This window comes from Zobellia uliginosa (genome assembly GCF_900156625.1).
Classification (GTDB): Bacteria; Bacteroidota; Bacteroidia; order Flavobacteriales; family Flavobacteriaceae; genus Zobellia; species Zobellia uliginosa.
The window spans coordinates 1-57,671 of sequence record NZ_FTOB01000009.1 but is presented as its reverse complement, the minus strand read 5'-3'; the positions used below and the strand labels follow the sequence as shown (position 1 = coordinate 57,671).

The 57,671-nt window shown below is 43.1% G+C and carries 36 protein-coding genes (1 of these 36 running past the window's edge); 17 read left to right on the top strand and 19 right to left on the bottom strand.

Features of this window, described 5'->3' with window-relative positions; all coding sequences use genetic code 11:
* On the top strand, positions 1-1,227 hold the 3' portion of the coding sequence (locus BW980_RS20145) for a hypothetical protein (RefSeq protein WP_076456959.1). Its footprint begins 507 nt before the window's first position; 1,227 of the gene's 1,734 nt are visible here — the last part of the coding sequence; its start codon lies beyond the left edge, outside the window; it ends in the stop codon at positions 1,225-1,227.
* A gap of 138 nt (positions 1,228-1,365) precedes the next feature.
* On the opposite strand, the gene BW980_RS20140 is transcribed toward BW980_RS20145, so the two are convergent.
* Complete coding sequence (locus BW980_RS20140) at positions 1,366-2,580, bottom strand: family 16 glycosylhydrolase (RefSeq protein WP_076456958.1); 1,215 nt, start codon at positions 2,578-2,580, stop codon at positions 1,366-1,368.
* Positions 2,581-2,984: 404 nt separating this feature from the next.
* Between BW980_RS20140 and BW980_RS20135 the strand changes: the two genes are divergently transcribed.
* Together BW980_RS20135 and BW980_RS20130 are read left to right on the top strand one after the other, a co-directional pair.
* Entirely contained in the window at positions 2,985-3,548 is a 564-nt protein-coding gene (locus BW980_RS20135; RefSeq protein ID WP_076456957.1) for a TetR/AcrR family transcriptional regulator, read from the top strand.
* A gap of 188 nt (positions 3,549-3,736) precedes the next feature.
* Complete coding sequence (locus BW980_RS20130) at positions 3,737-4,600, top strand: alpha/beta fold hydrolase (protein WP_076456956.1); 864 nt, start codon at positions 3,737-3,739, stop codon at positions 4,598-4,600.
* Positions 4,601-4,718: 118 nt separating this feature from the next.
* Here BW980_RS20130 and BW980_RS20125 read toward each other — a convergent pair whose 3' ends face one another.
* The 7 genes from BW980_RS20125 to BW980_RS20095 form a co-directional block, all read right to left on the bottom strand.
* Entirely contained in the window at positions 4,719-5,552 is an 834-nt protein-coding gene (locus BW980_RS20125) for a sialate O-acetylesterase (RefSeq protein WP_245800115.1), read from the bottom strand.
* An 80-nt stretch (positions 5,553-5,632) separates the two neighbouring features.
* A complete protein-coding gene (locus BW980_RS20120; RefSeq protein ID WP_076456954.1) occupies positions 5,633-7,270 on the bottom strand; it encodes a sodium:solute symporter in 1,638 nt (545 codons plus the stop codon).
* A gap of 144 nt (positions 7,271-7,414) precedes the next feature.
* Complete coding sequence (locus BW980_RS20115) at positions 7,415-8,434, bottom strand: glycoside hydrolase family 130 protein (RefSeq protein ID WP_076456953.1); 1,020 nt, start codon at positions 8,432-8,434, stop codon at positions 7,415-7,417.
* A gap of 67 nt (positions 8,435-8,501) precedes the next feature.
* Positions 8,502-10,055 (bottom strand): hypothetical protein, encoded by a 1,554-nt coding sequence (locus BW980_RS20110; RefSeq protein ID WP_076457002.1) that lies wholly within the window; start codon positions 10,053-10,055, stop codon positions 8,502-8,504.
* Positions 10,056-10,102: 47 nt separating this feature from the next.
* Positions 10,103-11,008 carry a hypothetical protein gene (locus tag BW980_RS20105; RefSeq protein WP_139327748.1) on the bottom strand — a complete coding sequence of 302 codons (906 nt, stop codon included), beginning with the start codon at positions 11,006-11,008 and terminating at the stop codon, positions 10,103-10,105.
* A gap of 21 nt (positions 11,009-11,029) precedes the next feature.
* Positions 11,030-12,526, bottom strand: coding sequence for a RagB/SusD family nutrient uptake outer membrane protein (locus BW980_RS20100; protein ID WP_076456951.1), 1,497 nt, complete (start codon positions 12,524-12,526; stop codon positions 11,030-11,032).
* A 12-nt stretch (positions 12,527-12,538) separates the two neighbouring features.
* A complete protein-coding gene (locus BW980_RS20095) occupies positions 12,539-15,628 on the bottom strand; it encodes a SusC/RagA family TonB-linked outer membrane protein (protein WP_076456950.1) in 3,090 nt (1,029 codons plus the stop codon).
* A gap of 261 nt (positions 15,629-15,889) precedes the next feature.
* Here BW980_RS20095 and BW980_RS20090 point away from each other — a divergent pair, with 261 nt between their 5' ends.
* On the top strand, positions 15,890-16,750 hold the full coding sequence (locus BW980_RS20090) for an AraC family transcriptional regulator (RefSeq protein ID WP_013991612.1): 861 nt from the start codon (positions 15,890-15,892) through the stop codon (positions 16,748-16,750).
* A 394-nt stretch (positions 16,751-17,144) separates the two neighbouring features.
* Here BW980_RS20090 and BW980_RS20085 read toward each other — a convergent pair whose 3' ends face one another.
* From BW980_RS20085 to BW980_RS20050, 8 genes are all read right to left on the bottom strand, one after another.
* Positions 17,145-18,221: an ABC transporter permease gene (locus tag BW980_RS20085; protein WP_083690560.1), complete on the bottom strand. Its 1,077-nt coding sequence runs from the start codon at positions 18,219-18,221 to the stop codon at positions 17,145-17,147.
* A gap of 2 nt (positions 18,222-18,223) precedes the next feature.
* Positions 18,224-19,186, bottom strand: a complete 963-nt coding sequence (locus BW980_RS20080; protein WP_076456949.1) for an ABC transporter ATP-binding protein — start codon at positions 19,184-19,186, stop codon at positions 18,224-18,226.
* Positions 19,186-20,334, bottom strand: coding sequence for a COG1470 family protein (locus BW980_RS20075; protein WP_076456948.1), 1,149 nt, complete (start codon positions 20,332-20,334; stop codon positions 19,186-19,188). Before BW980_RS20075 ends, BW980_RS20080 begins: the two co-directional genes overlap by 1 nt.
* Before the next feature lie 69 nt (positions 20,335-20,403).
* Positions 20,404-21,366, bottom strand: coding sequence for a DUF4340 domain-containing protein (locus BW980_RS20070; RefSeq protein WP_076456947.1), 963 nt, complete (start codon positions 21,364-21,366; stop codon positions 20,404-20,406).
* A gap of 23 nt (positions 21,367-21,389) precedes the next feature.
* Positions 21,390-22,892: a GldG family protein gene (locus tag BW980_RS20065; protein WP_076456946.1), complete on the bottom strand. Its 1,503-nt coding sequence runs from the start codon at positions 22,890-22,892 to the stop codon at positions 21,390-21,392.
* Positions 22,893-22,907: 15 nt separating this feature from the next.
* Entirely contained in the window at positions 22,908-23,630 is a 723-nt protein-coding gene (locus BW980_RS20060; RefSeq protein WP_076456945.1) for an ABC transporter permease subunit, read from the bottom strand.
* 2 nt (positions 23,631-23,632) lie between these two features.
* Positions 23,633-24,562, bottom strand: coding sequence for an ATP-binding cassette domain-containing protein (locus BW980_RS20055; RefSeq protein WP_076456944.1), 930 nt, complete (start codon positions 24,560-24,562; stop codon positions 23,633-23,635).
* Positions 24,563-24,618: 56 nt separating this feature from the next.
* Positions 24,619-25,041 carry a hypothetical protein gene (locus BW980_RS20050; protein ID WP_139327747.1) on the bottom strand — a complete coding sequence of 141 codons (423 nt, stop codon included), beginning with the start codon at positions 25,039-25,041 and terminating at the stop codon, positions 24,619-24,621.
* Between the two features lie 704 nt (positions 25,042-25,745).
* On the opposite strand from BW980_RS20050, the gene BW980_RS20040 reads away from it, so the two are divergent.
* The 8 genes from BW980_RS20040 to BW980_RS20005 all read left to right on the top strand — a co-directional run bounded on the left by BW980_RS20040 (position 25,746) and on the right by BW980_RS20005 (position 44,199).
* Positions 25,746-29,873, top strand: coding sequence for a hybrid sensor histidine kinase/response regulator transcription factor (locus BW980_RS20040; protein WP_076457000.1), 4,128 nt, complete (start codon positions 25,746-25,748; stop codon positions 29,871-29,873).
* Between the two features lie 672 nt (positions 29,874-30,545).
* Positions 30,546-33,644, top strand: a complete 3,099-nt coding sequence (locus BW980_RS20035; RefSeq protein WP_175609929.1) for a SusC/RagA family TonB-linked outer membrane protein — start codon at positions 30,546-30,548, stop codon at positions 33,642-33,644.
* Positions 33,645-33,655: 11 nt separating this feature from the next.
* Positions 33,656-35,464 (top strand): RagB/SusD family nutrient uptake outer membrane protein, encoded by a 1,809-nt coding sequence (locus tag BW980_RS20030; protein WP_076456940.1) that lies wholly within the window; start codon positions 33,656-33,658, stop codon positions 35,462-35,464.
* Between the two features lie 37 nt (positions 35,465-35,501).
* Complete coding sequence (locus tag BW980_RS20025; protein ID WP_083690559.1) at positions 35,502-38,351, top strand: SusC/RagA family TonB-linked outer membrane protein; 2,850 nt, start codon at positions 35,502-35,504, stop codon at positions 38,349-38,351.
* A 19-nt stretch (positions 38,352-38,370) separates the two neighbouring features.
* Positions 38,371-40,098 carry a RagB/SusD family nutrient uptake outer membrane protein gene (locus tag BW980_RS20020; protein WP_076456999.1) on the top strand — a complete coding sequence of 576 codons (1,728 nt, stop codon included), beginning with the start codon at positions 38,371-38,373 and terminating at the stop codon, positions 40,096-40,098.
* Positions 40,099-40,161: 63 nt separating this feature from the next.
* Entirely contained in the window at positions 40,162-41,187 is a 1,026-nt protein-coding gene (locus BW980_RS20015) for a DUF5627 domain-containing protein (protein ID WP_076456938.1), read from the top strand.
* Between the two features lie 9 nt (positions 41,188-41,196).
* Positions 41,197-42,786, top strand: coding sequence for a carbohydrate binding domain-containing protein (locus BW980_RS20010; RefSeq protein ID WP_083690557.1), 1,590 nt, complete (start codon positions 41,197-41,199; stop codon positions 42,784-42,786).
* Positions 42,787-43,005: 219 nt separating this feature from the next.
* Positions 43,006-44,199, top strand: a complete 1,194-nt coding sequence (locus BW980_RS20005; protein WP_083690556.1) for a glycoside hydrolase family 5 protein — start codon at positions 43,006-43,008, stop codon at positions 44,197-44,199.
* Between the two features lie 55 nt (positions 44,200-44,254).
* Here the strand turns inward: BW980_RS20005 and BW980_RS20000 are convergent, their stop codons facing one another.
* A complete protein-coding gene (locus tag BW980_RS20000; RefSeq protein ID WP_139327746.1) occupies positions 44,255-45,892 on the bottom strand; it encodes a helix-turn-helix domain-containing protein in 1,638 nt (545 codons plus the stop codon).
* Between the two features lie 209 nt (positions 45,893-46,101).
* Between BW980_RS20000 and BW980_RS19995 the strand changes: the two genes are divergently transcribed.
* From BW980_RS19995 to BW980_RS19985, 3 genes are all read left to right on the top strand, one after another.
* On the top strand, positions 46,102-47,904 hold the full coding sequence (locus BW980_RS19995) for an arylsulfatase (RefSeq protein WP_083690555.1): 1,803 nt from the start codon (positions 46,102-46,104) through the stop codon (positions 47,902-47,904).
* Positions 47,905-47,936: 32 nt separating this feature from the next.
* Positions 47,937-49,202 carry a glycoside hydrolase family 117 protein gene (locus tag BW980_RS19990; protein ID WP_076456934.1) on the top strand — a complete coding sequence of 422 codons (1,266 nt, stop codon included), beginning with the start codon at positions 47,937-47,939 and terminating at the stop codon, positions 49,200-49,202.
* A gap of 514 nt (positions 49,203-49,716) precedes the next feature.
* Positions 49,717-50,259: a DUF4442 domain-containing protein gene (locus tag BW980_RS19985; protein WP_076456933.1), complete on the top strand. Its 543-nt coding sequence runs from the start codon at positions 49,717-49,719 to the stop codon at positions 50,257-50,259.
* On the opposite strand, the gene BW980_RS19980 is transcribed toward BW980_RS19985, so the two are convergent.
* Complete coding sequence (locus tag BW980_RS19980) at positions 50,256-52,100, bottom strand: helix-turn-helix domain-containing protein (RefSeq protein ID WP_076456932.1); 1,845 nt, start codon at positions 52,098-52,100, stop codon at positions 50,256-50,258. The two genes, BW980_RS19985 and BW980_RS19980, sit on opposite strands and share 4 nt — an antisense overlap.
* 408 nt (positions 52,101-52,508) lie before the next feature.
* Between BW980_RS19980 and BW980_RS19975 the strand changes: the two genes are divergently transcribed.
* Complete coding sequence (locus tag BW980_RS19975; RefSeq protein ID WP_076456931.1) at positions 52,509-55,685, top strand: SusC/RagA family TonB-linked outer membrane protein; 3,177 nt, start codon at positions 52,509-52,511, stop codon at positions 55,683-55,685.
* A 5-nt stretch (positions 55,686-55,690) separates the two neighbouring features.
* The gene (locus BW980_RS19970) at positions 55,691-57,277 is read left to right on the top strand and encodes a RagB/SusD family nutrient uptake outer membrane protein (protein WP_076456997.1); all 1,587 of its coding nucleotides are present in this window, start codon (positions 55,691-55,693) and stop codon (positions 57,275-57,277) included.
* A gap of 82 nt (positions 57,278-57,359) precedes the next feature.
* Here BW980_RS19970 and BW980_RS19965 read toward each other — a convergent pair.
* A partial coding sequence (locus BW980_RS19965) for a gluconate 2-dehydrogenase subunit 3 family protein (RefSeq protein WP_139327745.1) occupies positions 57,360-57,671 on the bottom strand: 312 nt, incomplete at its 5' end.

Sequence of the window (57,671 nt, the reverse complement as noted above, 5' to 3'; positions counted from 1 at the left end):
GTAGATGCCACGGATTATTTTTTATGGGAAACCCCAATATTGGATGACCTAAATTATTTTCCGGGAATCAAATGGCAAAAGCCACTTACTTGGCATAAAGGGGAAAACCAATACTATTCGCAAGCGGATTATTTGACCGAGTTTATGGCCGCCGTGATACGGGGCGCTAATCGTGCGAAAAAGGATTTTTCCATTTTGACTTTCAGCCATTATCCCTACCAAGAAAAATTATTGTTAGAGTCGTTGAAAGAACTTGAACGGAGAAATGAGTCCTTTTTGATGGTGCATAAGTCCCAGTCGGGTGATTGGGACCCGTATAAGGGGCCGAATCGTATAATGATGGAAACAAATACCAGGGCCTCTCTATTGTTTGATGGTGTAGGGGAATATTGGGGGAGGTCTTTTATTCCTTATTGTTTTCCGGAGGAGATACAGGTCAGGGTTCAGCATGCCTTAAACCACAACAGGGCCATACGTACTTTGGCCATGCGTACCTATTGGGAAAAGGACCAGACCCTGTTCGAAAATTACAATGAAGTAAATCTATATGCCCTGTCACGCTTTGCGAAAGACCCCTATGTAGATGTACGGAAAGTGTGGGATGATTGGGCGATGGATAAATTTGGAAAGGAGGCGGCACCAACTATGGTCAGGGCTTTAAAGCGGACCGATGATATCGCTAACTCAGTGTATTACTTTAAGGGAGTTTGGGTGCAGGAACACAGTAAGATGGCTTCACTCGATTATATGACGGCCCAAGTGCTTCATACCGGGAAATCAATGATCAAATGGAATCCCGATGATATAAAGAACAATGCTCTGATCGAGGCATTCGTCTATCACCCTACCGAAGAAATTATAAAAATGGCACTGAACGAACGTGAAGAGGCCTTGGCCTTATGCCGTGAATCGATTTCAGATATAGAGTCGGTAAAAAAAATCCTCTCAAAAAAAGAGTATCAAAAGGTAAAGGGACAATTTTTGCTTATGGAAGACTTTGTAAAACTTAGTATGCCCCATATAGAAGCCTACCTGAGATATATCATCAACCGAGATCGCCCGACAAGGCAAAACCGCAATGCATTGTCCCAAAGTCTCCGAAAGTTAGAGGACCTAGCGGTGCAAATGGATAAAAAATATGGAGCGACCAACTATTTGATCTCTAGTGATGCCATCCTAAAATTCGTTGCGGATATCGAAGAACGCATCGAACCCGTACATAACTAATATGACATATAAAAGGAAGGCAGGCCTTTGTTTAGGGTAGAAGCCGGAACAATCATTTCCGTCCATTATTTTATAAACGGGCAAAGGGGAACCCGAACCCCTTTGCCCGTTCGTAATTTTGTAAAAATTAAATTTCAATTATTCCACAAGTATCTTTTTTGAAACCTCTCCATCAGGTCCACTAATTTTAACGATATACACACCGCTCTTAAATTTAGGTTTTGATTCTTGGAATTGAACCGAAGTTTGATTGACAACATTTTTTCTTAAAAATGTTCTTCCGTTTAAACCTGTGATATGTACTTCGCCGCTGAAGGGTTTGCCGAAATCGATTGTCAACGGACCGTTCTTATAGGGATTTGGATAGATATGTATGCCTTTTTCCAGTGTAGGCTTAGTAGCGATTTGATTGAGTTGGGAAGCTCCGGTGTTTGATTTTTCCCATACCCTAACGTAATCGACATACATCGATGTGGGCATATCCCTTAATTTTTCCCTTGCCTTGGGGTCGGTTTCTGGATTTACGGCATTGTTTTTATTATTGAAAAATTTTACAAAAGGTTTTCTGAGTCCCAACGAAAGGGTAACATTCATGGGGCGATGCCAATATTTATTTGGTTTTCGGGCAACCTCGACACCATCAACATACCATATGATTTCGTTCTTGTTGACTTCGCAACCATAGATATGAAAGTCTTTACTTGGATCCCATGGAGCTCTCCATTTGTTCAATTGTTCTTGAGGATACATTTTAGGCCTTCTCCAAACTCCCTGTCCATTTTTTTTAACAACGGTGTGTAGATTTAAGTCCATGTCGCGAATATCGTCCTGATGGCCTTCATACCAATCGAATTGCTGAAGTTCAACTACATCGATTTCACTATATACCGTTTCCCCATTGGCTACGGAGTAGTCGAAATCACTGTAAAGCCAGAAAGAAGGGCATACGCCTTCCCCTATATCGGCACCCTGAATTTTTGCCTCAAAGTATCCATACGTAAATTTGTTGTATGACTTAAGTATCCCAGAGGTAAAATAGGTACCTCCGTTGGGAGTGTTGTTTTCATTCTGTCTCATGGTCAGTTTGGCGACCCCGTTGGCTATTTTTACGTTTTTTTGATTGTTCCATTTCCACGCCGTAGTATTCGGGAGGTTGCCTGTCTTGATCCATTTTGCCCAGTCGGGATCTGCTTTTTTGAATTCGTCAGAAGCACTCCATTTGATTGTCCATTGATCGTTCGGATTTGAAGTTTTCGTAGGTTGTTGCCCGTACACAAGGCCCAAATAAAAAAGGTAGAAAAGACATGAAAGTGCAGTTCTACGAATTTTGCTGTTAAACTTTAGATTTGTCATTATAATTTTTGTTTTTGTTAGTCGGCTAAAGTATGGGCTATGACCTGTTGGGAGTATTCCTATCTTACCATATTATAATAGTATCTTACCTTTTATGTTAATTTGACTCTATTTTATGTAGGAAATAACTTAGGTAATCAGTGTTTAAGAATTTACTCGAGGAGCAAGGTTGCGGTCATACCCTTGGTCAAGAATTAAGATTGTTTTATTATTGTCAATGCTTCAATATTGGCTATAGGCTTTGTAATATGCCTAATGCTAGGCGTTATGCCCTTTTTGATTATTCCCTGATTAAATAGGTCTATAATGATTTATCCTCCCTCGAAAATCTAATTGAGGTCTAAATAGCATCAATTTGTTACCGAACGTTTGGTAAAATTGAATATTTGTAGTAGATTTGTCCCATGAGACCGCAAAAAATATTGGATAAAGATTTAATGGTCGCCTTGGCCAAGGTGTTTCGTGCCAAAGGTTATGAAGGAACCAGCTTGGCCGAATTATCTGAAGTGACCGGTTTAAAAAAGGCAAGTCTGTACCATCGGTTCCCAAAGGGGAAGGAAGCGATGGCTACTTCGGTATTCAATTATATCGGTGACTGGGTCCAAGCAAATGTATTTGCGGCCCTAGCCGATGAAAATAATACTCCGGAAGTAAGGTTGAAAAACGGATTGAACCATATTGCAACCTTTTACGATGGGGGACGGGAAAGCTGCATTTTTAGGGCCTTTTCAATGGAAACGGGTTTGCATTTGTTCGAAAAAAATATTAGCGCCGGAATGAATGAATGGATAAGTGTCTTTACGAGAATCGGAGTTGCTTTAGGGCAGGGGCCCGAATCGGCAAAAGCGAATGCGGTACAAACATTGATCGATATTCAGGGAAGCCTTATCGTAAGCAAAGGCTTGAATGATACCGATGTCTTTGAACAAACCTTGCACAACATAGAGCACAGGTATTTGAACAAATAAAAAAATTTACCCTACTATGTTACCGAACGTTCGGTAATAAACTATATTTTACGAGTGAAGGATAAACGATAAAACATAAACAGTAATAAAGAAAACCATAACGATTTATTTATGAGCTTTTCCGGATGGCAATGACAAAAACGGGTAGTCCGGCCCACTTAATTATACAAACATAAAACATATCTAAAATGCAAAACACGAAATACAGAAAAACAACGGTCGATGGTGTTAACATCGCCTATCGCGAAGCAGGAAACCCCGACAATCCGACCCTCGTATTGTTACACGGATTTCCTTCGTCCTCCCATCAATATAGAAAGGTCTTGAACCAGTTATCGAATGACTACCATTTAATTGCGCCCGACTATCCGGGATTTGGTAATAGTGATTTTCCATCGCCTGACGAATATGATTATACTTTTGATCATATAGCCTTGACTATTAACGGGTTTCTTGAGCAAAAAGGAATACACTCTTACGCCCTTATGATACAAGATTACGGTGCGCCGGTAGGTTTTAGGATAGCCACGGCCCATCCGGAAAGGGTTACGGCAATTATCAACCAAAACGGTAATGCCTATGAAGCCGGATTGGGAAAGGCCTGGGCCAGTACAAGGGCATTCTGGGCAAACAGGACCGAGGAAACCGAAAAGGCCTTGTCCGCCGTATTTTCCTTGGAAGGTCTTGAGTGGCAATATACCCATGGTACCAGAAACCCCGAAAACGTTAATCCCGATACCTGGCATCTAGATTATTTGCGGCTATCACGGCCCAATGCACATAAGGTAAATCTCGACCTGTTCTATGATTATCGAAACAATGTGAAATTGTACCCTCAATGGCAGCAATATCTAAGGGATGAGCAACCTCCCCTTTTGATCGTTTGGGGTAAAAACGATGAATTTTTCCCAGAAAGCGGTGCAGAGGCGTTTAAAGAAGATGTCACGAATATAGATTACCATATCTTTGATACGGGACACTTTGCACTTGAGGAAGACGGAGACGAAATCATTGAAAAGATGAGGGGGTTTATGAAGAAAGTTATGGAGTGAGGTCTTGTACGGACATATTAAGCCAAACAAAAGCGCAAGTGATACCGACTTGCGCTTTTTTTATAATGATTTTATTGGCTTTACACCTTATATCTAGAGCTCGGTTTTTGGTTGGAAGTCATTCCCCTCGTTCGAGGGCCAGCATTTTTTCGGCATAGCGTTTCCCCAATTCCCTTACCCCATCGGAGTCAAAATGTACATGGTCTTCCCTTACGGTACAGCCTTTGGAGGAAATGATATGGGCCGTAGGTATGGTTTGGGGCAAAGTATTTATGATCTTGTTCATACTTGCGCAAACACCGCCTTGGTCTTCCCCGACCACTTCACCCGCCAACAAGGGAACATTCTTGGCGTCCAGCCCTAAATCTTCCAGCATATCCCGATATACCTTTTTTACGTATTGGGGCCAATTTTTATCATCTTGGTTGGTCTCTCCTTGATGCAATAAGATACCTTTGATCACACCGGTTTTCTGGGCTTGTTTTGCCATTGTAATTAAACGTTGGTAGGGGTGTCCGCCATAGGCTTTTATCTTGTCGGTAAACCAGGTTTCCTTGTACGTTTCCGTATAGTCCTCATAAATATCCTTATCGAATAAACGAATGTCACAACCGCCAATAGCAACATTGATTACTCCTACCGAAATACTGTCCGGTAATTTTTGTACCATGGTGCGTCCAAAATAATCGGCAGGGGAGAGTCCGGCCCCGCACTGACTTAAAGGCGGTATTGCGGTATACCAAAAGCCTTTTTGCTTTCCTACCTCTCCACAATCGGTGGAAGGCATTAGCTTGAACCGGCTACTGACAATAAGGTCTTCCGGTTGTATCGATGCGGAACCCTCCATGTTAGACTGGCCAAAACATAGGTAAATATGAAAATTTGGGTCTTGTGTAAATCCCTTTAGGGAGGTAAAAACAAATAGGAGTAGTACGAGGGCTCTTGTTCTCATTTTCATTTATTTTTTAATTATTTTGATTTTAAATTGCCATTGTATTTTACTTGTATGTACCAATACTATGGGTAAGCTTCTTAAGCAAATATGAAATACATGACAAAACAAGCCATTACCAATAACAATGAAAGAAACCTGTGGTTTTTGTACCACACGACCCCTTGTAGGGCTTCGCTTTCTTCCTTCCATATTTTTAGGGTCCAAGTATTTTTCAAGACTTTCTCTTGATCGGGTCTTGGCGTCATGAGACTGATTATAACATTTACGGTTACGCTCAAAACCATAATCAAAGGGGCAATCAATAGGAAATGATACGGAACGCTAATATTCAAGGCGTATTTTACGATCATAAGAAGGGCTGCGACTATGATTCCTGAAATGAGTCCCCACAGGGCACCCGTACCATTGGAACGTTTCCAGAAGAGGCCCAAGAAAAAAGTGCCTACAATGGGAGGGGCCAGATATGAGGCCACCTCTTGGTAATATGAAACCAAGGAATCGAATTTTTGAATGAACGGGGCCCATAAAATTGCAATGATGAGTACGACTATAGAGGTAATACGCCCTACTTTGACCAGTTTTTTACTATCTGCCTTCTTATCTATCATGGAGTAAAAATCCATGGTAAATAGGGTGGAAACAGAGCTAAGGGTGGCGCTTAAGGTCGAGGTCAAGGCCGATATCATTGCGGCGAGGATCAAGCCAATCAAACCGACCGGAAGCAATTTGACGATCAACCGAGGGTAAACTTGATCGGTATTGATTCCGTATTCCGATTTTAGGGTAGATCCATCAATAATTTCTTGCGGGAGATTGTCGACCCCGAATAGGTCTATGCCACGTGCAGCTAGGCCTGGGAGGATAAAAATAAAAATGGTGAACAGGTATAGGAAACCTACGAACAATACCCCTTTTCTTCCGTGATCTACTGATTTGGCCGATAGTACACGTTGTACCATTACCTGGTTGTTGGCCCAAAAATAGAATCCAAGAATAGGGATACCTACCCACATGCCCAACCAGGGTACGGTGGGGTCATCTAAGGGACGGGTAAGTTTTAGCCAGACACCTTGGTCGAAACGGGTATAGAGTTCTTCCCATCCGCCAATTTCATGAAGGGCAAAGAAAAACAGTATGGCCGAACCTATGATCAGTATGGTAGCCTGTATGATGTCGGCGTTTATTGCCGAAGATAGTCCCCCGACAATGGTATAGCTTCCTGCGATCACCGCCATGATCAAGATGATATAGAATAGTTCGACCTCAGGAAAGATCAGTTTTATGATCAAGGCTCCCGTATATAACGTGGCGGCGGCATCTAAAAATACATTTCCGAAAATCGTGATGAAGGAAAAATAATAACGCGATCGTTTATCAAACCGCTTTTCCAGAAATTCGGGCATGGTAAAAATGCCCGATTTGATATAGAAGGGTAAGAAGAAAAGCGAAAAAAAGACCATGACCAAAACAGAGATCCAGTTGTAATTGAACACGGCTATACCTGAAATAAAACCTTCTCCCGAATGCCCCATTAGGGTAGAACTCGATACGCTGGCGGCAAAAAGTGATAGCCCTACTACCGGCCAAGTCATGTTTCTTCCGGCCAAAAAATACGAAGTAGAGTCCGAACTTTTCCCGTTTCTCAAGGCCCACCATATAATACCCACAATAAAAAGTATCAGAATGCTTATATCAATTGCACTAATATTTATCATAAATCTCCTTTATCTATTCTTCAAATTTTAGCGATTAGAGGGGTTCCGCTTCAATACGGCCTTGAGGTCCCGATCCAAACCGTTTACCTTATCGAAAATGACATACCTCAGGCGTCGATTGGGGTCAGGACCTTTGGCGTATTTTTATAGTCTGTATTTTTTCAGGTAGTCAAGTACCTCATCTATTTTGCATGTGGCCAATCCGATATACTTGTCGGCGGCGCCATAATATACATACAATGTATCATCTACGATAACATTTCCTGTTGGAAAAACGCATCCTTGATATGGGCCGTCTATTTCATAGTCATGTTCGGGTTCCATGACAAAATCGGTAGCGCGTGCAATTACCTTGGTAGGATCGTTCAAATCAAGCAATGCTACGCCGACCCTGTAGTACCCCTTGCCACCGTTTTCAACGCCATGGTAAATGATCAACCACCCTTCAGGGGTCTTTAAGGGAGGCGTGGATCCCCCGACTTTTTCTTCCCATGTACCCTTTCGGCCAGAGATCAGCAAGGTGCTCGGCTCATTCCATACCATAAGGTCATCGGAGAAGCGAATCCAAATGGAGGGTTGTTCACAACCGTATTTATCTCCGATCCATTGCTTTGGGCGATGTAACATGGCGTACTTACCATTGATTTTTTCAGGAAAAAGAATAACATCGCGATCATCTAAATTGGTGTCGGTTATACGTCCGAGGCGCATCCAATCTTTAAAATCCTTGGTGACGGCAAGGCCTGAATTGGCTATGTTTTGCTTTAAAACCGCCGGAGCATCGGCTCCCACATCGGGAAGCAAGATAACATCGTGTTCAAATTTCCAGTATTGACCCGGGTAATGAGGCCTGTAGGCATAGGTTACGTAAAACTCTTCTCCGAACTTAACTATGCGGGGATCCTCTATACCTCCTTTATCCGGGCCGTCTATACTGGGTTCAAATGCGGGCTCATCGGAGCACCTGCTAAAGTGTATGCCATCGGTGCTTTCGGCTCGGCCCATACGTATAAGATGCTGTTCGTCATCTCCTGCGGCTCTATATAGCATGGTGAATTTTCCGTTCTCAAACCAGACTCCTGGATTGCAGACGACCAAGTTTTCCCAATAATTCGATGGATGGGGTTTTAAAATAGGATTGTTCGGGTTTTTCTTTAATTTCATTATGTAAAAGTGCTTGTATTTTTTTTCTGATTCGGTGTGTTGAACCGAGCTTATATATCAATTTTCCCTAGGGCATGTTGGTCAAAACGATGACCGAACGGGCAGGTATGTTTACTTTGTGTTTACCATCCAGTGGTATGGACATATCTTGTTCTAGGGGAAGGGCGAATCCGTTAGCGTCTACCTTGGCTTGAAAACTGCCATCGGGCATGGAAGTGCAGACGTATTGTGAAACCCCATCAAAGGTAAAATTATCTTCCGCCTTGATGCTTAGGTCATCGTATGCAACAAAGTTTGAATTCACGATTGCCAAGGTGTACGTATCTCCTTTTTTAGCGGCGATAGCGCGTAGGCCTTTTTTGTCGGGAAGTTGTACTTCATAGATATCCGCCCCTTTCGGAAAGTACCGGCATAATAAGGAAACCGGATAGAAAAAGGGTCTGATTTCCTCATCGGAAGCACCTCCGAAGGCTTCCTCTCCAAGAATGTTCCAAAACCCCCATCTTTTCAGCTTTTTGGCATCCGGTCCAGAACCAGACCCGCTTTTATTGTACATGGCATCGTCTACATCCCATACCAAGGCTCCTGAAAATCCGGCCATCATAGATTGTACCATGGCATCACTGATATCGATGGCATAGGTGCCATCGTAGACAGACATATTGCTGTCGTCGGAAGCATAGGGATCGGCGTTTATTCGGTTTAGGTTTTCGGTCTGTAGGTCGGCATCGGCACCATAAAATTTAATACCGATTTCACCCAGTACTATTTGTTCTCCTTCAGGTATGGCTCCTTTATAGGCTTTGAGCATTTCAAGATAACCGCCCTCGGTCACAAAACTCTTGGTAGGGTAGGCGTGAATATCGTACAGCCCAAGTTTTTCGTTGAATTTCGATTTGCTCCGTGTAATCCAATTAACGGCACCGGCATCACCGAAAACGGCAATGTCAGGGCCTGCCAGTTGAACGGACTGGTGCAAGCCTTTACTTTCCAATCGAGATTGGAAACCCGACGCTACCTTCTGCCATAGGTCATAATCGGTATTCGTAGAAGACCAATCGCCATTGGGTTCATTGATCATATTGTAGTACTTGATACAGCTGTATCCTTTGGTGTCGATCAGGTAATCGAGGTAGTTGACGGCATGGTCCAACCAGGTTTCATCAACTTGGTTTCTGTCGCCATTTAAATAACTATGGCCCCATTCCCCGAACATTACGGTGATTTGATTGTCGGTGCAGTACTGCATTATCCTGTGAAAGGCGTTGTTGCCCTTTTCCGGTTGAAATGCACCATCGGTATTGGTATAGTTCCAGCCGGCGCTCACCATGATCCTCATAAAGGATGGGCGCATAAAATCGATCCGTTCTTTTAAGGTATTCCAATCAGCCTCGTTAAAATCGTCTACACCTGTAAAGTTTTCAATAAGCTCATAACCGCCCCATTGCGCCCCGTTTCCTACAAAATCGACCGAAAGTGGATTTTGGTTTTTTATCAATAGGGTTTCGCTTGGTTTTTCGGTTGATGGGTCTTTGTCTACCGGGGGTGTATCGGTAGAGCTTTCACTTGAGCAGGCTAAGATTAACAGGAGAAATAAATTGTATAAAATCATCTTTTTCATCATTGTTTGATTTGGGTAAAGGGTCGGGCCCGACCCTTTCGCCTCATTTATTTTTTCGATAATGCATAATAATAGTAATGGCAAGCCTCGAGGGTGTATGATGGGTTGTAGTGTGCCCAATTATAATCCCAAGGCGTAGCGAACATCAATTCGAGTTTGCCGTTTTCCAATTTCAAGGGGTTCGAACTAGATTCGTTACCATCTTTGTCTATAAAGCTTACCACATTGGTCTCTAGATTGTGTTCCCACATACCTTCGCCAACGGGTACCTTTCTGAATTTATAGGCAAAATCCTTGGGCTCGCCAGATTCGGTAGCAGAGGTTACAAAAGAGGCGTATTTGCCATCAGGCCCTGCCTTATTGGTAAAGGTTCCGAAAAGATTTCCGTCGTCGGTGACCCCTTCTAGAACAAATTCAAGTTCATTATCGGTTTCGAAACCGGCTTCGGGTATAACATTGGCCATATCTTCATGCCAATTGCCCCATGCCCAGCTATCGACTCCATCGGTACCAACAAACCATCCGTAGGTAAGGTTTTGTGAGAGGGTCCAAGTGCCTTCGAGGTCAGATTGAAAAGGTTTCAAGATGACTTTCCACTGAAGTTCTTTACCCTCTTTTGATCGAACTGCAATCGATGAGGTCTTTTCCGGATTATCAAAGTTTAGTTTGTCGCCCACCTGAACATCGGTAGAAGCGTCATAGGAAACGGCAATGCTATTAACGTCTACCGCTTTAAAATCGAGTCCGTTTGTATTGACCGAAATGGTGATGCTCGCATCATCTTTGGTACGAACGATTTCACTGGGGCCTATTTGGTTTTGCAGCTGAAGGGTCAAAATATTGCGTTCCATATTCCAATCGCCTTCATTGACCTCTTTCATCAGGTCCTTTTCACATGAAAAGAACGAGAAAGCAGTGGCCAACATTAGGATGCTATATGCTAACTTTTTCATTTTATTGATTTTTAGATATCATTATTTTGCTTTAGTATTCAGATCGACCTCTCTAAGCGGAATGGCATAGAAAGCGGCCTGATCTTCGGTTAGACCGGCGGCCTGTGCGGCAGGAACGGTAGCAACTACCTTTGCCGTTCTACGTAAGTCGAACAAATGATGGCCTTCAAAAGCAAGTTCCCAAGTCCTTTCCTGCAAGACGGCCTCCCTGAAGTCTTCCAGTCCCAATCCCGACACGGGGTCTAGTCCTGCTCGGTTTCTCACCTTGTTAAGCCATAATAGGCCGTCTGAAGTAGGGCCGACGGCCTCTGCATAGGTTAAGGCGATATCGGTAAAACGGATCATGAATGGTCTGGCACTGGTGCGGTCGCCCTTAAAATCGGGGTCTAGGTATTTGATACTGAATATCCCAGGAACATTGCCATCGTTGACGCTTCCGATGACGTTTCCTTCCTCATCGTAGATGGTGCTTCGCATTAGTTCAGTGGCACGTTTGTCATTCTCATCGAATGTGGACTTAAAATCAGGGTTCACGCGATAGACTTCCCATCCATTTGTGGTTTTTACAAAATCGCCATCGGCATTTTTGACGAAATAGGCCGAACCAGGTCCCCATGGCATCCACATTAATGGGGTAGAGGAAAACTCACCAGGTTGGTTGCCCGAACGGTCCATACTGATTTGCCAGATATGCTCGGGACCGTCAGGTTTGTTTACATCGTAAATACTTTGTAGGCTTTCGTCAAAACCATATTCGCTTTGGTCGTTCAAGACTTTGCCCGACCATTTTGCCGCCTCTTCGTACATGGTATTGGCATCTTTTGACATATCCCTATAGCCTGCGGCGTTATAGGCTTTTCCCGATGCAATGGTCAAGTATACTTTTGACAATATGGCCCATGTGGCTACCTTGTCGAACCTACCGGTCTTTCGATTTATAGATAGGTAAGATTCGGCGGTAGTCAGGTCTGAGATAATAAAATCGTATACCTCGTCTAAATCTTCGGCCATCTCAGGGTTGGTCTGTGCCTCGGTGGCCACAAGCTCGATCTGCATGGGGACCCTTCCAAAGGTACGGACTAGGCTAAAATAACTCCACGCCCGAATGGTATAGGCCTCACCGAGAATACGTTTTTTGTCGTCATCGTCAAAGCCTTCGTCCTTTACGTTTTGAATCACGCCATTTGCACGATTGATAGCGATATAACAGTATTGGAAAAAATTGGACAGAGCCTCGTTGCTATTGGTGGCCTTCCAGTTTACAATGGTTTCTACACCACCACCTTCGGTAGGTTTTAGATCTGTGGTTTCGGTGGGCAGGTCACCGACATCTATAATTCCCCGGTTGTACTCTGTAAAGTTAAAGGCGTTATATGCGTACAACAAGGCGGCATCGGCGTCTTCTACGGTTTTGTAAAAATTTTCATCGGAATAAAACCCGTAAGGCTCTTCTTTTAGGTCACATGAAGTCAATGTGATTACTAAAAATCCAACCAAATATATAAGTGTATTTTTCATTGTTTCTTCAGATTAAAAAGTTAGATCTACACCTAAGGTGAGGTTTCTCAAACGCGGATATCCGCCCCAATAAATTCCATCTAATCCCACTTCGGGGTCATACCCGTTAAAATTGGAAAAGGTATAAAGGTTAGTGGCATTGATATATAAGCGGGCCTTTGTAAAGAAGGAGGTGTCGTCTTTATCGAAATTGTAGCCAAAGGTGAGGTTCTGTATCCTTAAAAACGAACCGTCTTCAACGAACCAATCACTAAGTTTGGTATCTCTGGTGGCCATCAGTTTAGGATAGTCATTGTTGGGGTTGTCGTTCGTCCATCGAAAGGGCATTTCATTTGCTTGGTCGAATTTCCCGGGATAGAAAACATCGTTGCCGTACACCCCATTTAGGAATATGGAAAGGTCGAATTTCTTATAGGTGAAATCTAGGCCAAGACTGGCAATTAAATCGGGGTTCGGATCACCGATTACGGTTCTGTCCTTTTCGTCTATTGTTCCGTCTTTGTTCAGGTCGACATATTTGAATTCACCAGGCTGGGCTAGGTCTCCCGTTAGTCCGGCAGCCAGTCCTTCTGCTTCCGATTGAATGATGCCATCTGTTTTATAGCCGTAGAACACGTTCAAGGGCTGTCCGATACCATATATGTTGGCGGTGGCCATACCGAAACCTGAAAAACCTTCGCCCCTGAATTCGAAATCCATTCCGGTATTGGGATCCCTTAACAGACCTGCGGCCTGGGAATTTCCTAAATCAACCACCTCGTTCTTGTTTACGGATACTACCAAGTTGGAAGAAAAGCTGAAATTTTCGGCGTTCACAATGTTTCCTTCTACGGAAACTTCGACACCTTTGTTCTTTACCGTTCCATCGTTTACCCAAATACGGGTGTAACTAGAGGATAGGGGCAAGTACTTTTGACGCAAAAGGTCGTTGGTCTCTTTGCTGTAGAAATCCACGGTAGTCCTTAGCCTACTGTTGAAGAAGGCCATATCGAGGCCGACATTCAACTGTGCGGTAGATTCCCACTTCAAGTCTTTGTTCGGAATGCCCGACCAATACTTATAGCGGTAATCGGGGCCGTATTGACCACTAACGTAACCAGGTCCGATAGCGGTTTTCCATTGGCCGTCATCATAGAAATTTTCAATACCGTAGCGGCTTAGGGTTTGGTAGGGCGAAATGCCTTGGTTACCTGAGATACCATAACTGGCACGGGCCTTAAGCTCTTGGAATATGCCAAGGTCTTCAATGAATTTTTCTTTATGGGCTTTCCAGCTGATGGCTCCCGAGGGAAAATAGCCCCACTTGTTGTTTTCCCCAAACTTAGACGAACCATCGGCGCGCATGGTTGCGGTAAAGAGGTATTTGTCGTTTAGGCCATAGTTTAAACGTCCGTAAAACGAGAGTAATTGTGATTCTTGTTTTCCATTGCCTATTTTGTTGCTTTCAGGGTCGCCTGCTGACATATTTTCGTTTTGTAGGGCTTCGTTAACAAAGCCTTCGGCCCTTAAATCGGAAGTTCGTGTTACATTGTTCTGATATGAAGACCCAACCATGACATCAAGCTTATGCCGTTCGTTGAACGTGTTGGTATAGGTGGCAAATGTTTCGGATAAAAGATCGTGGTTCTGCCAATTTTTAATTTCACCCACCCCATCATAGAAATAACCTTCCCAAGTATATTCTTTTGGCATGTACCTGTCGGAAATGCTGTTGCCGTATTTGTAATTTAATTGGGTCTTTACGTTCAAATGGTCGCTAACCGAGTAATCTAAAAGATAGGATGAAATTATATCTAGGCCTTTTGACTCGTTCAGCACATTTTCGGTATAGGGTAGAGGGTGTCCGAAATCTTCCTCCGAAGTACGGAAGTAATCGCCGTTTTCATCGTAAATCGGCCATAAGGGATTTCTCCAATATTCAAGACCACTATTGTTCTTACGTACATCTCGTGATAAAATGTTGGATGTAGTAAATTTTAGCCTGTCGTTAAATTGATATGAGACCCCTAGGTTCAATATATATTTTTCATAACCGTCTTCTATATATACCCCATCATCGCTCAGGTAGTTGGCGCCAATATTAAAGGAAGTGGTTTCGTTTGCACCGCGCATGGAAACGGTAGTGCTTGTCAAAATAGGCGAACCTCTAAAGACAACGTCGCCCCAATCGGTGTTATGTGGCCAGCTGCCGCTTTCGATTTCGTAGACGGAAGGGTAGTAGACCCCGGCAATGGTACGGCCTGTATAAACCGGTTCAATGCCATCGTTTATACTTCTTTCGTTTGCCAATTGTGCCATTAGCAATGGGTCGTCCCAACTGATCAGGTTGCTTGTGAAGTCCTTTACCGTAGTCTGGTGACGTACCTCTATAGTCGTCTTTCCGGCTTTGGCCCTTTTGGTCGTGATCATGATAACCCCGTTCGCGCCCCTAGACCCGTATATTGCGGCGGCAGAAGCATCTTTTAAGACCTCTACGGAAGCAATATCTGAAGGGTTGATCTGTTTTAGGTTTCCGGCACCCCCTAAAGGAAAGCCGTCAACCACCACCAAGGGGTCGTTGCTGCCATTGAAGGAACTGGCCCCTCTAATACGAATGGTAGCCCCGGCACCAGGGTCTTGGGACGAATTGATGACCTGTAGTCCCGCAACGCGGCCCTGTAACATTTTGTCGATGGAGTTAGAAGGTATAGAGCTTAGTTCTTCAACCTTGACACTGGCCACCGATCCGGTAAGGTCACTTTTCTTTACCGAACCGTAACCTACTACCACGACTTCGTCAAGGCCTACCAGATCTTCTTCCAAGGTGACCTCAATATGGTCTTTTTCGTCAATGGCCACTTGAATCGTTTTAAACCCGATATAGGAGAACGATAGTACGGCCTCTTTCGGCGAAGTTTCTATTTTAATGGAAAACTCACCATCAAAATCCGATACGACCCCGTTTTTTGTTCCGATTTCCAATACGTTGACTCCAGGGAGGGGTGCTCCTGAGATGTCGTTAATCTTTCCGGTAATTGTTTTTTCCTGTCCCAGAACGGCTTGGGAACACATTAAAAACAACATGAAAATTTTAACCGCACCGAATGCATTAAGTTTTTTCATAAATATTTGATCTTATTTGTTTGTAACAAGACAAATGTATTATCAAATGGTGATTTTTTATTTGCACCAATTGATAATTACAAATACTCTGTTGAATATTTAGCATTTTTTTAGTGTTAAAATCATATTAAATTTAAATTTAAGTACTGATTTTTATAGATTTATATTAATACAGGCAAAAGTAAAAGCAATACTTTATTGATTTTAAATGTCTAATTTTGTAATAAAATTAGTACTATACACCCATTAACTATTGAAAAGATGAAGAGAATTGTTCGAGAAATTACTCCTATAAATGATAGTGATCTGTTTATTGTACTTAATCATTACAATGCAAAATTCGATTTTCCGGTCCATTATCATCCCGAATATGAAATTAACCTGGTCCTTAATGCCTCAGGGAAAAGGGTGGTTGGGGACTCCATTAAAACATTCGGTCATCCTGACCTGGTATTGATAGGTCCTAATACGCCCCATGCATGGACGGGAGAGGAAACCGAGGACGCCCATGTCATTACGATTCAGTTTCAGCAAGACTTTCTTTCCGAGAAAACCCTATCTCGAAACATATTCAACCCTATTAACGATATGATGGAAAGGTCGCGGATGGGCATACATTTTTCAGAAGAATTCACCTTGAGTATGGTAGATAGGATAAGTCAATTGACGCAATTCAGGGGGTTCGATTCCTTTCTTAATTTTCTGTCCATTCTTTACGATATGTCCACTTCAAGAAATCAAAGTCTTTTGTCTTCACCGAATTACGTGGATATGTACGATACCTCCAAAAGCAAAAAAATAACTTTGGTCAACGAGTATCTATCGAAAAATTTACAGCATCCTATAAAGTTTGAAGAAGTAGCCAGTCTGGTAAATATGTCTCCTTCGGCCTTTAGTCATTTTTTCAAAAAAAGGACACAAAGGACTTTTTCGAATTACCTATCGGATTTGAGAATAGGGCATTCTGCTAAATTGCTGATCGAAACCGATAAGAATATTTCAGAGGTATGTTACGAAAGTGGATTTAACAATCTTTCCAATTTCAACCGGGTGTTCAGAAAACAAAAAGGATGTACTCCAAAAGAGTTTAGAATGCAACAAAAGCTAATTACAAAGCATTAGTCGTATTAGGCCTAAGGCTATGGCGTATTCGATTTTCCGAACGCTTTACCTTTGGCGGGCTACCGTTTAAATGGGGGTAGCGGATTTTTACTGTTTGTGTAGGGAAGGGATTTAATATCGGCTATGCCTATGGAAATGCTATTGAAGGCCCCGTGAGCCATATTGATGCAGGTACATACGAGCTGTTTATGCGAATAAGGATATAATAGGGGTTTATGGAAAATATAGAAACTGGCTTACTCCGGTTCGGGGTTGGCCAGTTTCTTGTTTAAGGACTATTATTTTGTCAAAGTTTCGGGTGGGGTTTCTTGTGGCAATGTCTTGATCATGGTATCTGACCACGATTATGTAGTCGAATGCATCGGCCGTAAAAACCACGACTCAAAATAAAAAATCACCCCCGTGAACGTATTTCGCGCTTCATAAAGAGCATATACGACAATAGAAAGCACAACAGGGTCAAGGAAAGCAAGCCCGTAAACTGCGGCCAAACCAATAACACGCTCTGTCCCAAGGGGAGGCTGCTGGGGATGGCACCGTGCAATTGCTCCATGGTCAAAGGCCCTAAACTACGAACGGAAGGTACTAGGATGGCAGAAGTAATTTCATCGAACAGTTCGTTGGGCATGATTTGAACCAAATAAAATTTCAATTTTTCATAAAAATAGATGGCCCTAGGAGAAGCAAATTTAGAAGGTTCGTATCCTTTGATGATCAGGTTGGCAATCATCGGGTAAAATAAGGTAAAAAACAACCATACGGCTATGCCCAGTAAAGCGGAAGTGGCCGGTTGTCGAAAACGCACCGAAAACAAAATGGAAAGGTTCAGCCAGAAAGATACATATACGATGCTTAGCACCGTGTACACCATAATGCGCATAAACTCCTCAGCGGTAGGAGGTATTCCTATAGCCACCAAACCCGCACCCAATACTAAAAAGCTTAAGGAAAAAAGCATTACGCTGATTACGATGATACCGGCCAAAAATTTGGCATTGAGTATACTGTCCCTAGGGATGGGTTGGGCCAAAATACGGCTTAAGGTACCCTTGTTCTGTTCCGAACTAATGGCGTCGAAGCCCAGACTTATCCCGAACAAGGGGCCAAGGAATCCTACGAACACAAAATAGGGGGGTAGGCTACCGTCCGATTTGGTGAACAAATTCAGGAAAAAGAAGTTGTTGTCGCTACTATCGGTAACAAGGGCCTTCATTCCGTCGTTCAAAGTAGAAAATAGGGTACCCAAACAGGCCAATGTAATAAGGGCGAATAGAATTATAAAGCGCCAGTTTCTGATATGGTCGCTTACTTCCTTTTTGACCATTGCCTTAAAAGGACTTAAGGTCAGCCTTCCATCATTACCCAAGGATCCGTTCTTGAAAATGGGCAGGGGAGCATCGGGGAGTTGTAATTTCGGGATTTTTATAGCGGTCAGTTTTAATTTTACCGCTTGAAACACGTTATTTTTCATATCTATTTTTCTTCCTGAAAGTATTGGTGATAGATGTCGTCCAGACCGTATTTTTTCTTGCTTAGATAGGCTAGTCCATAGCCTGAGTTTACGAGTAGTCTAGATACTTCGGGCGAGATATCCTTTTTCGATTCTACCACAAAGTGTTCGTTCTTAAGCTCTACCTTGGCCACCTCTTTGATTCCTTTAATTTTATCGATTACCTCCTGGAGGGCCTCAGGCGTTCGGTTTTCGGGCGGACTGCTAATTTCCCCTTCTATGGTAAAGGTGTTTTTGGAGAATAACTGTTCGGCCAAGGAACTGATTTTCCCTTCGGCCAATAATTTTCCTTTGACAAAAATTCCGACCCGATCACAAAGCTGCTGTACTTGATGTAAATGGTGGGAAGAGAACAAAACGGTAATTCCTTTTTTTCTGCTGAGGTCGACAATGAGTTGAAGGAATTTTTTTACGCCTTCGGGATCGAGTCCCAAAGTAGGCTCGTCGAGGATAATGACTTCCGGCTTTTTTATGAGTACGTCGGCCAGGCCCAAGCGCTGTCGCATTCCCCGTGAATAGCTGGCCACTTTGTTGTCTTTTACTTCTTCCAATCCTACATCGGCCAAGGTCTCCAAAGCGCTCTTTTGGGCCTCTTCGACAGGAATGTTGTTTAAGCGAGCTATATACAAAAGGTTTTGCAAGCCGCTATAGTCATTGTAAAAACCTACATCTTCCGGTAGGTAACCGACCTTTCTTTTTACCTCTAACGGAAATCGGGTCGTATCGATTCCGCATACCTTAACACTTCCCGAATCTACTTCGGTAAGTCCGAGTAGCATGAGGATCGTAGTCGATTTACCGGCCCCATTGGGGCCCAATAGCCCAAAAATCTCGCCTTTTTCTATAGAGAGGGTCAAATTGTCGACCGCCACGTGTTCCCCGTACTTTTTGGTCAATCCGATGATTTCTATACTTTTTTCCGCCATTATCTTCTGCCGTATTTTTTAAACAGGTAGTAGGTGGCCCCTAAGGTCCCCAATATGATAAGGATACCCAGCCAGCCCCATAACAAAGGTGTTTTTACCGAGAACCTAATGGACGCCGTGGATGATACCTCAGGTGTTTTGGCGGTGATTTTGGGGAGGTAGTCCCCTGGAACCGCCTTGTCGGCGGCTGTAATGATAGCCTTTACCTTTGTGCTGCCTCCGGCCTTTATGTGCGATAGGGTATCGGGCTCAATGGAAACCTCCCAATCTTTGGGTTTGGTAGAGGTAAAGGTGATGTTCCTCAATTCGCTAGATCCGGTATTTCTGACCAAAAGTTCCAGTTGTTTGTCTCTTCCCGAAGTAATACTCGAACTCAATAATCCCGTAGGTGTGGTAAGTTCCATGTCATAGGTACCTTTGATAACCACCTCCAATGCCAATTCGGCCGTGGTGTACTTGTTGGTGGCCTTTATGGGTATCTTGTAAGAACCTGCCCTTACCAAGGATGAGGGGCTTACGTCAACCGTAATATTGGTGGTCTTGCCCGGTGCGATCTCAACCGCTGTGGCCTGTCTGCCGTTGGGTTTAAAAGCTACGTTCCATCCCCGTGGTGGCGCGGCCATCAAAGAGTAGACCTGCTTTTCTCCGGTATGGTTTTTCAGTTTTGTGGAAAAGTTGAAGTTTGATTTGGAATGCCCTTCCATATTGATCTGGTCGGAAGTAAACTCGGTCTTAAACGTCCCTTCCTCCGATACGTTGATGGTGATGGGAAGCACATCGTAATTTTTGCCGATCAGCCTAATGCTGTATGTTCCTTTTTCGACCTTCAAAGGCACGTTTACCGTTAGGGTAAGGTCTTTTTTTTCGCCGGGCAGAACGGCTATTCGCTTAATGGTGTAGCCCCCTGCCTTTAGGGTCGAGCTCCAATCCTCTGGAAGCCCCGATAGACTGATTTCCACATCCTTTAGCTGGCTTCCGTAGTTCTTCACCTGAACGGTATAGTCGATAGATTCCCCGGGTGGCACCGAAATATACGTATACGGCGTGTATAGGGTTATACCATTACCGGCCAAGGCAGCCGGGCTCATTGAGAATAGAAAGGCGAAAAAAAGCAGTAGTGTCCTGAAATTGAATTTATTGGATTTCATTGTATGTAGTTTGTATATCATAAAAAGGCTAAAAGTTTGGCCGATAGAACGGCAGGTTTATAACTAGGTTCAATTGTCGCTATTTTTAAAATGGGTTTCATCGACGAACAGTCGCTTGAACAACCCAAGGGAGTCGCTCTCTACGAAGGTGTTAGGGTGTTGTGATGATTGTAGGAAGAGTCTGTTGCCAGGGAGGTCGCCATAGGCCTTTACAAGCACATCCTTCATATCCTCCCCGCGAATGGTTATCGTGCGCAAGGCCTCCCCCTTTGGTTCAAATTCATCAGCGAATTCGGAACTGCCCTGATTGCGGATAAGGTTTAGGTAACTGGCCACTTGGGCGCTGTCTGCCTTTACGCCCGAAATGGTCCAGAGCGAATCTTTTTTTAACAGGCTGAAGTTTTCTTGATCGGCACTTTCGAATTTGACTTCCTTGATGTCTTCCTTCTTCAATTTGATAAATTCCGAATTCCTCCATGCATTGAACTTGCGGTCGAAGGCGCTCGCAATCTGGTTTTTCAGGGAATAGGTTTCGGGCCTGTCGTTGATTCGAAAGTAGGTTGAACCGGTCATGGATGCCCTGCCGTATTGTGGGGTGGCCGCTTGTTCATACGATGTTTTACCGAAGTAAATGGCCGTTGTCTTGCCACTGTCCCTTTCTTGGACCTCTAGTTTTCTTGCCAAGGAATCGGTGAGTTCGTAGTGGCCCCACTTGTCCTTGGTTTTGGCAACCAAGCGTAGGGCCTTTATGTCTTGTAGTTGCCCCAGTGCATTGCGTACCACTGCTTGGTTGCTTTGCGACTTGATCTTGCCCTGGGCTACCTCCCAACCGTTTTGCGACCTTGAAATGACAATCGGCTCTTCTGCCGATTGGGCGGGCGGGTATATGGTGAGTTTCGCTATTGCAGAGGTGTCCAATTGTACGACCTCTGGGTCAAAGGTGGTATTGCTGTTTTTTTTGAAATAATTTGTGGAAACATAAAGGAGCACCAATACGACCAAAACGGCGATTAATAGGTTGTTTTTCTTCATGGTTTATAGTTTTGTTGTAGCGATCATTCGTAGTTCTCTTCCAATCTTCGGCTGCGTTTGTTTTTGTTCATCTGCATCCGTACGATACCGTAGGCGATAACCAGCATAATGGGCAATAGGAAATTGGCGTATTTCAAGGTGGTCTTGGTGCCCTCTTCCAATTTGTCCAGAGGCCTGTATTGTATTCCTTTGGTCCTAAGGTCGATCAAGCCGGTATCGTCGCTCAGCCAATCGATGGCATTGACCATTAGGTTTACGTTGTCTGCCTGTACCGCTTGTTGGCCGTTGCCCACGGGAAAATCGCCATCGCCGACCACGTAAATACGGGAACGGTTGCCGTTGGAATGGGACTGTTCCAAGACGCCTGCAACCACTTGGTTGGGAGCGTTGAAATCACTGTTGGTCCATTCCTTTTGAATGTTGAAAACCTGAGGGGCCGGCATGCTTGCCGAATTCTCGGAAGAAAAGGCGAGAGGGGTAAAGGTGGTCAGCGAATCCTTGGCCGTAAATTTCAGCGAACTGGCAAACTGCATCACTACGGCATCTAGGCCTTTGGTGCTGGGGTGCTCGGCAAATTTATTGATGATAGGGGCGTAGGGGAAGGCAACGTTCGAGGTAAAGTTAAAGAAGCCCTGACGCTGCTGTACCGATACGGTGGCACATTGGGCGTCGATAACAAAATCCTCACGCACTTCCAGTCCCTTTTCGTTCAGCCACTTTTCTACACCGGAGGTAATTCCGGATCCATAGGAAGTGTTCAGGTCCCCGTTTACCCGGTTCAGGGCAACGAACAGATTGCCCCCGTTTTCCAAGAAGGCGTCCAATTGCTCCAGGGTAGCGTTATTGATGGTATCGGTGGGGCGAACCAGGGCCAAGGTCTTGATCCCTTCGGGGGGCGCCACACTGTCGTTTACGGTGACCGGCTTAAAATCGTACAGTACGTCCAAGGCCGTTTTTACCTGTGCGAGTTCGGCAATGGAAGCTTGGCCGTAACCTTGTAGCAGTCCCACTTCGGGCTTGTCGGTCACCGCTATCTTTTTTATGGAAGAGGACAACAGGTATTCTAACGGGGCCCCGGGCTGTACAAAGGGAATGGTTTCCTTGCGGTCTTCCAATTGCAAAACGGCTCCCAAAAAGGCCTTTTGTTGTTTCATCTGGTCCTTTTCGCGAACGTTGATCATTACCGGGTTGATTCCGGCTTCCATGGCCTCACGCTCCAAATCTTCGTTCTCGTTCGGGTTGATAAAGGAGTATACTAGGTTGTCGTCGGAGTGTCGGGCATATTCGATCAGGTATTCCTCAAAATCGTTTTTGGTCTTGGCGATGTCGGGCGGAAGGTTCTCCGAAAAATAGGCCTTTACGGTAATCGGGTTTTCCAAGGAAGCCATAATGTTCTCGGTGGCATCGCTTAGGGTGTACTGTTGGTCTTCCGTAAGGTCTAGCCTGAAAAAATATTGCTTCGATACCAAATTGGCAAAGACCAAGATCGCAATGATTAAGACAATGGTCAGGTTTGTTTTTTTCATTTGATGTACAAGCGTTTAAGAAATATGTCTTTTAGATAGGGACCATTCCCCTAGGTATAGCCCCAATACGGTTATAGAAAGAAAGTAAACCAGGTCTTTGGAGTCTAAAACCCCTCTGGAAATGGACTCAAAATGCGATTGAAGGTCCAGGGTGTCGAAGAATTGTCCCAAGCTTCCGGTGAAGTTTTGGGCCAATACCCCGAAAATGATCTGAAAGAAAAGACCGATGAGCAAGGCGGTCATAAAGGCTACGATCTGATTGGTGGTAATGCTGCTCGCAAATATGCCTATGGCCGTATAGGCGATGCTCAGTAGTAATAGCCCCAAGTAACCGCAAATCGTTCCTCCGTTGTCCAGGTTCCCGATATTCGCTACGGTAATCACATAGGGCAGGGTAGCGGTCAGGGCTATGCATATCAATAGGATAGATCCTAGGAACTTACCAAGAATCACCTCCCTGTCCGATACCGATTTGGTCAACAGCAGTTCCAAAGTGCCCGTCTTTCGTTCTTCGGCCAACATTTTCATGGTAATGGCGGGAATAAAAAAGAAAAGGCTCCAAGAGGCGATGTTGAAGAATACGCGGAGGTTGGCCTGTCCCACTAAAAAAATATCGTTTCCATAAAGCCAGGTAAAAAATCCGCTGAATCCCAAAAAAAGCGCTAGAATAATATAGGCGATAAGCGAATCGAAAAAGGTTGCCAGTTCTCGTTTGGCAATGGTCCATATGGTATGCATATCTAATTTACCGTTAAGTTTCTAAAAATGTCTTCAAGTTTGGTCTCTAGGGGGGTGAGTTCGGTGAGTACCCATTTTTTCTCAACACAGAGATTAAAAATGTTCCGTTTTGACGATTGTTGGGCAACACTTTGTACCTCGAACAAGTTTTCCTCCCTGTGTACGAGGTCGGCCTCCTGTACCGTGTCGAGGGCGTTCAGCGATTTGAGGATCGTTTCCACATCGCCGTCTTCAATACGCAATTTCAATACCTCATTGCCTTGGGCCTGTTTCCTAAGGGTTTCGGGTGTTCCGTTCGCAACGATATTTCCCCTGTTGATGATGAGGATGCGGTCGCAGGTAGCTTCCACCTCGGGCAGTATGTGTGTGCTCAGGATAACGGTCTTTTCCTTGCCGAGGTCGCGGATCAGCTTTCGTATCTCAATGATCTGGTTGGGATCCAGTCCCGTCGTGGGTTCGTCCAATACCAATATTTCGGGATCGTGGATCATGGCCTGGGCGAGTCCTACGCGCTGGCGGTATCCTTTGGATAGCTCCCCGATCTTTTTGTGCTTTTCGCGATTGAGTCCGCATAACCCTATCATCTCTTTGATCCTATCGTCGATCTTTGTTTTTTCTACCCCTTGGAGGGCGGCGCAGAATTCCAAGTAATCGATGATGGGCATGTCTAGGTAGAGCGGATTGTTTTCCGGTAGGTAGCCAATATGTTGTTTAAAGTTGCTTTCGGGGTCGGTAAGGCTTTTTCCACCAATTCTAATATCGCCCTTTTCAATGCCGATATAGCCGGTGATCATTTTCATGGTGGTCGATTTTCCTGCCCCGTTAGGGCCAAGAAAGCCTAGAACCTCTCCCGTTTTAACATCAAAATTGATGTTGTTTACCGCCTTTTGCGGGCCATAGCTTTTTGTTAGGTTTTCTATTTGTATATCCATGCGCGGTCTATCATGTATTAATGTGGTTCGATAGTGATTGCAAGTTTTCTTTTGGCTTAGTTTATGGTCAAATTGTTCGATATAGACAATGCCATGGAGGATGGTATGTTATGGTTTGCTTTCTGTCCCGGTGCAGGCTGAATTTTAACAATGCCATTTTGATAGCGGACCGAATTGAGGTGGCGATTCAGTCTGTCGGGAAGCCGAATGTGGAAATCCATTCCTTTTCGATACCCTTCATGAGGTGTGGGCGCACCATTATAATTATGGAGCTTTCCAGGGCCTTGAAGTTTGAGGTGCAGCATCCCGTTTCTCACCCGAAGGGAAGGCGTATTATTTTTAAGAAAATTCGGGGGAACAATGACTTGGGAGCCGGCACCGAACAATTTCAGTTGAATGTTTTTGCTATTTAGCGAAGGAAAATGTTTGTGCCGGTGTAATCGGTTTTTGTATAAGCTATTTTTCTTGCGTGAATCCATATCCATTTTTTTAAATTATACTTTGTCTTAAAAAAGTATTCGTCTAAACAAACAGAGCGATAAAACGATGTGTCGGGATTAGGGTGACATCCGATACTATCCTATGCCGAGTATGGGCTATAAGAAGAGGAATTTGCCTGCATCAGTAAAAATTGAATTCAAAATTTCTATTTCTGGAACGGGATACAAAGGGTAGGGGGTAAAATGATATCCCAATGATAGAAGTTTTCGGAAATTGCCCACCTTTTGTGCTATTTGATAATAGATGGCCCGATACGTTTTTGATGGGCCAAACAGAAAACGCGGGCAAAAAATCGTCTTCGTGTTTACTAAATTGCATAGTGTCGCTATTTCAAATTCGGAATAAAAATAAAAATTAAAAAAACACACAAAAAGTTAAAAATTGTAAAAAAGTGTCGGTTTTTCCTTGTATTTAGGTGAATATCGTAACCAGGGCGGACTTTTCTATAGGCTATAGTTCGAGATTACTTTGCATGAACGATTTACTACCTACAAGGTCTTGAAGGGAAATAGGAAACCGTAATATCGAAGCGCATACGTCTGAATTAACATTTAAAGCTAGGATGGTAGAAAGGTTTTTTACTAACTTAACTTTTTTAGGGTGCAATCCGTTTATTGCCGAATGGCAACCGGTCTTAATTATTTGTTCAACGAACAAGGAAAATGCAAGGATACTTGTTTTTATGAGAAAAACATTACTGTCATATATAAGCTTCCTGATTATCGTAAGCTTAAGCTGGGAGACTTGGTCCCAAGAAACTGTCCAAGATTTGGAGTTCAATAAAATCAAGGATGGTATTTCCCAAGTAGGTGTACACACCATTACCCAAGACAATAACGGTTTTATATGGATAGGAACCCATGGATCTGGGGTTTATCGTTATGATGGGATGGACTATGTTTCGTATAGGCCAAAAATCAACGACAATAATAGGGTGTTGGCCAGTAGTTTTGTCTACTGTACGTATTTGGACAAGGATAATAGGTTGTGGGTAGGTACCAATGTGGGATTGGCCCTCTATGATAGGGAAAAAGACAAGTTTCGCCATATTCCGCTTATTTCAACGACAAATCGAAATGAAGGGATTGTAGGGGTAAATAGTCTACAGGGTGATGGCAATGGCCATTTATTTATAGGTACCGGTGAGCAAGGCATATTTATGATGCACCTCGATAGCCTTAAAATTGAGCGGATACCGTTCAATAATTCCAATCCTGATGCGTTTCTTGCGGTCAACGAAATCAAAGCTACCGGTGATGGTGTGTTTTATGCGGCAACAAGTGCGGGACTCCTTGAGGTAGACCTGAAAAATAAAAGGGTCGATCTTGCTCTACTCAGAAATGGGAATGATGCCCTTACCATAACGGCGGCCATACAATCGCTGTTTTTTGACGCAGAAAATACGATTTGGGCCGGTTCAATTTCTAACGGTATTTACAAAATACAGCTTGCCGATGGACAGCAGGTGCCCTCGGTACAGAACTTCTCAATAACATCGAACAACATCTTTTCGGTAATTGAATCACCTTATGGGGATATTTTATGTGGTACGGAAAATGACGGATTGTATCGTTTGAACAAGAATGGGGATATTATTCGCCACTATTTATTCGATAAGAACGATGAAAAAAGCATTTTGTCCAATTCCATCTGGTCTTTGTACGTGGATAAAGACGAAAGAATCTGGATGGGCTTTTACAATAGGGGAATTGTGGTCCACGATAAGTTTCACAATAAATTCAGTGAGATCCAGAGTATCTACAATAAGCCCAATTCCTTACAGGTTAGCTCTGTAACCTCTATTGTTGCCGATGAAGAAGATAAGTTGTGGATCGCCATGGACGGTGGGGGCGTTGATGTACTCGATAAGACAACGAATACTTTTACCCATATCAATACAAGTAACAATTCGGTCTATAAAGGTTTGACCAGTGATTATATTCAGTCGCTATTTATCGATAGCCAACAGAATATTTGGGTCGGTAGTTGGGACAAAGGCTTGTTTTTTTTGAAAAAGGGTTCAAATAGGTTTATCAATTACAAATTCCCGGTAGTTATAGAAAGAAAAGGCTCTGGGGCTATAATGAGTTTTGCCGAAGATTCAAAAGGAAGGATTTGGATAGGATCCTTCAACCAAGGATTGTATTCGTATAAACTCGGTGCGCAAGGCGTTACCGGTTTTAATGATGCTTCCTTTCAATCGCATGGCCTAGCGGGCAATTATATAAATAAGGTCAATGTAGATTCCCAAGATATAGTGTGGGTAGCCACGACCAACGGTCTCTTCAAATTAAAACAAAACAAAGAAGGCAATTATGAGATGCTCTTAATGAATCATTTTTTGTCAACGGAGGAAGGCTCTGAGTATAACAATTATGATATTGTGTCGCTATATACCGATGATAAGAATATCTTATGGGGGGGGACTAGGGGAATAGGACTTTTAAAGTACAATACAGCGGAAAACACCGCTATCTGGTACAATACTTCAAATGGGCTAAGTATTCCCAATGTTAATGCGATTATTGGCGATTTGCAGGGGAATTTATGGTTAGATGGTAATTCGGGGATTGCTAAGCTAAATAAGGAAACCCATGAATTTACCTATTACAATAAAAATGATGGTCTTGTTTCCAATGACTATAATAAAAATGCCGTTTACAAAGATCAAGAAGGGCTATTGTATTTTGGGGGCAATGAAGGGATCGATTATTTTGACCCGAGCCGTATCAATGTCTTGGAAACCGCACCGAAGGTTTACCTTAAGAACTTAAAATTGTTCAACGAGAACGTACTGCCCTCTACAAATGAGTCGCCGTTACAGAACGTGCTCTTTCAAACGGATAGTATTACGTTGAATAGTAAGCAGTCGGTGTTTACTATCGAATATTCGGGCATCAACTTTACGGTACCTGAAGAAAATCAATACGCCTATTATTTAGAAGGCTATGAAGATGATTATAATTATGTAGGGGAGATCCGAAGTGCCACCTATACCAATTTAGATGCCGGGCATTATGTTTTTAAGGTAAAGGCCGCCAATAATGATGGGGTGTGGAGCGAAACACCGGTTACACTTCATATAGAGGTACTGCCTCCTTGGTGGAAAACCAACTGGGCCCTATTGGGCTATGGTCTCCTCGTGTTGGTCTTGCTCGGTCTATTAAGACGATTTGAGAAAAAGCGGATCATAGATAGACAACAGGTTGAAAACGAGCGTCAAAAACGATTGAGGGAAGAAGAATTACATAAAGAAAGAATACAGTTTTTTACAAATGTAGCCCATGAATTCAGTTCTCCCCTTACCTTGATCCTCAACCCTATAAAGGATATTTTGGGCGAAGAAGGCTATAGTGGGGACGGTCGGCTAAAAACCAAACACCTAACGATTTACAAGAACGCGGAACGCCTTATTCGCCTTATCAATGAACTGTTGGATTTCAGTAAATTGGAATCGAATAAAATCAAGGTCCGTGCCCATAGGTTGAACCTTGTTCCTTTTATAAAGGAGATTTCAGGCCATTTTAAGGAAGAGGCACTGACCAATCATATTGATTTAAAGATCGAGTCCGATACAGACGTCGTATGGCTATGGGCCGATAGGGGTATGCTTGAAAAGATTCTGTTCAACCTACTCTCGAATGCGTTCAAGGTAACACCTGACGGAGGAACGGTTCACGTAGCTGTAAAGCAAGCGAAAGATAAGATAGAATTTACAGTGTCCGACACGGGCCCTGGGTTGGAAGAGGGGGAACTCGAAAAACTCTTTGAGCGTTTTTACCAGGCCGAACCATTTAAAAATGGGTATTACGGCGGGGCGGGCATCGGTTTGGAACTCGTCCATAGCTTTGTGAAACTGCACAAGGGTAAGGTTGTTGTTCAAAGCGAATTAGGAAAAGGAACCGTCTTTAAAGTCGTTTTTCCTTCGGGGAACAAACATTTTAAAGATTCGGAAATAATCACCGAGGGTAGTGAACTGGCATCCTTCAAACAAAATTTGATCAAATCGAGTTCCTACCAAGAACCAAAACCGCCTGTTCGGGTCAGTAAAACGGCAAAAACCTTATTGATCGTAGAAGACGATTCAGAACTGAGGAATTATCTAAAAAACGAGTTTAAGGGCCAGTATAAGGTCTTGGTGGCCAAGAATGGCACCGAAGGTTTAGGTTTGGCCACGGAAATGCTTCCCGATGTGATCATAACCGACGTGGTCATGCCGGAAATGGACGGATTCAAATTTTGTGAAGCCATACGGACAGATGTAAAAACCAGTCATATCCCCATAATGATGCTGACGGCGAAAGCACGGGTCGATGACAAAATATCAGGTATCGGAATGGGGGCCGATGTATACTTGGGAAAACCTTTTGAGATGAAATTGGTACGCCGGCATCTTGAACAACTGATCCATAGTAGGGAGGTCATCTATAAGAAGTATTTTAAGTCTATGGGTGAGATTCAAGATGATACCAGTATCACATCTTTGGACAAGGCTTTTGTTGAAAAGGCCATCAATTACATTCATGATAATATGACCAGTTCCAACCTAGGGGTCGAGTCTTTGGCCTCGCATTTGAACCTTAGTAGAAGCCAGTTGTATAGAAAGACAAAGGCACTTACCAACCAAACGGCAAATGAGTTTATAAGAAACCAAAGGCTTCAAAAGGCCAAGAAGCTTATAGAAAATGGCAATACCGACATGACCGATGTCTGTGCTAAGGTCGGTATTTCATCTACTACGTATTTTACCCAGCGATTTAAAGACTACTTCGGAATTTCCCCAACGGAAGTAAAGGGGCAGAAGGCTTAGTTTGTGGCTTATCGTCTATGAGGCGAGCTATGGGCCGTACTCTACTGTTGACCTACCCTGATGTAATACGCTACGTTTATCGGGAAGTTAGATGCTTTCCCTGTCTAGCCTTGAGCCTATACAGGCTATACCTTTCCTTTGTTTATTCTTCGGTTGGATATAGGTAAAAGCGACTTCCTATAGTAAGAAAAGCTTGCTGTTCCGTTATGTAAAGAAAGCCCTAGCGCAAATTTTTTTGAATCGAGAGCACAGATTGTGTTGTTGATTCTTTTGCCATTTTACGAATGTTGCATGAATTCTTACAAATGTTGCAATATGCGCCAAATGAAGAATAATTGCAACAAATCGGAGTGAAGCGGCATCATCCCTGTTTTTATTTATTTAATTTTTTTTTAACATTTACAACATCGAATTCATAATTATCCTAACCTCAAAAGAGAATTTGAAAAAAGGTTAAGATTTATTTATGATTTCAAGTAGTTTTTCGCTTTTGCCATTTTCTAATCATCTTGATAGTAAGGATTCAAGAGGTGGTCATGAGAAACAGGAGACTACATTCCTAAAGAATTATATAGAGTTTATTAAGAAAATATCAACCCACACTATAGCGGTATGAAAAAACGGATTCCTTGTACAAAACGGTCTATATTTTGTTTTAATTTTTTTGAGAAGATGAGGTTATTGGTAGCGTTTATTTTGTTTTTCCCTATTGTACTTACGGCAAATGAGTATCAGCAAGAACTTATTACGGTAAGTGGAAATGTATCTGAAGCCGATACGGGGCTGCCCATTATCGGCGCAAGCATATTGCAGCAAGGAACGACCAAGGGGGTAATGACCGATTTTGACGGTAATTACAGTATTGACGTTCCCCAAGACGCGGTTTTGGTATTCAGTTATATCGGTTTTGCCAAGCAGACCGTCAAAGTGAATTCCAGAACGGAAATCGATGTATTTATGGTGGTTGAGGCGTCTGAACTTGATGAAGTGGTCGTTGTAGGTTACGGAACCCAGACCAAGGAAAGTGTAGTGGGCTCCATTTCACAGGTTTCCGGGGCCGATTTAATGCAATCGGGCGGTGTATCTACGGTAGGTCAAGCGTTAACAGGGCGTTTGCCCGGGGTAACCACGGTGTCGTCAACGGGGCGACCAGGGGATGAATCCCCTCAAATTTTCATCCGAGGCCAAAGTTCCTGGAACGGCGGAGGTCAACCTTTGATCTTGGTAGATGGTATTGAAAGGAGCATGAACGACATTGATTCGGGAGATATAGAAAGCCTGTCCGTTTTAAAAGATGCCTCGGCAACTGCGGTATTCGGTGTAAAAGGGGCCAACGGTGTAATATTGATTACGACCAAAAGGGGGAAGGAGGGAAAGGCCCAACTTTCACTTACGGCCAGTTCCGCCATAAAGACCCTTTCCAGAATTCCTGAAAAATATGATTCCTATAATAGTTTAATGGTGGCCAATGAGGCCATTGAAAGAACGGTTCCCGTTCGGGAAGAGGCTTGGAGAAATTACACCCCGGTAGATATTATTGAAAAATACCGTAATCCGGCCAACGATTTGGAAAGAAGTATCTATCCAGATGTAGATTGGGTAGATGTTATGCAAAAGGATTTTGCGACAGATTATAGATTGAATTTTTCCGTAGCGGGAGGAACAAAGTCGGTTAAATATTTTGGTGCACTTTCGTATCAGCATGTAGGCGATATTTTTGATGCGGGTAGTTTTAATAACGGACGCGATTATACGCCCAATTTCAACTATGATAGATTCAATTATAGAAGTAACATAGATTTTGATATTACGCCTACAACACGCTTGTCGGTTAACTTGTCGGGTTACTACGGTCTTCAGAATTCAAACCAAGCAGATCCGCAACTATTGTACAGCAGTATCTATTCATTGGCACCAAACCTATACACCCCTATTTATGAAGATGGTACCTACGGTAGGGCCATTACTGAAAATTTTGAATTGAGCAACCCTGCCGTAATACTAACGGCAAAAGGTTTTACAAAAAACCATAGGGTACAGGTGAACAGTGATTTCGTCCTAGACCAGAAACTGGACTTCCTTCTTAAGGGTTTGAGTTTTACGGGCCGCCTGTCTTATGACAATAATTTTAGAGGAGGGGGCGGAGTTGTAGAAGAGAATCCTGGAGGTCTGGATAACGTAGTTTATAAAATTTACGACCAAGACGGGTCTGAACAGTTGGTTTCGCCGGTTGGTACGAATCAATTCGATTTCGTCCTGAATCCTTGGGAACGTAACGGACTTACCATACAAGATTGGGAAACGAGCAGAAGGTTGTTCTATCAGCTTTCATTCAACTATAACAGAACGTTTGCAGAGAAGCACAATACCACCATATTGATGTTGATGAACAGGGAAGAATATGCCATAGGCAGCATGTTTCCCAGATATCGTGAGGACTGGGTGGCCCGGGCTACATACAACTATGACGGACGTTATTTTATTGATGTAAACGGTGCCTACAACGGGTCTGAAAAATATGGGCCGGGTTATAAATTTGAGCTTTTCCCTTCCGTAGCCTTGGGTTGGATGGTGAGCAATGAGCCTTTTATGGAATCGGCGACTTGGTTGGACAAGTTTAAAATTAGGGGGTCTTACGGAGTTGTCGGTGATGATAGTGCCGGTGAAAGATGGGCCTACCTTTCGCAATGGTCTAGTGGCGGTAGTGCATTTTTGAACAACGTGAGTCCCTACGGAACGCGTTCGCCATATACCTTTAGAATGGAAAGTATTATCGGTAACCCCAATTTGCAATGGGAAACATCGGAAAAGGCCAATATAGGTTTCGAACTATCGGTGCTTAAAAACAGCCTTTCCTTAGAGGTAGACCTTTTTAAGGAAGACCGTCACGATATCATCGTTCCGGCCGATTCCCGAAGTGTTCCCAGCTTCTTCGGCTTCCAACCTGCTGATTTTAACATTGGGGAGACAAGGGTGGAAGGAATTGAGATATCCTTGGACTATAAAAAGCAGTTGACGCAAAATTGGGACATATGGTCGAATTTCGCTTATACCAAGGCAAGGGACGAAATCATCTATAAAGAAGATCCCCTTTTAAAGCAAAGTTATCAAAAGGAAGAAGGGTTCGCCATTGGGCAGCCCAGGGTCAACATCAGGGGCGATATGTTACAATCTTGGGATGATGTCTACGGTGCGACTCCTCAAGAGAACAGTCAAGAAACCAGACGCCCTGGCTATTATGATGAAATAGATTATAACGGTGATGGGGTTGTAAACAGTGATGATGCAGTTCCTTTTGGTTATACCGTAAGGCCACAGAACACCTATAACCTCACCTTGGGAACCGGGTATAAGAACTTTTCCTTTATGGTACAATTTTATGGGGTGAACAATGCTACCAAAAACTTTACGGATAGGACGTTCATGCTCGAGACCCCGCTTTTCTTTGAGTACAAATCCGATTATTGGAGTGTAGATAACCCCGATGGCGAGGAAGTACTTCCAGCTTGGCTGGGTACAGGTGGGGGCACCGACCCGTATAGAAACTGGTATGATGCTTCTTTCGTTCGACTTAAAAATATTGAGTTGGCCTACACTTTTAAAACCGGGAAGGGAAGTAGTTATAAGGTTTATGTTAGTGGTAACGACTTGGCATACTGGTCAGACTTACCTGACGATAGACAGGATAATACAGGTTCAACGGCCTCTGAATATAGAGGTGATTACCCTACGTTCAAAAGATATAACATAGGGCTAAACATTAACTTTTAATATAGTAGACAATGCGTAAGATATTCAAACTGGTATTAGGAATATGTTTTCTGGGAATATTCGCCTCTTGTGAAGATTACCTAGATAAATCAATAGAGACAGAACTCACGGAAGAAGAAGTCTTTAAAAACTTTGATAGTGCCCAAGGCTTTGTAGAAGAAATGTACGCCATGATCGTAGATTACAGTACGGCCGCACACTGGCAACATTTTCATTGTTATGCTGAAGATGCCGTGGGTATTGATACCTGGCAATTTGATTATGCCATTGATGAAGGAAGATACTGGGAATGGCAAAGAAGTGGTCCGGGAAGTATGTTTGACGGACCCACCAATACCAATGCGGAACTGCCTTTTGACAGGGCTAAATTATGGCCGAGCAGTTGGGCCGGTATTCGTAAATCAAATATTGTTATTGCCGATGCGGATAGTCTAATGACGGGGGCCAACCAGGTAGAGAAAGATGTGATTTTGGGGCAAGCTTATTTTTTTAGGGCATTTTTTCACCATGAAATCATGAAGTTTTGGGGAAGTATTCCATATATAGACCGTGTTCTTGATGATGATTGGAAATTGGAAAGACCGGCGGAATGGTCGGAAACCGCACTTAAGATAGACGAAGATTTTCAAAGAGCTGTCGATCTGTTACCGGTTGATTGGGACGACCCTGATTTTGAGCCCGGACTAAAATCGAGAGGAGAGAATATGTTCAGGCTTACAAAAGGGGCGGCCTTGTCCTTAAAAGCAAAGAACCTTCTGTATGCGGCCAGTCCGCTCATGCAAAATAGCAGTAGTACCTATGACTATGATAAAGAATTGGCAAAGCGCGCGGCGGATACCTTTGCAGAGGTTCTTAAAATGTCAAGATATAGTTTGACGCCTTGGGACGAATATGAAAGTGTTTTCTATTCTACGCAGGGGAGATACCCTTATTCTTCGGAATATATTTTTAGTCAGGCAGGTTCTGTTGGCTGGTTTCAAAATTTTCTATCGACCAACTGGCAGTTGGGGGCAATTGGTCAAAATAACCTCGCTTCGTTTCCTACCCATAATTATATTGAAGACAATTTTGGGATGAGTGATGGCTTGTCCTGTGAAGATAGTCCGTTATACGACCCGGCCAATCCTTGGGAGAATAGAGATCCAAGGCTGTACAAATGGATTGTTTTGGATGGGGACCAAATGGTAGAGAACCTTGGTGCCGCTACCGGCGAAAACGAGGTGCATCGTTATGCCCAATTCTTTAGGGAAGGCGCACACCGCTATCCCAACAAAGGAAATGGAACAAGAACGGGTTACGTTGCTAAAAAATGGTTTCCTATAGGATTTAACAACTTCGATAATCAAGGGGTATTTGCATGGCGTCTGCACGTACGATTAACGGATGTGTACTTAATGTATGCCGAAGCAGCCTTGGTGGCTTATGGAATCAATGGAAAACCACAAGGTTTTGAACTATCGGCACTTGATGCCATTAACAAAATTAGAGAAAGGGCAGTGCCCGACGGTAGTTTAAACGTGCGGCCTGAATACCTTACCAGCGATAGCGCTTTTATGGATGAAATACGTCGGGAACGGGCGGTAGAACTATCCTATGAATCTCATCGTTGGATGGATATTAGAAGATGGAAATTGGGAACTCAAGAAAAGTACAAGCTTAAAACTGAGATAATTTTTGACCGGAATGCCGAAGGCAAACCCATAAATTTTGTAGAAAGGGTCTTAAGAACCAAGGTTTTTGAGGATAAGCACTATTGGTTGCCCTTCCCTAAAAACGATACAGAAATATATGAAGGTTTCCCACAAAACCCAGGTTGGTAATTAAAACTGTTTTCACCACTAGACAATACCATATTTTATGATACGATTGAATATACTTACAAAACTCCTGCTCGGTGGATCCCTCTGTATGCTATGCAGCCTATCGGTAACGGCGCAAACAATAGATTCGACCAGTACGGTTATTTTAGAGAACGCATCTAATGGGTTGGAGTCCTATTTAAATGAAGATATAAACTTAGGTTTCCACACCGCGGAAAAACAAGATATTGTAGGGTCTTCGTCTACCGTAAAACCGGGTGACTTTTTAAAGTATGATACAACGCAATGGGTACGCGATGCCCTTGGGGGAAGACTAACGGGTTTATCGGGTGGTAGCAGTGTCCGCGGATTAGGAGAGGCCTTGATCGTGGTTGACGGCATCCCGGGTCGTAGTATCGACCTATTGAATATGGAGGAAATAGAGGAGATAACCATATTAAAAGATGCAAATGTTTCCGCCCTCTATGGTTCCATGGCCAGAAACGGGGTCATAGTGGTCACCACAAAACGAGGCTCTACTCAAAAACAGTTTAATATTAGTGCCAGTACAGGGGTAAGGTTGCCCATTAGTATGCCCAATTATTTGAACTCGGCAGATTATATGGAATATTTTAACGAGGCTCGTGCCAATGACGGTCTGGGCGAACTATATTCTGCGGAACAAATAGAAAACCACAGAAGTGGTGTCAACCCGTACAGATACCCAAATGTTGATTTTTATAATGACGGAAACTTTAATCCATTAACCCCTTATTCCAATGTCACCGCAGATTTTTCAGGCGGCTCTGAAAATACCAAGTTCTATATCAATTTAGGGTTTAAGTCAGACGGTAGTTTTCAGTCGGTAAACCCTGAAAATGACAAAGGGGCCAAACGGTTCAATGTACGGGGGAATATAGATTTTAAAGTAAACGATTGGATCAAAAGTAGCTTAGATGTTGTGGCTATTATCGATAAGAATAAAACATCGCTTAGTAATATTTACGCCTCGGGCGGCCTTATTAGACCTAACTTATATTCCCCATTATTGCCCATAAGTGAGATAGACTTTTCGGCAAATCCTGAATTACGAGGTATTGTTGATGCGGCCAACCAGTATGATGGCTTCCTTCTTGGGGGGAACCAAGTGTATAACGGGGGAGCCATAGCTAGTATTTATGCAGGTGGCTACCAAACGAACATGACCCGTATGAGCCAGGTGAACAATGCCATAGATTTTGACTTGAGTGCCATTACCAAAGGGCTGTCAGCAAAGAGTTATGTGAGTTTTGATTTTTACAACATATATAACTTAAGTGTTCAGAACGAGTATGCGGTGTATCAACCCACTTGGAACGATCAAAATAAAATTGTCGATTTGGTCAACGTAAGGGATAATGACCTTAAGGACCAGGTAGAAAGTGTAAACACCAACGTTTTTGCCATCAGGTATGGTTTTTATGGTCTGTTGAACTATGAAAAACAAATTAAGGACAACCACTTCATCGATGCATCACTAATCGGCTTTGCCAATAATACCTATGTGAAGGATGAAAAACAGTCCGCTAAAAACAGCCATGTAGCGCTTAGCCTTAATTACAATTACAAGAAAAAGTTATACGCCAATCTAAGCGGGGCCTACGTGAACTCCGTAAAATTGGCCGACGGCAATAGGGGTAAATTTGCCCCGTCCTTGGGCTTGGCATATGTATTGTCGGAAGAGTCCTCCTTAAAAGAATCGTCTTGGTTAGATTATCTGAAGATAAGATCATCCGTTGGTGTGATATATACAGACCTAGGTATTCAAGATTATTTTCTGTACGATGCTATTTATGAGCAAAACGGAGGGGGATACAATTGGGGAGACACCAATGGTGCTGGTTACTACAATGCATCTACAAAAATCTTAAGGGGTCAGAATTTAGGTTTGGATTTCGAGAAAAGAACGGATTACACCTTAGGTTTTGAAGCCTTGATGTTTAAAAAGATTTGGTTAGAGGCCAATGTTTTTCAATCGATCATGGGAGAAAAAGTAATTAGGGCTTCAACGTTATATCCTGATTATTATAGCTCGTTTAGACCTTACAGCAACTTTAACGAGGATCAGTATTCAGGTTTTGAGGTCGGTGTAAATTATCACACAAAAACGGAGAACTCTACTTTTGATATAGGGGCTAGGGCGTTGTACACCAAATCAAAAAGAACAAAGGTAGATGAGATTTATGAAGACGAATATCAAAATAGAAAAGGCACTCCTGTAGATGCCATCTGGGGTCTGGAGTCTTTAGGATTGTTCGGTGTGGACGATTTTAATGAAGACGGTACGTTAAAAGGCGACTTGCCCACACAATACGGTACGGTACGACCTGGTGATATTAAATATAAGAACCAAAATGGGGACGATGTCATAAACGATCAAGACATGGTGCAAATTGGATTGTACGGAGCGCCTTGGAGTTTTGGGTCTGATTTTACGTGGTCTTACAAGGCATTTACGTTGTTCGCACTCTTTACTGCGGAAGTAGGTAGGGACGGCATTTTGTCAGGAGACTATTACAGACCACAGGGAGACGCGAAGTACTCCGAAGTGGTAAAGGGTAGGTGGACCGAAGCTACGGCTGACACAGCTACGTTCCCAAGACTATCTTCCATTGGTAATACAAACAATTTTGATAAGACCTCTACCTATTGGTTGTACAGTAATGACAACTTCAGGATACAGCGAGTACAGTTAACATTCGATCTGCCTTCCCAATTGGTAGACAAATTGAATATGAAGGATATCAATCTTTTTACTTCAGTGTCTAATTTGGCGGAATTTTCAAAAAATAAAGATATTAGGGAATTACAGCTAGGTTTTGATCCAATGTTCCGCTATTTCTCTTTTGGGGCAAGAATGAAGTTTTAATGTGAAAAATAAAATCGAAATGAAGAACATACTAAAAAATATAACCCTTTTCACGTTATTTTCATCAATTATGGCGTGTAGCTTGGTGGAACCCGTTGATGAAAATTTGTTAGGGGAAGACCGTCTGAATTTTGATCCTGCATTTGCCGAGGGGGTATTGCTCAATGCATATGAGGGGCTGGTGAATCAGCTCTATTTTAATGATGCGGGAACTGATGATGCCGTAAACAATTTCTTGAGTAGCTATCGTAGGATGGCAACTGGCGAATGGAACGCCCAAAACCCCTTTACAAGTAAGTGGGGTATGTATGAGCAGGTGCTCTATGCCAATAAGTTCATCACCCTGATAGATCAGGTAGAATGGAAGAGGGACGAGGAGACCAATGAACTTTTTAAGCAACGTTTATATGGTGAAGCCGTTGCCCTTAGGGCCCTTAGACATTTTTGGATTTTGCAGGAACACGGGGGGCGTGGTGCTTCGGGACAACTATTGGGTATACCGTATATTTCGGAGTTCTTCGAATTTGATGCCGATTTCAACACGCCTAGGTTAGGTTTTGAAGAAACCGTTGCCAGAATTGTGGCCGATTTTGATGAGGCCCTCGAATATTTACCCATGGATTATGATGGTGATTTGGCAAAAAGACCTTCCAGATATAACGATACAAATGACGATACATATCAATTCGTATTCGGTAAAGATCAAGACGGTAGAATAAACGGGAGGATTATCAAGGCTTTTAAAGCTAAATTGTATCTGTTGGCGGCCAGTCCTGCTTTTATGGACGGACAAGGCGGGTACTATCAAGAAGCCGCCGATCTTCTTGCGGAACTTTTAAATGATATTGGAGGCCTTGGCGGACTAGACCCCAATGGATATTATAACTTCTATGAATTTCCGGTAGGTACGCGAAATTTCCCAGAAGTACTTTGGAGAAGTAACGCTTTCACTTCTATGACTTGGGTAGAAAGCCAGCATTTCCCTCCTTCCCTTAACGGAGAAGGCCGGCTTAACCCATCTCAAAATTTAGTGGAAGCTTTTCCAATGTTAGACGGTTTCCCCTTCTCGGAAGCCCATCCGGACTATAACCCGGCGAATCCTTTTGAAAATAGGGATATGAGATTGCAGCGCTACATACTCTATAATGGTAATGATTTAAATGGTAGAGTGGTAAGCATTACTAATGATGGAGGTGTTGACGGTATTGATCAAATTTCCCAACGGTCAACACGGTCAGGGTATTATTTAAAAAAATTACTGGATCAAAAAGTGGTTATAAGTGCTGATGGTTCGATCTCCAGTTCAGAAAAAATAAACGTTTATGTACGGTATACGGATCTGTTCCTTATGCTTGCCGAAGCAGCTAATGAATTGGGAGGCCCAGATCAAATGGTAGGTGGTATGTCCGCTAGAAATATCATTGGGGCCATAAGGCAAAGAGCCGGCATTGGCCTAGATAATTCAGATGCCTATTTGAGCAGTATAAGCTCTCAAGAAGACATGAGAAACTTGATCCGTAACGAACGTCGTTTGGAACTTTGTTTTGAAGGGCATCGTTTATACGATTTGAGAAGGTGGAATATTTTCGATCAAACCCCGGATGCCAAAGGATTGCAATTTGATGGAACTAATTATGAAAGTTTTACGGTAGAACCAAGGCTCTATAATGCGAATGCCAACTATGCGCCTATTCCACAAAACGAAGTGGTAAGGTTCAATTTAATTGAGCAAAATCAAGGTTGGTAGGGGTATTTTAAAAAGATATAAATTTAAGCTTCGGCCAAAATGTTAATTTAATTTTTTCATTTTATGAACACAAGATATTTCATTGGTATACTTTCAGTCTTATTCTTGGCATCGTGTAGCAATACAGAACCTGAATTTGACGATTTTGATACGCAAACCGTCTATTTCCCATATCAAACGCCTGCCAGAACCTTAGTTCTGGGAAATTATGATCAAGGAATCAACGAGGAGGATAATGCCCATCGTTTTGAAATTACCGCTTTGATGACCGGTGTTTATTCCAACGATGAAGAAAGAAAAATTCATTTTGAAGTAGATAACGGCCTATTGGCAAACGTAGCCAATGTAAAGCCCTTACCGGCGGATTATTATACTTTTGAGAGCATAAGTCCGGTAACCATTGCTTCCGGTGATACCAAGGCTCGCATACAAGTGCAGTTGTACGACAATTTTTTCAACGATACCTTATCTTTTGGAAAGGTCAATACAACCAATTATGTCATCCCCCTTAGAATTACCCAGGCCGATAATATCGACAGCGTGCTTTCGGGCCGTAGCTTTGATAACGTACCCAATCCCGATAGGGCCAATGCTGCGCATTGGGACATTCTTCCTAAAGATTATACCCTTTTCGGCATTAAATACATGAACCGATTTCATGGCAACTACCTGCGTAGGGGTAGGGATATGATTACCACCGGTACACCGATATTGGGTAGGGAGTATAATGCGGAATTTACCGTTGATGATGAAATCGTCTTTGTTGAAACCAGCGGATTCAATAAAGTGCACCTAGAAAATATCATCGGGCGAGGCGAAAATTCCAGTCCCGGTAACGTAGCATTGGAACTTTCCTTCGATGATGATACCTGCTCTATTTCCAGCTATAAAGACGACCCGTACAATGTAAGTGGTACCGGTAAATTTGTCGAAGGTGGGGATACTTGGGGAGGAAAACCAAGAGATGTCATTTATTTGGATTATACCTATACGGATGTCGACAATTCAGAAACACATGCGGTTAAGGATACCTTGGTCATTAGGGATAGAACAGCGGTTTTTGAAGAGTTTGAAATTGAACTAAAATAAAATTGGCAAATGAAACATATTCTAAATTTTACACATAACAGAGTCGCAGCCTTACTGATGGTCATGGCCATCGTGGTATTTTCTTCGTGCAATAACGACGATGACGGGGCAGAGGAGGTATCATCAAGCGTACGCATGAAAACCTTGCCGAAAGTGGCCTATGTACTGGGCGAGCAGCTCGACCTTTCCGGTCTTGTTATTTCCATGCAAAAGAATGGTGATATGGTAGATGTTCCCTTTGCTTCCTTTGGGGCCGAAAACATCACTACCGACCCTGCAAACGGTACCGTACTTGATTTTTCGCATCAACAGCTTACCATAACCATTGGAGACTCGGGAAAGGGCTTGATACAAGCCATCAGCGTTACCAATAACGTCGTGGAGCTTGAAGTGAAAACGAAGGCTAAAGAGAATTATGTAGACGGCCAAAAACTTGATTTGACCGGTATGGTCGTAACCTTGGTGATGGAAGACGGAACCAAGGAAGATGTGGCATTCGATGATTTTGGTACGGAAATTCAAACGGTTCCAATAAATGGTGATATCGTTTCCGTAGACGATGCTGAAGTCACGGTAACCTATGTGTCTACCAAGGCGGAGATTGCACAAGACATAGAAGTGGTTCCTTTTGCGCCTTTAAGCGGCGTTGTTACAACACCACCGGCCATAAGCGAATACGAAATCGGGGAAAGGCTTGATTTGGAAGGTACGGTTTTGACCTTTACCATGTCAGACGGTCAAGAGGTGGTTGTTCCCTTCGAAAATTTTGAAGCTTTTGAACTTACGGCTACTCCCGCCAATGAAACGAAACTGATAGCTACCGATAGCGAGGTTCAGGTTTCGCATGCAACGGGACTTTCCTTAGCGGTTCCTATTACGGTCAATCCTCTTGATGTAACCGGAATGGCCATAGAGACGAAACCAGAGAAAACCCTGTATAAAGATGGGGAAGTAATAGCTCTTAAAGGCTTGACCCTTAGGTTGTCGATAAACGGGAAGGAAGACCTTATCGTTTCCAGTGAAGATTTTGGTATCTATGAGATTGTTACCACACCTGCCGAAGGGGAAGTATATGTAGATGGCACCACCGAAATAGTGGTTACCTATCCAGATTTTGTCGATACCGTTTCCATACCGCTAGGAGCCGAAACAATTTATGAGTCCGATTTTACAGGAGGACTCGATGGTTGGAGCGCTAATCAAAATGGTGGCGGCTCGGTAAACATCTCCGCTGAAGAGGGTGTTCTTGTAGCCCAAGACATCGTGCCAGGGGCCAATCCATGGGATGTTCAGTTGTTCAAGCCTTCCATTATATTGGAAAAAGGTGCCAAGTATAAACTTACCACCATAGTAAAAGCCTATCCTGGCCAAGGAGACTTCTGGTTTACCCTATCGGTAGGCGACGGTACAGGAAGAGACGGCTGGATAGCATACGACGGCGGTGGCGGTATATGGCTGGCCGGTGATACCGAGTACCAGACTTACGAAAAGGAGTTTATCATGGGTAGCGAAACTACAACCGGAGGCCGGGTCTTATTGGATATCGGTAACCAGACCAACGGAATAATGGTACAGTATGTGAAGTTAGAAAAATTATAGTCTTTGAGTTGATTAGTTAGTGTAACCTCTCAATCGGAGTAAAGCAACTATTACGGTCGAGAGTTACGGAAAAAAGGCCGGTTGATACCACAATTGACCGGCCTTAATTATGCCCTTATGTTCCCAAGCTAACACGGAAACAACGCAATTAAAATCCATATAGAAAACCAATGGAGGCCTCTCTTTCGGGTCTCCCTAAACCCCTAAAATTTATATCGCATGAGAAAAACAGTTTTAATTTTTATGGTACTCAGTGTAAATTTCAGTCTTTTTATGTCTTGTGGTCAAAAGGGGCATTCAGACATGGCAAATGTATCGGGAGATCTTGATGTAGGAGAAATGCCAAAAGAAGAAGGGAAGGGAGAAGATGGGGAGGATGATGGCAACATGGGAGAGATAGCACCTGAGGAATTTGTTCTTGACATGGGGGCCGGTTGGAACTTGGGCAATGCAATGGATACCTATGACAGTGACGAGACCGCTTGGGGCAATCCTTTGACCACTAAGCCCATGATCGATGAAATTGCCAAAATGGGATTTAAAACCTTGCGCTTACCGGTTACCTGGAAGTTTCATATAGGGGATGGGCCAGACTATCTTATTGAGGCAAATTGGTTGGATAAGGTTGAGGCCATTGCCAATTTTGCCCTCGAAAATGAGATGTATGTGATTATAAATATACACCATGATGAAACATGGATTCTTCCTACCTATGAAAAGGCCGATGAAGTAAAAGATGAACTTTCAAAAGTATGGACGCAAATTGCCAATAGATTCAAGCCTTATGGCGACAACCTTATTTTTGAAACGCTGAACGAGCCGAGACATAAGGGTACGCCCGAAGAATGGAAAGGGGGCACACAAGAAGGCCGTGATGCCGTCAATCAATACCATCAGGTCAGTGTCGATGCCATTCGGGCCACGGGGGGCAATAATGCGAAGCGAAAAATAATGGTGTCTACCTATGCCGCAAGTACCAATTCGAATGCTTTGAACGACTATCTTGTACCCAATGGGGATAAAAATGTTATTGTATCGGTGCATAGCTATTTCCCATATCAGTTTTGTTTGGATGGAACGGACCCCACTTGGGGAACTGAAGCTGATAAAACGGCCTTGCTTGCGGAGTTGGATAAGATCCGTGATAAATTTATTGTCAAAGATAATAGGGCCGTGGTCATGGGAGAGTGGGGCTCAACCTTTAGTGACAATCCCGAAGACCGCTTGGCCCATGCCCAATTCTATGCCAAGGCCTGCGCCGAAAGGGGTATTTGTCCCATTTGGTGGGATAACGGGAATGTTGATGAATTCGGTATTTTTAATAGAAATACACTTGAGTGGAATTACCCTGAAATTGCCGAGGCCATCGTAAAGGAAACGGCTGAGGCCCGTTCAAAGACAAAAACGGAATAGTAGGTTTTCGACCCTATGAAATAGTAGGGGTATGGCCAAACCTGCGTTTTTAAAGTTAGATACTTGAAATGTAATTTTCTAGGTTTTGTGAGCGCTCTAGCCCCATTTTTTTTCGAATTCTAGAACGTGAGACATGAACGCTATGGGGTTCTATATTTAAGATCCGGGCCATGTCTTTGGTCGTTAGGTTCAGTTTTATCAACGCACAGTGCTTTTGTTCGGTAGAACTCAAGGTAGGGTGAAGTTCTTTTAGCTTATCGTAGAAAGCGGAGTTGACCTGTGTAAATTGGAGGTTGAATTCGTTCCAAAGGTCTTTGGATCCCTTTTTATATTTGCTGAAAAGCGACTTGTAGCGGGGCGAGCCTTCTTTTTTCAACATATCGAGTAGCTCATCTATGGCACTGTCTTTGTCTATGAGTTGAAGGGCGTAAGAGGTGAGTTGCTTGCTTTTAAGTTCAATCTCGTTTTTGCTCCGTTCACTTGTTAGTTTGGCGTGTAATTCCGCTTCTTTCTGTCGTAGAACGGTTTTTTTCAGTTTAAGTCTAGTCCGTACCACAATAAAGATTACAATCCCGAGCAAAATTAAGAGTCCCATGATAATCTGAAGCCGGCGCTGTATCTGGAAGTTTTTCTCTATAACAATGTTTTTTTGCTCTAAAAGGGCATCCTTTTTCGAAATGGATTTGAGATAGGTATCCTTAATTTGAAAAAGTTCACTGTTCGTCTGGTTTTTTGCCTGCAGGATCCGGTCGGCGGTACGGGTCGATTCAACGAGATAGTCGTAGGCCAAGCCCTTTTCCCCGCTCATGGAATATACTTCTGCGATCTTACGTAGTACTTCTGCTTCTAAATCGTTTCTAAACCCGTGGTCACGGCTTAGCGATAAACTTTCATTGTAGAAATAGAGCGCACTATCCTTTTGACCGAGGTCTTTTTTTAAATCGCCTAGGTACATAGAGATATTGGGGCGGTAGTTCGCTTGTTTGCCTAGCGTATGCTTGCGTGAAAGATGCAAATAGGTACCTGCTTTCCCATACTGTTTGAGTTCTTGCATGATTTTTCCTCGCTCGGCATCCCAGAAGGGCATCTCTACACTTTTTTCTAGCTTTATCGATGGGTTGATAAAACAAGAATCTAAGTACTGCATGGCTTTATGGTGATTCCCCGATTTACGCTGCCGTACGGCCATATACATATAACTCGAAATCAGGTGTTTTACCTGGGTAGAATCGAGAACGTATATTTCCTTTGCGATTTTTAGGGACTCCTCTAAATGTAAGACCGATTGCTCGTTCATATTGAATTCATCGTAAAGCCGGGCCAAGTCAATACGTATTCGTACTTTCTGCGCCTTGTTTTTAGAAAAATCGCTCAGGTATTTGGCCTGCCATAGGTGATCGAATGATCGACTGAATTTTCCTTTCTTCTTTTGAATTTCCGACATGCCCAAGAGGCAGTATACCATATGTACCGTGTCTCTTTTTTTTTCAAAATAGGCTTTGGAAACATCGAACATGCGATAAGATTTATCGGGAAATAGCTTCGATTCGGCTATGGCCTTCTCTATTTCGTTTGTATAGTAGGCTGTGCTGTCTTGTATATGGTTTTTACCTGCCTTGTTTTGACAAAACAGGCCCGTGTGAATGTAGAAGAATAATATAAAAATATGTAAATATCTGAAATACAGTTTCATGTGGGGTTTTGAGCTTGCTGGAATCAAGATATTAAATATTAAAGGGAATATAGTCTTTAGAAGGGGGGAATTATCCTTTGTATAATATTTGTAAAGTAACTTTTTAAAGTTTTGTTGTTTTCTATAGCTAGTTTTGGGGGGCGGGGTCGACATGGAAAAGCGATGTGACATAAATGGACAAAAGCTAAAAATTATCTTTTTCAATACTTATGGAAAAACTTAAACGGATATCGAACAAAGGTATAAAGGGCGTATTCTTATTAGGAATATTGCTTTTTTGGGGCAATGGGTTTTCACAAGAGGTAAAACCGCCTAACGTGATTTTGGTAATGACCGATGATCAAGGGATAGGTGATTTGGCCTGTCATGGTAACCCGTGGATAAAGACCCCGAATATCGATAAGTTCTATAAGCAGGCCGTACGCCTGACCGATTTTCATGTAAGTCCTATGTGCACTCCTACGCGGGCGGCCCTTATGACCGGAAGATACCCCGTCAATAATGGTACATGGGCTACTTATAAGGGGCGCGATGCCTTGGCGGAAAATGCACTGACCATGGCCGATGTTTTTAAAAGTAACGGTTATAAAACGGCAATGTTCGGCAAGTGGCATTTGGGCGATAACTATCCCTCTAGGCCTACCGATAGTGGTTTTGACGTAGCGGTCCACCATAAGGCCGGAGGTGTGGGCGAGTTATCCGATTATTGGGGCAATAGTTACAACGACGATGTGTATTACGTTAACAATGAACCCAAACAGTTTTCGGGCTATTGTACCGATGTATGGTTTCAAGAAGCCATGAAATTTATCGATAAGAACAAAGAAGCCCCTTTCTTTTTGTACCTGCCTACCAATGCGCCCCATAGTCCGTTCATAGTTGCGGAAAAATATGCGGCACCCTACCGACATTTGGTAGGCGATAAAATAGTAGGTGCCGAATTCTATGGAATGATTACTAATATTGATGAGAATTTCGGGAAGCTCGAAGCCTATCTGAAAAAACAAAAATTGGCCGACAATACCATACTGATCTATATGACCGATAACGGTTCTGGAGGAGGTGTAAGTAAAGACGGCAAACTGGGTTTTAATAAAGGTTTTAGGGGGAAAAAGGGACAGCGTACGGAAGGTGGCCATCGGGTACCCTTTTTCATCCGTTGGAAAGACGGTAAGATAAAAGGAGGGAAAGACTTGAACGAATTAACGGCACATATAGACCTTATTCCTACCTTGGCCGGTCTTTGTGGTCTTGAAATCCCCGAAGGGATGAAGTTGGACGGAATCGATTTTTCACCACTATTGCTCAAAAACGGAAAGCTAGAAGACAAAAGAACGGTCTTTGTGCACCACCGGCAAGATTGGCGTAGCCCACACGATACCGATGAAACCGCTATACTCAACAAGAAATGGCGGCTGGTAAACGGAACTAATTTATACGACATAGGGAAGGACCCGCACCAAGACCATGATGTGGCCCTAAAAAACAATAACGTAGTAGAGGAACTACTGGCTCAAAACGAAGCATTTTTGAACAGGGCCAAATTGGGGTATGAATACCAAGAGTTTCCGGTGAGTATTATCGGTAACGATAATCAGAAAGAAATTAAACTGACCATTCAGCACGCCATTGGAGAAGATGGGGGGATTTGGAAACCGGAGCAGGTGGCATCGGGGATCAAGAACAGGAACAATACCCATCCTATTAAAGTCGAAAAAGCAGGGCGATATAAAATTTCATGTATGCGTTGGCCCAAAGAATGTTCCGGGCCCATTTGGGGCATTCCTGAAAAGAACCCTAAAAACCAATATGACTACAAAAGCATGTATCCTGAAAAAGTACGGATCCAAATTGCCAATCAAATCCAAGAGCGGTCCATTGATGCCGGAGCCCACAGTGTAGATTTTGTCTTGAACCTTCAAGAAGGAAAGACCATGTTGGTCAACGACTTTATAGAGGGAGGGGAGACCTATGGGGTATATTACACCTATGTTGAATATTTAGGAAAATAGAAAAGACAATAAAACCAGAAGCAGACCAAGCCATGAAAAACATCATTACAATCCTTTCCTTACTTTTTTTGTTGGGGGCATGTCAAGATCAGTCCGAGAAAAAGCCCTCCGTAGAACAGCAGGCCGAACAAGGGGGCTTCCCATTTATATTGCCTAGCGAAAAACCCAACCGAAAGATGAGTGCAGCAATGGAACGTATCTATACCGACTACGAAGCACCACAGCCACAGCATAACGAGCTTTTTAGCCAATTTAAATATACCGAGCTCAAAGGTTTCGATTACAACGGAAATGATGGTACGATTACAAGAAGGGACCCTTCGAAAATACTCTTGCACAATGGGAAGTATTATGTGTGGTATACCTATAGAAATACTTCTACGCCCCCTCGGGGAGCAGATAAGAGTAATGATACCATTCCGTCTTCCGACTGGGACCTATCCGAAATTTGGTATGCTACATCTTCCGATGGTTTTACTTGGGAAGAACAAGGGGTGGCCATAAAAAGACCTGAAAAACCCTTGGTAGGATGGCGGTCGGTAACGACTACCGATATTTTGGAGTGGAAGGGCAAATATTACCTATATTACCAAGGCTTTATGGAGGCGAGCGGAAAAAGAGGGGATGATTGCCCTGTTGCCGTTTCCTACTCCGATTCGCCCGATGGCCCATGGACCCCCTATAATAAGGTAGTGATCCCGAACGGGGGAGAAGGGGAGTGGGACCAATATTCCATTCACGATCCGTATCCGCTTGTTCACGATGGTAAAATCTATATTTATTATAAATCCGATTTTGGTGAAAAACCCGACAAGGTACGTATGCAAGGACTCGCTATTGCCGATGATCCCTTGGGACCTTTTACCAAGCATCCCCTGAATCCCGTAATAACTTCGGGGCACGAGACTTCATTGTTTCCTTTCAGGGAAGGGGTAGCGGCTTTGGTGTATAAAGACGGCCCTGAGCACAATACGATTCAATATGCCGAAGATTGGATAAATTTTGAAATTGCCTCCATTACAGAGTTAATGCCTTATGCCGGCGCTCCCTATGTGCCGGATGCCTTTACCGATACCGATTATGGTAGGGGCGTTACCTGGGGCCTTGCCCACTTTATCAGTTTAGGGGGCAAGGGTAAATATCATTCGAAACTCGTTCGTTTCGACTGTGACCTAAGCCTCGACCTAGATGATCCCGAAATGAAGGAGCACCGCGTAAATCACCGGCCCGATGTATACTACAGACAAGGGTTGAGTGCCAAACAGATGAAACGCCTACAGTCGCAAAGCCCGAAATAGAGTTAAAAATCGACGGAAGAGGAGGGTAACGATGCTCTTTTTGGTTTCAAGGCTTTAAGGATGATAGCCCTAAGAGAGCTAAGAGTGCCCCAATTTCCCGGTTTTGTCCTAAAACAACAACTCGTCTATAGGTATTTAGGCGTTCAAATGCAGATAAACGTTGTTCATCGAAAATCATAAGTTTTTTCTTACTCAACACCCTAATTTTGAGGTATTGAAATACGGGCGATATATGTCTGATAGGAAGTTTGAGAAGGCCGTTTATCACTGTTTATGATAGAATGATATAAATGTTCCCCCTTTTTGAAAAAGCACGGATCGGCTAGATGAAAATATCGTTCGTATTTTATTATTTGTTGCAAAAATAAAGATCGCATCTTACCTATTGTCTTTTTGAGACTTTGTCCGATGAAAGTCCTTTTTCTCTTTACTCCCGTTTTATCCTTCATTTTTTTTAATTGCTACTTAGTGGTAATTTTGACCCTTGTTCGCATTGGTAATTTAGATACATAGAATGTCGTTTTATAGTGATTTAGTCGATGTCGGCTCCCGTTTTATAGGCAAGCACAAATTATTGAAATACGGTTTTAACCTTTCGCCCATGTACCGTCGTAGCACGGCGAGGGTGAAAGCGGTTTCGGCCGATTTGCGAAAGGTGACGGTGAAATTGCCCATTGGATATAAAAACCGGAATTATGTAAACTCTATCTTCGGAGGAAGTATGTTCTCAGCTGTTGACCCCATACCCATGGTTCAGCTTATCAATATACTTGGCGACGATTATGTGGTTTGGGATAAGTCTGCCGAAATTTATTTTAAAAGACCCGCCAAAGAAGATCTCTATGCCGATTTTGAATACAGTTGGGAAGAAATAGAGAAGATTAAACAAAGGGTAAGCCAAGAAGATGCGATCGACATTGTAAAGACGACCTACTTGATGAACAAGGCCCGCAATACCGTCTTCTGTGAAGTGAAAAAGACCATTTATATAGCGGATAAGGCATTTTATAAGAAGAAAAGGGCCTTGGCGGAAGCGAAGAAAAAAGAAGTAAATTAGTTTCGCTCCTTCTCCTTTTCTTCGTTGAGCTGTTTAATAAAGTATGAGGGGAGAATACCCAAACGTTTTTTGAATGCCGAATAAAAGGTGTTTTGGTTATTGAATCCACATACGCTGGCAATATAACTTAGTTTACTATTCCTGAAATCTTCATCCTCGACCAAACGTTTGAGAAGGTAGTTTATTCTTAAGTCGTTGATGTAGTTGTTGAAATTCGATTTTTTTTCGTGGTTGATTACTTGTGATAGGTATTTCTGATTGGTCTGTAGTTCTTCCGACAACCATGAAAGACTACATTTTTGATTTAAAAAATCGTTGTTTTTTTCGAAGTTTTTAAGCTTTATTAAAATGATTTCCTTGATATCTTCATCAATATATTCTTGGGAACGAGATTTTTGGGGGGCGGATTCTTCTGGTTTATCGGTATGGAGGGCCCTGTTCTGTTGGTCTATCTTTTCTTGAATGAGCTCTTTGGTTCTATAAAACAAGAGCCGGTTTTTCTTTTTTACCTTAAAATACGAATAGGTGGCGATACCCCCACATATAAGGGTCAGCGTTAGTACAAGGAGTATGAATATATAGCGTTCTTCTTGGTTCTTGGTACGTATTTCCAGTATTTCCTTTTCTTTTGAAATTTCGTTGATTCTTCGGCTTGCCTCTAGAATTTGTATTCTCTGGTTGGTTTCTATGGAAAAAAGCGAATCGCGAACGGCCCAATGAATGGCTGAAAAAGACTGCCCCAGTTCCACATTTCCTTTGGCTTGGTGCAGTTTCGCTAACTTCTGGCTCACGTCTTTGACCACATCGAAGGCATTGATTTTTCTCGCGGTTCCGTAGCTTGCCGTATAACTTTTTATGGCCGCTGTAGTATCGGCCCTTTTAAGGCTGAGTTCGGCCCTCAGGATATAGGCCCTAGGAAGCCTGAACCTGTATTCGTTTTCATTGATAAGTTTGAACACCCTATTGAGATACTGTTCAGCAAGTGAAAATTCGCCTTGTTCTATGTATATACTTGCGATATTCATAAATACGGCACTCTCAATATAGCCGCCTGGGCCCGGTAATTTTTGTTTTAGCTTTAGATAGAAGGTATAGATTTCGGAGGCAGGTCGACTACCTTGTAAAACGTGGACCATTCTGGCTATTTCGTCTATCTTGGGTAAAATATTCTGTGTCCGTTTTAAGGCCAGGGAATGATCGATACCCTTGAGGCAGTTCTCAAGCGCCTTTTCATATTGGCCCAATCTCAAATACAGATGGGAAACCGAAGAGTAGGCCTTCATCAAAACATATGGGTTTTCTATTGCTTCCCCATAGCGCAGATTTTTTAACGAGGTGTCGAGAGCCAAATCATATGCTCCCCGCTCGGTGTGGATATATGATTTTAGCGCATTGTTATCGGCAATGATTTTAGGGTGTTTGCCCAATAGGTTTTCTGTATCCAAACGGTCCAATAATTCCGATGCCTGATCAAACTTACCTTGCATAAAATATATAAATGCCTGATGGGTAATCGATTGTAGATAACCTTCCGTGTAATCTATTTCTTTAGAAAGATTAAGAGACTCGTTATTATACCGTTCGGCAAGTTCGGGTGATTTGTAGATGTAAAAGTTGTATAATTTAAAGCAGACCTGAACCTTTTCTTTTCCTTCGACCCTTGAGCGTTCGTCCAAAAGTTCCTTCTCGTCAAAGACAATATTTCCCTGCGCCAATTGTTCGTCTACCAGTTTTTCAAGACGTACGAGGTAGGCTTCGACATCTTGCGCAGTATAGGTCTGTCCTACAACTTGTAAAGAGACGAAAACAAACAGAACGATAACGATTCGCTTAAGATTCATAAAGTATTTGGGTTTCGGTAAAATGGCATCGGATAAATAAGGGTAGCCGAGGACACTTTCCTTGGGCTAATATAAAGGAGTTTACAGGAATAGAATTTTATGGAAGCATAAATTTATGATCAATTGCTATTGTGAGATGTATTTCGTCGAATATCCGGTTTTTGATGAAACATATGGTTTCCGGGAATAGAAAATTCATGAATTTTCTAACGAATTAACTAGGTCTTTCCTACGTTAACAATTCTTTTCGAATATTTTGGTTGACTGGTTACTTTGGCCAACTTTTTCAAAAAATACTTAATCCTTATCTATAAGTGCCTATGAAGAAAACCCTTTAACTCAACTTCAATCTACTACCGGTTCTCTATTATTAAAGAGGACATCTTAACTAACTAATCTGATTGTACCATGAAAAAACATGCAAAAACAAAATGTATAGGAAGCACTTTGTTTAAAAGCTCCTTGTCGTTACAAATTCTATTGTTCATTATTCTAGTGCCCAATCTTTCGATTTCGGCCATATCTCAACCGAAATCTTTTCTATCCCTTTCAACAAACACTCCTAATCTATTAGAACACTCTTTCTCCAAAAACCTGAGTATCGTTAATGCCCAACAAACGGAAGTTAAGGGAATCGTTGTTGACGAAGATGGTACGCCTTTACCGGGAGCCAATATTTTGGAAAAGGGCACAACCAATGGTGTGGTTACCGATTTTGATGGAAACTTCACTTTAAATGTGCAAAGCGAAAATGCCGTGATTGTGGCGTCATACATTGGTTTTAAATCCAAAGAAGTAAAGGCTTCTTTCGGCTCCCCCCTACAGATACAACTTGCTTTGGATGCTTCAAAACTTGATGAAGTCGTCGTTGTGGGGTATGGGGTTCAAAGAAAATCCGATGTTACGGGATCTGTAGCCAGTGTTGATGGCGATGCTATTCTGAAAAGACCGGTGGGCAATGCCCTTCAAGGTCTTCAAGGCCGTGTTGCAGGTGCTAATGTATATTTGAATTCGGGTAATCCTACGGCCGCCCCTAGAATTATTATTAGGGGATTGGGAACCATCAACTCAAGTTCCGACCCCCTCTTTGTGGTCGATGGAGTGGTAATGGAAGATATTCAGTTCCTAAACCCGAACAACATAGAAAGTATGGAGGTCCTCAAGGATGCCTCTTCAACATCTATATATGGGGCTAGGGGAGCCAATGGTGTAATTTTGGTAACTACTAAAAGGGGGGCTAAAACCGAAGGTGTCACCGTATCATATGACAGTTACCTGAGTTTGGGCCATTTGCGAAAAAAACTAGACCTTTTGAATTCGGAAGAATGGTTGCAAGTAGTAAAGACCGGCTTCGCAAATACCCCAAAATACCGACCGGGCACCGACGCACCCGAATTTACTACAGATGACCCACGCCTGTTCGACGGCAATGGCAACCCCTTGTACGACACCGACTGGCAAGATGAGGCAACGCGAACGGCCGTTACCCATAACCATCAATTGGCGGTTCAGCAGAATAATGGAAAGTCGTCGGTGGGAGCCTTTTTTAATTTTTCCGATGTGGAGGGGATTATGCTCAATAATGATTTGGAAAGATGGAACGGCAAGCTTACTTACGATACCCAAGTGAGGGATTGGCTTTCTTTTGGCGCCAATGTTTTAGTGAATTATACCATTGAAAATGAATTTTCAGATGGAGGGGGCGGGCAAGTGCCCAGAAGAACGATGATTGAAATGCCTCCGATTTTTCCAGTGCGCTTTCCCGACGGTACATATTCAAATAGCCGTTCGATTACCGATCCGTACAATATTGAAGCCATGGCAAATCCGGTACACGTATTGGAGACCCAAGTACAACGGAATCTTAGAAACCAGATTTTCGGCAACGTATACTTTCAGTTCCATCTTGCGGACGGACTCGATTTTAAAACACAGTTCGGTATCGATAAACAAGATCGTACGTTTCAGGATTTTTCACCCAATGACCTGATCAACACATCGGCTCCCTTGGGCCGCGCCAGTGTGGCAGAGGACAAGGTTCTTTATTGGCAGCAGGAAAATTTCTTGTCATATAATAAAAGTTTAGGCGACTCACGTATAAACGCCGTACTTGGGGCTAGTTGGCAGAAGCGAAGCTATTTTGGTTTTAGTGCCCGATCGGAAGGTTTTCCGGATAATTCGCTTTCTTTTTACCGACTGCAATCGGGTAGTGTTTTTGGCGAACCCCGATCGGGGTATAACGACTGGGCCATCAACTCTTATTTTATGAGGGCGGGATACACCTATAAAGATCGTTATCTCTTGACTCTAACAGGTAGGGCTGATGGGTCTTCTCGGTTTGGGGCCAACAATAAGTATGGGTTCTTTCCTTCCATAGGTATGGGGTGGGTGGTTTCCGAGGAAAAGTTTTTGGAAAACAACACTTTCTTTAATCAATTAAAGTTGAGAACAAGCTATGGGGTAACGGGTAATACCGAAATCAGTCCGTATTCTACTTTGGCTACCATTTCTTCGGGTACGGCCTTGGTCAACGGGCAAAGGGTAAACGATAGCTTTGTGAGCCGTATACCTAACCCCGATGTGGGCTGGGAGACGACTACCCAATTCGATGCTGGTATGGAAATGAGTACCAATACAAACCCGCAGATAAGCCTAGAACTTGATTATTATTACAAATTGACCGAAGACCTGTTGCTCGATAGACCGATACCGCGCTCCTCAGGTTTTGGAAGTATTCGAGATAATATAGGTTCCATTTCAAATAGGGGAGCCGAAGTCGCTTTAAGTTCGGCATATTCTAAAAACGATTTCTTTTGGGAGTCCGTATTCAATCTCAACTACAATAAAAATAGGATTGAAAAATTAGGGGCGAACGATGAAGATATTTTTCCAGGTCCTGGTTTCGTGTCGGGAAGTAATACCATCTTAAGGGTAGGGGAGCCTGTAGCTTCTTTCTGGGGATTGGAACGTCTCGGAATCTGGGGAACCGATGAGGCAGACGCGGCCGCTGAAGTTGGGGCTTTGCCCGGTGAAGCCAAACGATCGGCCGAACGTACGATTATAGGGAACGGATTGCCGACATGGACAGGTAGTTTTATCAACAACTTTAAAATGGGCCGTTTCGATTTTTCGGTCGACCTTCAGTTTGTGTATGATGTAGACATCCTTCAGCAAGCCTTGCATTCTACCGAAGATCGATCCGGAATCGCCAATGGCCTACGTACAATCTTGACCGAAGGGTGGACTCCTGAGAACCAAAATACACAGGTACAGGAAATCAGAAACCAAGGTACATCCGGACAAAATAGTCAAGTTGATAGCCGTTGGGTTGCCGATGGGTCGTACTTACGGGGCAATCTGTTTGTTTTGGGATATACCCTTCCCGATAAATTTTTGGGCGCATACGGCATTAAGAACTTCAGGGTTTATGGAAGTGTAGATAATGCTTTTGTGGTTCAGTCAAAAGACTTTCAGGGCTATGATCCCGAAGGTTCTTCCAATACCAGCCAGTTCGGTCAAAATATATTCTTTTTTCAATATCCAAGGCCTAGGACTTTTACCCTTGGGTTTAATCTTAAATTTTAATGGCTATGAAATACTATAAAATATTCGGTTTTTTAAGTTTAGTCCTAGCGGTGGTATCTTGTTCTGATTTTTTGGAGGAAGAGCCTAGGGATTCGTTAAGTGTTGACCAGTACTTCTCTGAACCTGGTCAAGCGGAGAGTGCCGTGAATTATTTATACCAGAACGGTGTGCCACAGATGTACCTCAGTGGAGGGGTGTTCAACGGTACCCGGGTCATGTACCTACAGTATCTATCCGGTTTTTTCGACAATGAGTTCAATGGTCAGGAACGTCAAGTGAATCTGGCCCAGCAACTGGCAATTACCCCCAATAATGTTGATAATGATTTAAATGGAATGTGGGAAGGACTCTACCGGGGAATTGCAGGAGCCAATTTGGCCATTGCCCATATACCGGAAACCCCTGGGCTATCTGAAGGGGAAAAGAAGAATCTGATAGCACAAGCCAGTTTTTTTAGGGGGTTCGCCTATTTCTATCTCGTTCGAATTTTTGGAGATGTGCCATTGATAACCGAACCCGTTGGCGGATTGGATGAGATTTTTGTGGAACGTACTTCCATAGCGGATATATACAATCAGATTCTGGCCGATTTTAGTGTGGCTACTGTTGAAGGAAGCTTGCCCAATGGCAATATGGTGGATAACAATTACCGAATTACCCGTGAAACGGCCTTGATGGTATTGTCCGATATATATTTGACCATGAGCGGGGCTCCCCTGTCAAGTGACAATTATGCCAAAGCCGCTTCAACTGCCCGTGAAGTGATCAATAGTGGGGCCTTTTCGCTTACATCGCACGATACCGACACCGAGGGTAATGTAGTTTTAGGGAATAGTGCCTACAATAAAATAAGAAAGGAACAGGCCCTGGATAAGGAGTACATTTATCAGATTGAGTACGAAGCGGGGATACGTACTTCACCTTACCCGCAGTGGTCATTTCCGGCATCGGTCAGTGGTAGTGTGGGATCGGCTTACGGAAATATTCAAAATGCCTATGGTCCGCGACCTGAATTGTATGCACAGTATGATACGGAATTGGATTTAAGGGCCCAAGAAAAACAATACTTTCACACTTCTTTCGTAACCGGGGCAGGTGAAACCATTACGTTTCCGGTAACGCCCTATATATGGCTTGATGAAGAAGCTTTCTTTTCTACTTCGCAATCGTCTAAAAATTTACGGGCGTATAGTTATCCTGAAGCCCTGTTGGTTGCGGCAGAGTCAATTGCTCTATCGGAAGGGGTTACGCCCGAAGCGATCGATTATTTGACCCAAGTCAGGGCACGGGCCTATTGGACGACCGATATGGAAACGATTCGAACCGAATTGACCGGACTTTCCGTTACCGATTTTGTTGAAGAGGTGTGGAAAGAAAGAAACAGGGAGCTTATATTTGATTTTAAGCTTTGGTTCGATATGGTTAGGACTAGAAAATATCCTGTCAATACCGATGGGGAAACCACGTTTGTCGATTTGGTAGGACGGCAAAATACTTTTGGAAAAACCTTTGAAGAAAAACATCTATTACTGCCAATTGCTGAATCGGAAATTCAACGAAACCCAAATCTGACCCAGAATGTTGGTTATTAGACTTAATTGCTAGGTTAGGAAAAAGCCCCCAATTTGGGGGCTTTTTTAGTTAATAGGGCAAATCGGCTTCTGTTGATATGGTTTATGTCAATAAATTTCCGTTTTCGTCCCATTGGGCAATGTCGTTCCTTTTACTTTGGTCGACACATTTGGCGATCCACTCGGGATCGTATTCCACGCCGTGCTTCTTGAGTACCTCATCGGGCACCCCGTCCCAAACGTTGGGCGAGTTTCCCTTGTAGCCCAGGTCGGCTATGCCCACCTTGGAGGTGTAGTACCCGGTGACCACCAGGTTCCGCATAAGGGCGAAAAACTGTATCCCCAAGGGCTGTTCGTCCAGGGGGACGTCCATATCCCGATAACAGATGGTATCGAGGATCTGTTTCTGCTGTTC

What these genes read in the sequence shown, in the direction of transcription:
- BW980_RS20140 (WP_076456958.1), bottom strand. Translation starts at nt 2,580, where the DNA reads ATGACAAATCTAAAGTTTAACAGCAAAATTCGTAGAACTGCACTTTCA.
- BW980_RS20135 (WP_076456957.1), top strand. Translation starts at nt 2,985, where the DNA reads ATGAGACCGCAAAAAATATTGGATAAAGATTTAATGGTCGCCTTGGCC.
- BW980_RS20130 (WP_076456956.1), top strand. Translation starts at nt 3,737, where the DNA reads ATGCAAAACACGAAATACAGAAAAACAACGGTCGATGGTGTTAACATC.
- BW980_RS20125 (WP_245800115.1), bottom strand. Translation starts at nt 5,552, where the DNA reads ATGAGAACAAGAGCCCTCGTACTACTCCTATTTGTTTTTACCTCCCTA.
- BW980_RS20120 (WP_076456954.1), bottom strand. Translation starts at nt 7,270, where the DNA reads ATGATAAATATTAGTGCAATTGATATAAGCATTCTGATACTTTTTATT.
- BW980_RS20115 (WP_076456953.1), bottom strand. Translation starts at nt 8,434, where the DNA reads ATGAAATTAAAGAAAAACCCGAACAATCCTATTTTAAAACCCCATCCA.
- BW980_RS20110 (WP_076457002.1), bottom strand. Translation starts at nt 10,055, where the DNA reads ATGAAAAAGATGATTTTATACAATTTATTTCTCCTGTTAATCTTAGCC.
- BW980_RS20105 (WP_139327748.1), bottom strand. Translation starts at nt 11,008, where the DNA reads ATGAAAAAGTTAGCATATAGCATCCTAATGTTGGCCACTGCTTTCTCG.
- BW980_RS20100 (WP_076456951.1), bottom strand. Translation starts at nt 12,526, where the DNA reads ATGAAAAATACACTTATATATTTGGTTGGATTTTTAGTAATCACATTG.
- BW980_RS20095 (WP_076456950.1), bottom strand. Translation starts at nt 15,628, where the DNA reads ATGAAAAAACTTAATGCATTCGGTGCGGTTAAAATTTTCATGTTGTTT.
- BW980_RS20090 (WP_013991612.1), top strand. Translation starts at nt 15,890, where the DNA reads ATGAAGAGAATTGTTCGAGAAATTACTCCTATAAATGATAGTGATCTG.
- BW980_RS20085 (WP_083690560.1), bottom strand. Translation starts at nt 18,221, where the DNA reads ATGAAAAATAACGTGTTTCAAGCGGTAAAATTAAAACTGACCGCTATA.
- BW980_RS20080 (WP_076456949.1), bottom strand. Translation starts at nt 19,186, where the DNA reads ATGGCGGAAAAAAGTATAGAAATCATCGGATTGACCAAAAAGTACGGG.
- BW980_RS20075 (WP_076456948.1), bottom strand. Translation starts at nt 20,334, where the DNA reads ATGAAATCCAATAAATTCAATTTCAGGACACTACTGCTTTTTTTCGCC.
- BW980_RS20070 (WP_076456947.1), bottom strand. Translation starts at nt 21,366, where the DNA reads ATGAAGAAAAACAACCTATTAATCGCCGTTTTGGTCGTATTGGTGCTC.
- BW980_RS20065 (WP_076456946.1), bottom strand. Translation starts at nt 22,892, where the DNA reads ATGAAAAAAACAAACCTGACCATTGTCTTAATCATTGCGATCTTGGTC.
- BW980_RS20060 (WP_076456945.1), bottom strand. Translation starts at nt 23,630, where the DNA reads ATGCATACCATATGGACCATTGCCAAACGAGAACTGGCAACCTTTTTC.
- BW980_RS20055 (WP_076456944.1), bottom strand. Translation starts at nt 24,562, where the DNA reads ATGGATATACAAATAGAAAACCTAACAAAAAGCTATGGCCCGCAAAAG.
- BW980_RS20050 (WP_139327747.1), bottom strand. Translation starts at nt 25,041, where the DNA reads ATGGATTCACGCAAGAAAAATAGCTTATACAAAAACCGATTACACCGG.
- BW980_RS20040 (WP_076457000.1), top strand. Translation starts at nt 25,746, where the DNA reads ATGAGAAAAACATTACTGTCATATATAAGCTTCCTGATTATCGTAAGC.
- BW980_RS20035 (WP_175609929.1), top strand. Translation starts at nt 30,546, where the DNA reads ATGAGGTTATTGGTAGCGTTTATTTTGTTTTTCCCTATTGTACTTACG.
- BW980_RS20030 (WP_076456940.1), top strand. Translation starts at nt 33,656, where the DNA reads ATGCGTAAGATATTCAAACTGGTATTAGGAATATGTTTTCTGGGAATA.
- BW980_RS20025 (WP_083690559.1), top strand. Translation starts at nt 35,502, where the DNA reads ATGATACGATTGAATATACTTACAAAACTCCTGCTCGGTGGATCCCTC.
- BW980_RS20020 (WP_076456999.1), top strand. Translation starts at nt 38,371, where the DNA reads ATGAAGAACATACTAAAAAATATAACCCTTTTCACGTTATTTTCATCA.
- BW980_RS20015 (WP_076456938.1), top strand. Translation starts at nt 40,162, where the DNA reads ATGAACACAAGATATTTCATTGGTATACTTTCAGTCTTATTCTTGGCA.
- BW980_RS20010 (WP_083690557.1), top strand. Translation starts at nt 41,197, where the DNA reads ATGAAACATATTCTAAATTTTACACATAACAGAGTCGCAGCCTTACTG.
- BW980_RS20005 (WP_083690556.1), top strand. Translation starts at nt 43,006, where the DNA reads ATGAGAAAAACAGTTTTAATTTTTATGGTACTCAGTGTAAATTTCAGT.
- BW980_RS20000 (WP_139327746.1), bottom strand. Translation starts at nt 45,892, where the DNA reads ATGAAACTGTATTTCAGATATTTACATATTTTTATATTATTCTTCTAC.
- BW980_RS19995 (WP_083690555.1), top strand. Translation starts at nt 46,102, where the DNA reads ATGGAAAAACTTAAACGGATATCGAACAAAGGTATAAAGGGCGTATTC.
- BW980_RS19990 (WP_076456934.1), top strand. Translation starts at nt 47,937, where the DNA reads ATGAAAAACATCATTACAATCCTTTCCTTACTTTTTTTGTTGGGGGCA.
- BW980_RS19985 (WP_076456933.1), top strand. Translation starts at nt 49,717, where the DNA reads ATGTCGTTTTATAGTGATTTAGTCGATGTCGGCTCCCGTTTTATAGGC.
- BW980_RS19980 (WP_076456932.1), bottom strand. Translation starts at nt 52,100, where the DNA reads ATGAATCTTAAGCGAATCGTTATCGTTCTGTTTGTTTTCGTCTCTTTA.
- BW980_RS19975 (WP_076456931.1), top strand. Translation starts at nt 52,509, where the DNA reads ATGAAAAAACATGCAAAAACAAAATGTATAGGAAGCACTTTGTTTAAA.
- BW980_RS19970 (WP_076456997.1), top strand. Translation starts at nt 55,691, where the DNA reads ATGAAATACTATAAAATATTCGGTTTTTTAAGTTTAGTCCTAGCGGTG.